The organism is Pontibacter amylolyticus, assembly GCF_014638845.1.
GTDB classification, from domain to species: Bacteria; Bacteroidota; Bacteroidia; order Cytophagales; family Hymenobacteraceae; genus Pontibacter; species Pontibacter amylolyticus.
The window spans coordinates 886,252-930,590 of sequence record NZ_BMFP01000001.1 but is presented as its reverse complement, the minus strand read 5'-3'; the positions used below and the strand labels follow the sequence as shown (position 1 = coordinate 930,590).

35 protein-coding genes, 2 tRNA genes and 1 riboswitch are annotated in these 44,339 nt (G+C 50.1%); of the genes, 18 read left to right on the top strand and 19 right to left on the bottom strand.

Annotation, left to right across the window (positions count from 1 at the left end; genetic code table 11):
* Nucleotides 1-526: 526 nt before the first annotated feature.
* The gene (locus IEV97_RS04070; RefSeq protein ID WP_229733785.1) at nt 527-1,813 is read right to left on the bottom strand and encodes a site-2 protease family protein; all 1,287 of its coding nucleotides are present in this window, start codon (nt 1,811-1,813) and stop codon (nt 527-529) included.
* Nucleotides 1,800-2,432, bottom strand: coding sequence for an HAD family hydrolase (locus IEV97_RS04065; RefSeq protein WP_188500201.1), 633 nt, complete (start codon nt 2,430-2,432; stop codon nt 1,800-1,802). The genes IEV97_RS04070 and IEV97_RS04065 overlap by 14 nt, the downstream gene beginning before the upstream one ends.
* Before the next feature lie 90 nt (nt 2,433-2,522).
* Here IEV97_RS04065 and IEV97_RS04060 point away from each other — a divergent pair.
* The 4 genes from IEV97_RS04060 to IEV97_RS04045 all read left to right on the top strand — a co-directional run bounded on the left by IEV97_RS04060 (nt 2,523) and on the right by IEV97_RS04045 (nt 4,169).
* A tRNA-Ile gene (locus IEV97_RS04060) sits at nt 2,523-2,596 on the top strand.
* A gap of 279 nt (nt 2,597-2,875) precedes the next feature.
* Nucleotides 2,876-3,397 (top strand): MarR family transcriptional regulator, encoded by a 522-nt coding sequence (locus tag IEV97_RS04055; RefSeq protein ID WP_188500200.1) that lies wholly within the window; start codon nt 2,876-2,878, stop codon nt 3,395-3,397.
* Nucleotides 3,387-4,067 (top strand): nucleotidyl transferase AbiEii/AbiGii toxin family protein, encoded by a 681-nt coding sequence (locus IEV97_RS04050; RefSeq protein WP_188500199.1) that lies wholly within the window; start codon nt 3,387-3,389, stop codon nt 4,065-4,067. The genes IEV97_RS04055 and IEV97_RS04050 overlap by 11 nt, the downstream gene beginning before the upstream one ends.
* 28 nt (nt 4,068-4,095) lie before the next feature.
* Nucleotides 4,096-4,169: transfer RNA gene (locus tag IEV97_RS04045), tRNA-Ile, on the top strand.
* Between the two features lie 96 nt (nt 4,170-4,265).
* Here IEV97_RS04045 and IEV97_RS04040 read toward each other — a convergent pair.
* From IEV97_RS04040 to IEV97_RS04030, 3 genes are read right to left on the bottom strand one after another with little or no spacing between them, the layout of a single operon-like run.
* The gene (locus IEV97_RS04040; protein WP_188500198.1) at nt 4,266-5,165 is read right to left on the bottom strand and encodes a hypothetical protein; all 900 of its coding nucleotides are present in this window, start codon (nt 5,163-5,165) and stop codon (nt 4,266-4,268) included.
* Complete coding sequence (locus tag IEV97_RS04035; RefSeq protein WP_188500197.1) at nt 5,155-6,408, bottom strand: hypothetical protein; 1,254 nt, start codon at nt 6,406-6,408, stop codon at nt 5,155-5,157. Before IEV97_RS04035 ends, IEV97_RS04040 begins: the two co-directional genes overlap by 11 nt.
* Before the next feature lie 2 nt (nt 6,409-6,410).
* Nucleotides 6,411-6,824, bottom strand: coding sequence for a hypothetical protein (locus tag IEV97_RS04030; protein WP_076422581.1), 414 nt, complete (start codon nt 6,822-6,824; stop codon nt 6,411-6,413).
* A gap of 523 nt (nt 6,825-7,347) precedes the next feature.
* On the opposite strand from IEV97_RS04030, the gene IEV97_RS20165 reads away from it, so the two are divergent.
* Together IEV97_RS20165 and IEV97_RS04020 are read left to right on the top strand one after the other, a co-directional pair.
* Nucleotides 7,348-9,432 (top strand): McrB family protein, encoded by a 2,085-nt coding sequence (locus IEV97_RS20165; protein WP_188500196.1) that lies wholly within the window; start codon nt 7,348-7,350, stop codon nt 9,430-9,432.
* On the top strand, nt 9,425-10,783 hold the full coding sequence (locus IEV97_RS04020) for an McrC family protein (protein WP_188500195.1): 1,359 nt from the start codon (nt 9,425-9,427) through the stop codon (nt 10,781-10,783). Before IEV97_RS20165 ends, IEV97_RS04020 begins: the two co-directional genes overlap by 8 nt.
* A 228-nt stretch (nt 10,784-11,011) precedes the next feature.
* Here the strand turns inward: IEV97_RS04020 and IEV97_RS04015 are convergent, their stop codons facing one another.
* The 8 genes from IEV97_RS04015 to IEV97_RS03980 form a co-directional block, all read right to left on the bottom strand.
* Nucleotides 11,012-11,233 (bottom strand): hypothetical protein, encoded by a 222-nt coding sequence (locus IEV97_RS04015; protein WP_188500194.1) that lies wholly within the window; start codon nt 11,231-11,233, stop codon nt 11,012-11,014.
* Between the two features lie 427 nt (nt 11,234-11,660).
* Nucleotides 11,661-12,236: a DUF4468 domain-containing protein gene (locus IEV97_RS04010; RefSeq protein WP_188500193.1), complete on the bottom strand. Its 576-nt coding sequence runs from the start codon at nt 12,234-12,236 to the stop codon at nt 11,661-11,663.
* Nucleotides 12,237-12,492: 256 nt separating this feature from the next.
* A complete protein-coding gene (locus IEV97_RS04005) occupies nt 12,493-17,343 on the bottom strand; it encodes a RecQ family ATP-dependent DNA helicase (protein ID WP_229733801.1) in 4,851 nt (1,616 codons plus the stop codon).
* A 228-nt stretch (nt 17,344-17,571) separates the two neighbouring features.
* The gene (locus tag IEV97_RS04000; RefSeq protein WP_188500191.1) at nt 17,572-17,910 is read right to left on the bottom strand and encodes a transposase; all 339 of its coding nucleotides are present in this window, start codon (nt 17,908-17,910) and stop codon (nt 17,572-17,574) included.
* A 375-nt stretch (nt 17,911-18,285) separates the two neighbouring features.
* Nucleotides 18,286-19,683 carry a SusD/RagB family nutrient-binding outer membrane lipoprotein gene (locus IEV97_RS03995; RefSeq protein ID WP_188500190.1) on the bottom strand — a complete coding sequence of 466 codons (1,398 nt, stop codon included), beginning with the start codon at nt 19,681-19,683 and terminating at the stop codon, nt 18,286-18,288.
* Between the two features lie 11 nt (nt 19,684-19,694).
* Nucleotides 19,695-22,919, bottom strand: coding sequence for a SusC/RagA family TonB-linked outer membrane protein (locus tag IEV97_RS03990; RefSeq protein WP_188500189.1), 3,225 nt, complete (start codon nt 22,917-22,919; stop codon nt 19,695-19,697).
* A 179-nt stretch (nt 22,920-23,098) separates the two neighbouring features.
* Nucleotides 23,099-23,290: a CsbD family protein gene (locus IEV97_RS03985; protein WP_188500188.1), complete on the bottom strand. Its 192-nt coding sequence runs from the start codon at nt 23,288-23,290 to the stop codon at nt 23,099-23,101.
* 286 nt (nt 23,291-23,576) lie between these two features.
* A complete protein-coding gene (locus tag IEV97_RS03980) occupies nt 23,577-26,072 on the bottom strand; it encodes a TonB-dependent receptor (protein ID WP_188500187.1) in 2,496 nt (831 codons plus the stop codon).
* A gap of 325 nt (nt 26,073-26,397) precedes the next feature.
* A riboswitch (SAM riboswitch) is annotated at nt 26,398-26,497 on the top strand.
* Nucleotides 26,498-26,507: 10 nt separating this feature from the next.
* On the opposite strand from IEV97_RS03980, the gene IEV97_RS03975 reads away from it, so the two are divergent.
* Nucleotides 26,508-27,677 (top strand): trans-sulfuration enzyme family protein, encoded by a 1,170-nt coding sequence (locus IEV97_RS03975; RefSeq protein WP_188500186.1) that lies wholly within the window; start codon nt 26,508-26,510, stop codon nt 27,675-27,677.
* Between the two features lie 84 nt (nt 27,678-27,761).
* Here the strand turns inward: IEV97_RS03975 and IEV97_RS03970 are convergent, their stop codons facing one another.
* Nucleotides 27,762-28,175, bottom strand: coding sequence for an OsmC family protein (locus tag IEV97_RS03970; RefSeq protein ID WP_188500185.1), 414 nt, complete (start codon nt 28,173-28,175; stop codon nt 27,762-27,764).
* 57 nt (nt 28,176-28,232) lie between these two features.
* Nucleotides 28,233-28,952 (bottom strand): hypothetical protein, encoded by a 720-nt coding sequence (locus IEV97_RS03965; protein WP_188500184.1) that lies wholly within the window; start codon nt 28,950-28,952, stop codon nt 28,233-28,235.
* A gap of 170 nt (nt 28,953-29,122) precedes the next feature.
* On the opposite strand from IEV97_RS03965, the gene hpf reads away from it, so the two are divergent.
* The 4 genes from hpf (at nt 29,123) to IEV97_RS03945 (ending at nt 31,551) form a co-directional block, all read left to right on the top strand.
* Nucleotides 29,123-29,428 carry a ribosome hibernation-promoting factor, HPF/YfiA family gene (gene hpf, locus IEV97_RS03960; RefSeq protein WP_188500183.1) on the top strand — a complete coding sequence of 102 codons (306 nt, stop codon included), beginning with the start codon at nt 29,123-29,125 and terminating at the stop codon, nt 29,426-29,428.
* A 104-nt stretch (nt 29,429-29,532) separates the two neighbouring features.
* Nucleotides 29,533-30,315 carry an SDR family NAD(P)-dependent oxidoreductase gene (locus tag IEV97_RS03955; protein WP_188500182.1) on the top strand — a complete coding sequence of 261 codons (783 nt, stop codon included), beginning with the start codon at nt 29,533-29,535 and terminating at the stop codon, nt 30,313-30,315.
* 52 nt (nt 30,316-30,367) lie between these two features.
* On the top strand, nt 30,368-31,006 hold the full coding sequence (locus tag IEV97_RS03950) for a DsbA family protein (RefSeq protein WP_188500181.1): 639 nt from the start codon (nt 30,368-30,370) through the stop codon (nt 31,004-31,006).
* Nucleotides 31,007-31,191: 185 nt separating this feature from the next.
* Nucleotides 31,192-31,551 (top strand): DUF1801 domain-containing protein, encoded by a 360-nt coding sequence (locus tag IEV97_RS03945; RefSeq protein WP_188500180.1) that lies wholly within the window; start codon nt 31,192-31,194, stop codon nt 31,549-31,551.
* Here the strand turns inward: IEV97_RS03945 and IEV97_RS03940 are convergent.
* Nucleotides 31,538-32,467: a cation diffusion facilitator family transporter gene (locus tag IEV97_RS03940; RefSeq protein ID WP_188500179.1), complete on the bottom strand. Its 930-nt coding sequence runs from the start codon at nt 32,465-32,467 to the stop codon at nt 31,538-31,540. The two genes, IEV97_RS03945 and IEV97_RS03940, sit on opposite strands and share 14 nt — an antisense overlap.
* Nucleotides 32,468-32,574: 107 nt before the next feature.
* Here IEV97_RS03940 and IEV97_RS03935 point away from each other — a divergent pair, with 107 nt between their 5' ends.
* The 4 genes from IEV97_RS03935 to IEV97_RS03920 all read left to right on the top strand — a co-directional run bounded on the left by IEV97_RS03935 (nt 32,575) and on the right by IEV97_RS03920 (nt 37,011).
* On the top strand, nt 32,575-33,255 hold the full coding sequence (locus IEV97_RS03935) for a response regulator transcription factor (RefSeq protein ID WP_188500178.1): 681 nt from the start codon (nt 32,575-32,577) through the stop codon (nt 33,253-33,255).
* Nucleotides 33,252-34,649, top strand: a complete 1,398-nt coding sequence (locus IEV97_RS03930) for a HAMP domain-containing sensor histidine kinase (protein ID WP_188500177.1) — start codon at nt 33,252-33,254, stop codon at nt 34,647-34,649. The genes IEV97_RS03935 and IEV97_RS03930 overlap by 4 nt, the downstream gene beginning before the upstream one ends.
* Before the next feature lie 149 nt (nt 34,650-34,798).
* A complete protein-coding gene (locus tag IEV97_RS03925; RefSeq protein WP_188500176.1) occupies nt 34,799-36,370 on the top strand; it encodes a SulP family inorganic anion transporter in 1,572 nt (523 codons plus the stop codon).
* A gap of 14 nt (nt 36,371-36,384) precedes the next feature.
* Nucleotides 36,385-37,011, top strand: a complete 627-nt coding sequence (locus tag IEV97_RS03920) for a carbonic anhydrase (RefSeq protein WP_188500175.1) — start codon at nt 36,385-36,387, stop codon at nt 37,009-37,011.
* A 607-nt stretch (nt 37,012-37,618) separates the two neighbouring features.
* Here the strand turns inward: IEV97_RS03920 and IEV97_RS03915 are convergent.
* Nucleotides 37,619-38,242: a porin family protein gene (locus IEV97_RS03915; RefSeq protein ID WP_188500174.1), complete on the bottom strand. Its 624-nt coding sequence runs from the start codon at nt 38,240-38,242 to the stop codon at nt 37,619-37,621.
* Nucleotides 38,243-38,434: 192 nt separating this feature from the next.
* Nucleotides 38,435-39,280 (bottom strand): SWFGD domain-containing protein, encoded by an 846-nt coding sequence (locus IEV97_RS03910; RefSeq protein ID WP_229733784.1) that lies wholly within the window; start codon nt 39,278-39,280, stop codon nt 38,435-38,437.
* A gap of 544 nt (nt 39,281-39,824) precedes the next feature.
* On the opposite strand from IEV97_RS03910, the gene IEV97_RS03905 reads away from it, so the two are divergent.
* Nucleotides 39,825-40,226 (top strand): hypothetical protein, encoded by a 402-nt coding sequence (locus tag IEV97_RS03905; protein ID WP_188500172.1) that lies wholly within the window; start codon nt 39,825-39,827, stop codon nt 40,224-40,226.
* 41 nt (nt 40,227-40,267) lie between these two features.
* On the opposite strand, the gene IEV97_RS03900 is transcribed toward IEV97_RS03905, so the two are convergent.
* Nucleotides 40,268-42,724, bottom strand: coding sequence for a type IA DNA topoisomerase (locus IEV97_RS03900; protein ID WP_188500171.1), 2,457 nt, complete (start codon nt 42,722-42,724; stop codon nt 40,268-40,270).
* 114 nt (nt 42,725-42,838) lie between these two features.
* On the opposite strand from IEV97_RS03900, the gene IEV97_RS03895 reads away from it, so the two are divergent.
* Both IEV97_RS03895 and IEV97_RS03890 read left to right on the top strand, forming a co-directional pair.
* Entirely contained in the window at nt 42,839-43,060 is a 222-nt protein-coding gene (locus IEV97_RS03895; RefSeq protein WP_188500170.1) for a DUF2905 domain-containing protein, read from the top strand.
* A gap of 338 nt (nt 43,061-43,398) precedes the next feature.
* Nucleotides 43,399-44,163: a YdcF family protein gene (locus IEV97_RS03890; RefSeq protein WP_188500169.1), complete on the top strand. Its 765-nt coding sequence runs from the start codon at nt 43,399-43,401 to the stop codon at nt 44,161-44,163.
* Nucleotides 44,164-44,339: the final 176 nt, after the last annotated feature.

Below are 44,339 nucleotides of genomic sequence, written 5' to 3'. Positions count from 1 at the left end.
AGTAAGCAAAAAAATCAAGACGATTTTAAACTCGCTGACCGCTCAAACAAAAAATCGTCAGTTGTACATCTGGCTAAGGTGGTCTGTTTCATGGCTTTCGGGGCAAGTTAGTCTTGCTATACCTGCCAGTGGTCTGTGACGATAATGACAGCGCTTATACCTATCTATTGGTAGAAACATACTCCCCTCCTTGGGCAAGGAGGGGTAGGGGTGGTTGGACCCGGTACAGCAAAAGAACTGCTGCAGCTGCGAAGCCTATACCCTGACATGGTTAAAGGCTGAAATTTCCTTCTAGGTGTAGGGGTCCTCTATGAAAGAGGGGGCAGGTTATAGCAACTGCCTTAACCCTCTGCAACCAAGATCCTTCCAGGATGACAGACCGGAAAGCAGTTTCAGAAAGTCCCCCTCCGAAGTCGAAGATCCCGGACTTGTTTCGGGAGGGGCAGGGGGATGTTAATCGTGCACAAGCTCCCCCTCCTGTTTTGGGGGTAGGGGCCCTCTTTAAAAGGAGGGGGCAGAGGGGAGGTTACTCAATCACAAACGGCGTTGGGCTAAAGCACAGCAGGAAAATCACAAATGCCAGTATCCCCAGCACTTTCCGCCCTGGCGTAAGTGGTGCTTCGTTCGGACAAGAAGGGTGGAAGATGCCCATTAGCCGCGAGAGTAGCAGACCGAACACCAGCCAGCCGCTGTAGCCGTCGGCGTCAGGGTATAGCCAGGCAATCGCTACTTGCGCCGTCAACACGATCAGCACCAGGTATAGGGTATAGCGCAGCTTAGGCGTCGCGGGCTCCAGCACAAAGAACAGGTAGAGCACATACACCGGCCATGCCCAGATGTAAGCCGCGAGCACTGGAAAGGTCTCGGCCAGGCTGTATTGCGCCAGCAGCATCCCCAGTGCGGCCATCAGCCCACGGCGGTTATCATGCAGAATGCCCCGGAAGGCAAAGAACACAAAGGGAGCCAGTACCACCAGCAGACTGTCGTCCCAGAGAGGCTCGCGGTGCGGCGAGATCATGCCCATACCGGCATACAGGATAAAGAGCGCGAAGAAGATCGGCGAGAGCTGGTTGAAGCGCTTATACCCGGTCAGGCCGTAGAGCACGTGGCCGCCGTCCAACTGCCCGATGGGCAGCAGGTTGAGCGCCGTAAAGAACAAAGCCAGGTAGCCCGCAAAGAGCAGCGGGTAGTGGATCACTTCATAGGCATTGGGCACCAGCGCCGGGTCTGCGACATATCGCTCGAAAAACAGGAAGAGCAGGTTCTTGCCGAGCGAAAAATTGCCTTCGCCCTGGTAGACGTACCGGGCGTAGTCTTGTCCGAACTGCTGGTACTCCGGGTGAATGGTGAAGATATAATCCGGGTCGGGCAGGTGTGTGAACCCGTACCACAGCAGTGGTATAGCCACCACAAAACCGGCCAGCGGACCGGCAATGCCGATGTCGAAGAACTGCTGCCTCGAGAAGATGCGGCTCCGGATCCGGATGAAAGCGCCCATGGTGCCGATGGTGGACGTGATGCCGAACCACAGCGGGATATAATAAGGTAATGATACGTCGGCCCGGTAGCGCTTCGCGGTAAAGTAGTGCCCGAACTCATGCACCGTGAGCACACCCAGAAAAGGGATAGAGAAGTAGAGCCCGGCTGCCAGTTCGGCCCAGGTAAAGGAACCTGTCCACGAAAAGCCCTCCGGTCCCCAGAAGAACAGCTTGCCGAAGCGCCACTCGGTTCCGGCAATGGTGGTCGTGATCAGGGTGAGGACAAAGAGCAACAGGTGCAGGCTATACCTGTCTTGCTGCTTAGGAAACCGCATCCCTGAATACCTGGTTGATGGTGAGCGGCGGCTCCAGGAAGAGCGTCTGCAGGCCCACTTTTCGGGCGCTCTCGATGTGCTGAATGCTGTCGTCGATAAAGAGCGTTTCTTCGCGCTGCAGGTCGTTCTGCTCCAGTATCTGCTCAAACACGATGGCGTCGGGCTTGCGCTGCCCGATCAGATGCGAGTAGTAGGCCTGCTCAAACAGCGAGTCGAGGCTCGGCATAGTAAAGCTGTGTTCTACCATCTCGTTGAAGCGCTTCATGTGGATGGCGTTGGTATTGCTGAGCAGGAAAATGCGGTATTTATTGCCCAATTCGCGCAGCAACTCAATTCTTTCGGCCGGAATATCGAGTAGCATGGCGTTCCAGGCCTCGTCGATCTGCTCGTCGGTGGCGTCGAGGTGGTAGGCTTCGCGCAGGTGCTGGCGAAACTCTTCGGGGCTGCTGTTGCCGGTCTCGAAGAGGTCAAACAGGTGAGACTGTGCGCGTTGGCTGTATTCGATGGTATGGCCCGCGGTGCAGTACTTCTCCAGCTCGCGTATGCTTTTAAAGTAATCTATGTTGATGATGACCCCGCCGAGGTCGAAGATGATGTTTTTAACGCTAGTCAGGTCCACGAAATTTTTTGGTCTGGTATTTGAAATTGTCCCTACAAATATGTAGAATTGCACTCCCAAATCAAAGGAAGCACCTTCTTTTAAGGGAACGGGCCTATAGCTCATTCGGTTAGAGCAACTGACTCATAATCAGTAGGTGGCTGGTTCGATTCCAGCTGGGCCCACAGAAAATCAAGCACTTATCTCGGAGAGAGGTAGGTGCTTTTTTTTGGCCATTCTTCGTCCTTTATAGGAATAGGTACTGGTTGATATCTGAACAACTGCAATGCTTGATTAACCCTATCTCATCGCAGCGGTCCTTTGTTCTAATTCTCTGATAAATCGGAGACTGTCTCCTAGTCCCCTCAAGGAGAAAATCCGCTAGAATGAGACGTTAATAAGTGAGTTTTTTTCTTCTGGATTAATTCGTAATTTGTGATTCGCGAATCACAAATTATAACGGAATGAAGAAACATGGCGGCATGCGACCGCAAGATATTGCCATACTGCTGGCTATAATAGCAAAAGGAGAAGAGCCCTGGATGATGAAAGACATTGCAGTTGAGCTAGGTATTAGCGCATCAGAGGTTTCTGAATCACTTAACAGGTCTTATGTAGCTGGTCTAATCGACAAGCCGAAGCGAAAAGTGATGCGGCAGGCACTACTCGAGTTTTTAATCCACGGGCTGCGCTATGTGTTTCCACAAGAGCCGGGTGCCATCGTTAGAGGAGTGCCTACCGCCATCAGTACAGCACCTTTAGATAAACTCATCATGAGCAATGAAAAACTCGTCTGGCCATATGCAAAGGGAACTGTAAGAGGACAATCAATAGAGCCGCTTTATCCTTCTGTAGTAGAGGCATGTGTTAAAAATTCCGAACTGCATGAGCTTTTGGCATTGGTTGATGCCCTTCGTGTTGGAAAAGTGCGGGAACGTGAACTGGCTAAGGTTGAACTGGAAAAGCGAATTCTTAATGGACGGTAAGGAGATAAATATAGAAGTTATCAGTAAAGTGGCTGTTGGTCTGCAAGACCTTCGGCAAAGAATGGTGTTTGTAGGAGGGGCTACTCTTAGCCTATATGCCGATGACCCAGCAGCCGATACTGTGAGACCGACTAGCGACATAGACCTTAGTGTGTCCTTAGCGGGTTACGGGGAATGGAGCGTACTGCAGGAACGACTGCAGGAATTAAAATTCTATCCTGATCCTGCAAGCAATGTAATCTGTCGTTTCACTTATGAGGGCATTACAGTTGATGTGATGCCGGATAATCCTAAAATACTTGGATTTTCTAATCCCTGGTACCAGCCGGGGCTGGAAGAGTCTGTAGAAGTGCAGTTAACAGATGGTGTGACAATACATATACTGCCAGTTTATTATTTTTTGGCAACAAAATTCTCTGCCTTTCATAGTCGGGGTGGTGACCATCGGAGTAGTCATGATTTTGAGGATATTGTATATGTCACGGACAATAGATTGAATCTGCTGGAAGAAATTGCTGGATCACCGGATGCGGTTAAGGTATATCTGCAGCAAGAATACAGAAAGATTTGGGAAAGCCGCTACCGAGAAGAGATTTTAGGATGCCATTTATCTGAAGTTAACAGACTACCGCTGCTCGAAGAAAAGATTGAGCAAATAATTAGGCTGTGAATAGACGACAGGTGCCATTTAAGGGAACGGGCCTATAGCTCATTCGATTAGAGCAACTGACTCATAACCAGTAGGTGCCTGGTTCGATTCCAGCTGGGGCCACAGAAAAAAAGCCCTTATCATGCAAAGAGATAAGGGCTTTTTTTGTTCTAAAGCAGGTTTTGTCCTGATTTACTCTATTAGAAACTGCTGTTTTTTTTAGCTTCTAAAGAAATTTTCAATCCTTCTTTCCGTATTCGAAGGTAAGTCTGTGGTATGGAGCACCGGGTCTTCAATATTCATGTCCCGGAACCACTGGTTGAGATATGCTTTGATAATATCCTCTTCATTCTTGTGAGAATCAGATGCGTTAATTTCCAACACCATGACTTCCAGGTTTTCGATTGTTTGGTTGGTGCTCAGTAAGCCATAGCTTTCCTTTTTCATTTTCTCTCGCCAATCACCGCCTTTTCTAAAACCTTCATCCTGCAGAAACTTCGGTGTGATGTAAGAGGTTTTGTTTTGCTGACGGTCTTTTGACTGCTCATGATATAGGTAGCCGTCCGTCACAATAACCAAAATATTGCGGTATTCAGGATTAGACTCTATGCAAAGATCTTTTACATCATTTTTAAAGAAGCGCCAGACATCAGAGCCTACCCAGTTTTTACTGTTGATGGTCTGGGTATAGATTTCTCTCAGGCCCTCCTCAAAATTAGTGGTGATGTTATCGTAAACCTCTTTCTTCTGTTTGCTGTCCATCTTAGACAGGTCAACCGACAGCTTTTTAGCGAGGTTATTGATATTCGGGTCGTCCGGGGCGGGCTTGAAAAGCACTCTTATTTTGTCCTTCGACTGGAAAGAGCCCTTTGCTTTCATGTTATTTCTGAATACCTCCGTCAGTTTACCTACAATCTGGATATCACGCTCAGCCTGCGTGGGCTGCATGGGTTGAATAACTCTGTCTGACAAGTCCAGTACAATGCTGATGTTTAGCATCTGGGGTTTAACTTCTGTAGCCTGTGGCTTTACAGATGCCTTCTCAATATTGGCTTCTTCAGAACCACCGCAGCTGAATAGGGCGAAGGCAAGAAACAGGGATAGGAACTTATTTTTCATTGTCTTGGGCGAGGGCCTCCATGGGTTTAACATTCATTTGTATAAATTCTACTACCAGATTGTGCGCGTTCTGGCGTGCTGCTTCGTCGCGGCTGTTGAAATTGAGAAACTCCAGCCAGCCATCCAGGAAGCGCATGAGGGAGTGCTCCAACTCTTTTGGTTTAATGATATCCGAATGGTCAAGGATGGTCTTGAGCTTCTCTATCTCGGTGTTGTTGCTGCCGATAATGTTGTTCAGTTTATCTGTTTCTTCATCAAGCTTATGCAGTTGCTCTTCTTTCTTTGCGATTTCCTCCTTTTTTGCCTTTACAATTACACTTAGCTGATCTAATTTGCCGTACGCCTCCATCACAAAGTCAAACACTAAACCCCAAACCAAATACACCACAAATCCTGCAAAGATGATGAGCCAAAAGTTGACCGACTGAAATGCCATGGCTACAGTGTATGGCGGGATGTCGTCAAAGCTGTTTTCTGCTTTTATGCCATAGATCTTTTCTGTGATCTCATAGGCCAGGATAGCGTCAAAAATGAAAGTAACAGCTATTAGCATGACAATTTTAGGATATTTGCCCCAGCCCTTTACTTCCTGAAATTTGTGAATCAGGTAGCCGAGGCCCAGGAACACAAAAGGAATAGTAAGTATGAGCACCAATTCTGTAAATCCGTCTTTGTAAGCCTTTGAGAGGGCTTGTGCATCAAAGATGGAGTTAGCAACTCCCAACTCACCTACTGTAAATTCTTTGAAGAAAGCGGAGAACGAAGCTGAACTATAGAAGATAAACAGGTATACTGTCAGAAAAGTGAGGATGATGGTACCTATCACAAAACCAGCCTTGCCAACTTTGTCGCCGATGAAATCCTGCGGGTTCCTTTTCATTTCCCGGATTTCTTCCTGCAAGGCCTCAATTTTCTCCTCAATCTTCGGGACCTCTACATGCTTGATTTTCTCGAGGCGGTTGTGGTATACCTCATTCTTCATCATGTATTCCCTAAGCTTCACCCGAAAAGGCTGCTTCGCCTTTTCCTGCTCTATCTCGTCCTGGCGCAGAATCTCCTTATGGTTATGGTAAATTTTGCCAATGCAGGTTTTTAGCCCTGTCTCGGAAGCGCCGTGATTCTGTGCTTTTGCTTTGCCTTCGTCGTACCAGTCGATCATTACAAAATCCTGGTAAGATGGGGTGCGCTCCAGTACTTCGGCTGGTGCTGCACTATCGAATATGCCTTTGAATAGTTTGACCATGACTATAGCGTTTGTTTTACCTGCTCAATTATTTCCCTCTTGTCTGTTCCGTTCATGGCTTCCTCGATCAGGAACTGCATGATGGCGGGAACGTTGCGCTCGTCGAATCCGAACTTCAGGCAGAATTTCTTTAATGTAAGATGTTCATGTTCGTCTACTTTACCGTCGGCTAATATCATGGTCACATAGTCGTAGAGATATTCAATTTTAGTAACGGTATCCTGTGGAATGGTGAATTTCGTGCTGTCGGGTTGCAGAATGATCTGCTCGATTTCTTCTTTTTGGATACCCCTTTCCTGCCCAAGCTTAAAAAGCATTTCAAGCTCCTGTGTGTCGATTTGGGTATCGGAGAGGGCAAGGAAATAGAGATTAAGGAAATGTGTTTTAAGCTCGTGATCCAGTACAGTTGTTTGCATAAAATGTGAATTTAAGGGTTATAAAGTGAGATTATAGATGCACCAGTTGTGCGGGTCTTACAAAAAGGATATTCATCGGACATAGCTATCCGCTGTCTATAGACTTAAAGGAAATTCAATAGTCTTATTTTGTACTAGGTAATTTGTGGGGCGCTTTCTTTATCAACTCTGAAGCAGAGTAGCTAAAGAAGGAATGGCAAATTTGCCTTTATGTTCGAATGTAGATTTGATGTCTAGTACTAATTTAATTAAAATATATTAATTAAAAATTATATTGTTAAATTTTATATATCAACCAGACATATTATACTGAATATTTAATATTCAAGTTTTTCTTTTTTAATTTCAAATGATGCATTCTGTTAAATCGAACAGAAATTGAAACAAGCACCGAAGCTTTCATATACCTTTAGCATAACGACCTTTATGTTATACCTCTACCAGTGAATGTGACTACTTATTTGCATTGCTCTTGTATTTTATATGGAATATTATATATTTATGAAGAAATAGAATATATCACATGGATAAATGGCAGGACCTGAAAAAGGCAATAACCAAAATAAACGATCCGGAAGCAGTCAACAAATTTTTTGATACGGCAAAGCATGTATTGACCGAGTTAGACTTGACCAATGAAGATGAGTTGGTCTATGCATCTGCGATCAATAATATTCAATTAACTGTGGGAGGGAAGTATGTCACGAACATCAAAAGAAAGAATGGCTCTGTTGTGTTAGGGTTTTATATCCCTACTAAGTTTCTTAATGGACTTGCTCAGAAGTATCCAAATTTGAAGCATGAAGCATATAGTATTAGTAATTCACAGGATTTCATCTGGGTGGATGTTAAGGCAGACCAAGCCGAGATCGGTGACTTTTTAGAGCCTGTTTTAGAGTTGGCCAGGTTGAACAAGAAGGGGCAGAAGTCACCACATCGCTCGCAGTTTTCAAAACAGCACAATGAGTGTATTATTGAGGCGGCCTTGAATCCTGCTGTAAGAAGTAATCTTTTTAGTGCATCGAAATATTATTTGGTAGGAGCCTATTGGGAAGGAGTTTCACCCGATAATCAGACGGACAGGTTTGTTAGAAATGGGATCTGGGAGAATGGCTATGATGACAAATTCCTAAAAGAAGTGAGCGAGGTGCCTGTTGGCAGTCAAATTGCCATAAAAGCGGTCTTCACCAAAGAGAAAACGAGATCTGTCATGGCTATTAGGGCAAGAGGGATAGTGACAGGCAATCCGAAGGATGGGAGAAGACTAGATGTCCAGTGGGAGTCCGGTTTCAAGCCATTCGAAGTGGACTTCCCAGGTGGCTATTGGGCCACCATTAAGGAAGTAACCAACCAAGAACACATCAATACCATTTGGAGTAATACACCTCAAGAACCTATCGCTATGAACCTTCCGCTTAATACCATCTTCTACGGCCCTCCCGGCACAGGGAAGACCTATACCACATTACTGCGAGCTGCACAGATAATTGAGAACAGAGAGGTGGAAGACTACCAGGAAGCGCAAAGGATTTTTAATGAGAACCTGGGTGACAGAATTGAGTTTATCACCTTCCACCAAAATTACAGCTACGAGGATTTTATCCAAGGCCTGAGGCCGGATACAGATAACGGTGCGGAGTTGTCTTTCAAAAAAGTGGACGGCGTGTTCAAACGCATCGCGGACAGGGCATTGAATAATTTGAGGCTATCTGAGAAAGCACCTGAGGAAGTTTCAAGAGAACTGCAATTTGAGGAAGCCCTTGATAAATTTATTGAGGAGTTACAGGAAAGTGAGGGGAAATATAAAATTACAGAAGCTGCATACATTTTTGAAGTAGAAGAGGATGCCTTCCGATACAAAGGGGATAGGTGGAACCATGTCAATGGTTTGCGGATGAAGTTTAGTGATCTGCGTGAGCTATACATACATGGTATATCGAGTAGACAAGAAGCTAAAAACTTAAAGACTATATCACGTTCAGGTTATCATGATATAACGTATTATTTTCTGGTCTATCAACAAATATTAAAATTCATTCCTCAATATGTTGAAGCACCAGCCAAAGTAAAGCGACAAAACTACGTCATCATCATTGATGAGATTAACCGCGCCAATATCTCCAGGGTGTTTGGTGAGTTGATTACCCTGATAGAGCCTGACAAACGATCCCATGGAGCTATACCGCTCCGGTGTACCCTTCCCTCTGGAGAAGAGTTTGTTGTTCCTTCCAATCTCTACATCATCGGTACCATGAACACGGCAGACAAGTCCATCGCGCTGCTGGATATTGCCTTGCGCAGGCGATTTGAGTTTGAAGCCATGTATCCGAAGTATCAGCTGGATGGGCAACAGGTATACGACACGGAGGTGCTGGAGAAGATCAATAAGAAGATAGTAGAGTTGAAGGGGCACGACTTTCAGATTGGCCATGCTTACTTCATGGGAGAGAACCACAACCTGGTGGAGCGGATGAACAAGAAAGTGATCCCGCTGCTACTGGAGTACTTCCTGAATGATGAAAAGGAGGTAAGCGGCATATTGTCGCATGCCGGCCTTGAAGCAGAGGATAACGCCTGGCCACTCAAAATAAAGGGAAAGCGTGATTGATCTGTTCGAATACCAGAATAAGGTAACCCTACCCAGTTCATTAGATGGGCTGGAGGAGTTCCTGGATGGGGTATGGAAGAACAGGGAGAAGACAGACTTCTATCTGAATGGGCAGGCGGATAAAATAGAAGTGCAGCAGTTTGTGCAGTTTCTGCACAAGACCAAAGAAGTAAAGTCGAACAAATATGTAGGCGTCATATACTTTGAAGGGCAGCGCATCAACCTGCTTCCAAAGATCTTTTACAAGCCAGGTGCTGAGAGCTCCCCTGAGGAAATCCAGGCGATGCAGTGTCATATCCTGTGGTGGCTGAGCTACTGCCGGAAGATCAAATTCCCTAATTACCAGACAGCACTTGGTAACTTGAAAAGTGACTTCTTTGAAGTGCTGATTTACCTGTTCTCTAAGTATACCCGTGAACTGCTGACCAGCTCCATTTACCAGCAATATGAAGAAATTAGCCATGAATTACCTTTTATCAAAGGGCGGCTGAATACCAGTACTTACATCCATGAGAATATCTCCAGGGGAAGGTGGCATAAGCTGAACTGCACCTATGACGCCTTCGTGCTGGACAACAAGTTTAACCGGATCATCAAGTATGTGGCGAGCTTGCTGTTCCGGAATACGACCAGCTCCGAGAATAAAAAGTATCTGCGGGAGATCCTGTTTATATTGGACGAGGTGACGGATGTGCAGGCAACAGCCGAGGAGTGTGCCAGCATACAGTTTAACCCCATGTTTGGGGAGTTCGAGGCAGTGCGGGATTACTGTTACTTATTCTTAAGCAACTGCATATCCTTTAACTATAAGCAGGACCTGAAGCTTTTTGCTTTCCTGCTTCCGATGGAGTATGTTTTTGAAGACTTCGTCTTCGGTTTCATCGAGAAAGAAGTCAAGGACGTGCAGGCAAAGGCGCAGGTTAGCTCCACTTATCTGGATAAGGAGGAAGCTTTTGCGCTTCGGCCGGACTTACTCTTGAAGATAGGGGGGAAGAGCGTTATAGCGGACACGAAATATAAAATCGTTTATTCTGATGAAAAAGACCCTAAGAAGGGAATCGCCCAAGGGGATCTTTATCAGATGTTTGCCTATGCCGTGCGCTTCAATACAGATGAGATTGTGCTGTTCTATCCTAACACCATACAAGGTTACCAGGAACGGGTGAGTGAGGTGCTTATTGAAGATAAGCTGGCAGGAGGAAAGCAGGTAAAGATAAGGGCTTTTCAACTTCCGATTATAAATGAGAGCCTGATAAATGAAGGCTACAATGACAACATAAATTTAACTAGTTTATTTACTTTAACTAGGCTTAAGCTAGTCAACAGAATCATAAAAGCATTAGGTCTATAAGTTTTCTTCCAATTAAGTAAGAGATGATATTATGTGAAATAGTCAGGATGTAAGTTGATATTTAAGGCGTATGAGCAAAATTTTCACTGACGTCCCTAACTTAACTATTCTCATTGGCAACCCCTCCACACTTTAGTGTGGAGGGGTTGCCAATGAGAATAGCTTCATAAGCTTACTGCAAGCGAAGTTTGCAACAGTGTCAGCTCATGTAGTGGCTATTACAATTTTTTAGACTTCACTAAGCTCTGGTGCTGGATTTAAAGTTGGTAGGGTCAGTAATAACCAAGTTTTGATTTTTGTAGGCATTAAATCAATGTTCCTATAAAGGAAGCTAGTTATATCTTTTGGATTGACTGAAAACACATTTTCTCTATTTTTCCCGTAGACTTGGCCTTTCGTTGTAAATAAGTACACGTTTCCGTCAATATTAGCATAGTTGTCTCTATTCAAGCTATCGTAACCGTTTTTCACCTGTACCACTTTGAGAACATTGAAGCAGCTCTGGATAGCTTTAGGCTGGTGGCGTTGAAGTTAGAGGAGGAGTAGTTGAACTGTAGCTAATAAAAGAGCAGTCTTCTTATATTAGAGGCTGCTTTTTTATTTGTTTTAGTTCTTGAGGATATGTATTGGAAAGCTATCTCAAAATATTATGAATACTTAATTTATTTTATTTGGTAAACGATCAACATTAAATATCAATAATGAATACAAAGTACATGGCAATAGAATTAGTAAATTCTTGAAGGAAGAATATGAAGAAGTTATCTTACCGTATGGGATAATGCTGATGTGTTAATTGTAACGCAGCCGCTGTTGTAGGTGATTATAGTATTGCACAGCAAGCTTAAAATAATTGAGCTGAGATATTAGCCTACTTCTACCAATTAGATGCATTTGACTCTTGAGCCATTTTCTTCTTAAGACTTGCTATCATTAGATTTGCTTCTTTATCCACCTCCTTTTTTAATTTAAGGTAAGCATCATTCGCTTTCTCTTTGCTTAATCCAATCATTTGGGCCTTTAAATCATTTGAAGTAGTTATTGGACCTCTATATACTTGTTGAGTGCCTCCAGCCTCAAAATTGCTTATCTCATACTTATACTTTCCATCTTTTACCCATACATTCATAGTAAAGCTTACATCCGCATGATAAGGCCTATCTCCCAAAGATCTGTATGAAGTTTTAATAGACATTATTCCTTTCCCGGCTAGCTCTCCAGTTTCCTTGTCCTCAATCTGCAAAACATTTCTAGATGATTTAAAATTTTCATTAAACCATTCACGACCACGGATAAAAAGCTTATCCTTATCAACTATAGGTATCTCGATCACTTCGGAATAAGTTAAAGCTTCAGATTTAATTTCAACTTTATCTAATATGGGTTGAGACTGCATTGATAATAAGGAAGTAGAAATTGACATTGATACCAGAAAAGCATAAAATAGATTCATAATTTCAACTTTTGATTCTTTACAATTTTACTTTCTTGTTAATTAATTATAGTATTATACGAATATATCAATACTATAAAAACCGTAAGATTGTTTCACCAAGTAATAGATTTTCTCAAAACATCAATTGATTGGTTATTAGCATTATTTAAATTGTATATTTTGGCGAACTAAATGGTCATTACACTTAATCGGGCCTTAAAGAGAGCATGTATCAAATTGCCTATTTAACAAAGTATCTTCACTCTATACCACATTAAGTATAACTAGAGTAAGCTACTCCAATATTGGGTAATGAATTTTCTGGCTCCGCAAGTGTCCTCTGCAAATACAATCTCGGCAGAACCACCCGATATTCTTTCCCATCATCTTCACAATACCATACTACAACATGCGCTATTTCGGCGCTTTGCAGGGTATAGCCTTGCGCGAATAATTTCGCGAGCTCTTGCTTAAACTTCTGAGAGAAGGCTACGACAGGAGCAGTTGAGAACAGCAAACCAGCAGCAGGTTCTTTTGATAACTCCAGAGAGGTACCGGCCTCAAGTTGTTTAACCACTTCTTTAGTGAGAGGCTGCTTATAGAAACCTAGTTTCACATCTTTCATACTCGTTTCCAGTTGCAGCTCTTTCGGAGCTGGGTATAAGGTATGGTCTTCTTCTCTCGTCAGTTGATCAACTTTGATCTGGTCAAAATAAGACTGGTCGGTATGGATATACAGGGATTGCTTGGCCCGGGTGATGGCCACATACACAACACGCTTATTCGACTCTTTCTCCAGCTTGTAATTTTTTAGTAGCAAGAAGACATGGTCAAATTCCTTTCCTTTGGCCTTGTGCATGGTAGATACCAATACCTTATTCGCCTCCGGGTAAATAAAGTCCTCAGCACGTGCCTCCTGTACATAAGCCAGCCAGTCTGACCAAAACTTTCGCTCGCCACTTGTTCGTTCAAATTCAGCTATTACATCTATGCTCAGATTTAAATTAGTTGAACCGGCAAACTCCTGCTCGATCCGGTTACGGCTTTGCTCCCAGTCCTCTTTCGGGATAAAGCCAAGCTCGCTGCTGACTTTATCCCGAATGTACCAACTGAAGCACTTCAGTTCCAGCAGCTGCCGCAATGAGAAGCCATCCTGCGCCATGATCAGGCGGGTATGTATATTCTGTTGAAGCAACAGGTTTTGTACCAGCAAGGCCTCCTCATTGGTGTGTGTCAACACGGCTACGGTACCTGTAAGCTTTCGCTTTACTACATCCTGCACCAAAGGAGTCACCAGGTCAGAAGCAGGCTTGTAACGTGTCAGGCAAATATCACCAAAAGTCTGCTTATAGGCCATCAGGGGCAGCCCGGCTTTTAACCTGTCGGACTTGAATAGCTCAAGGAACTGGTTAGAGAAATTCACCAGGTTAAAGCATGCCCGGTAGTTGGTGCTGAACAGGTATTTGGTTGCCTGCTTATCCCGTACAAAATCACGCATAAAGGACACGGAGGAACCTCTGAACTCATAGATGTTCTGGTCATCGTCTCCTACCACAATCACCCGTACATCATCGGCCAGCTCGATGATCTTGTTCAGGAAATCGTATTCCTGCTGGCTGATGTCCTGGTACTCATCTACCACAATCACGCTCTTGCACTTGAGCCGGTCGCTTGAAACATCGTCATTCGTCAAACCTTCTGTCGCCTGCTTGATTACATTGTCAGACTTCTTCAGATCACCAACCCGGCCCAGCAGCTGAAAGGCAAAACCGTGGTAGGTATAGATGTCAATGTGATAGGCAGATTTTCCGATCAGCTTGTGCAGCCTTTCCTTGAACTCGGTAGCGGCAGGGCGGGAGAAGGTCAGCATCAGGAACTGCTCCGGCTTAATGTCCTCCATCATCAGCAAAGCGGCCACCTTGTGTACCAGCACCCGCGTTTTACCGCTGCCAGGTCCGGCACCAACTAATATGTGGGGGCTCTTGTTGTCTTTGATGACCTGTGTTTGATCGGGAGAGAGCGCCGCAAAAATTTCCCGGTACTTCTTGTCCGTAATAGGCTGCTTCAGCTTTCCCTTTTCATTTCGGAAATGCCGTTGCACAAAAGCTTCATAGCCCAGGCGGAAATAGTCGTCTACAAAGCTAAGGGCTTCGATGTGGTTGCGGAGCTGCTTTTTGGCGTACTCCCCTATGATATGGATCTGCTCTACCTTTTTCTCATAATGCCGCTCCAGCTTGCTGTAGTCTTCAATGGTGTACTGCTTGCGGTTATCTTCTATGAGCCGCTCAATGGTCATGGGGTTATAAAGTACAAAAAGACCGCCCTCGAGTTTGATGGACCCAATGATGTGCAGGTATAGCAGGTCAGCTTCATACTCCGTGAGGGAGGCTTTCGGCAGCATAATGTTATTCCGCTCCACCTGCTTTTTCATTTCCACCATCGAGAACTCGAGGGCAGTATCATCCTGCTTCTGCTTGTTGGCTATCTCGAGCGCGTTCTGTTGGCACAGCCACTGCACGACGTCAGCAGACCGGGTAAGTCGATCCTGAATGGCCTTTTTTATTTCCTGCTTTTCTTTGCGGAAGCCAATGCGGTAAAGAAGGGTATGGGCATCTATCCTTTCTTTCTTGATGTAATGCTTATGCTCCCAGAATTGCAGCAGGTTCCGGATTGCCTCAATGGAGCTGCTATCACAGCCTTTGTCGATCAGCTTTTCATTAATGTCCCGTAGGTGCATCTGGAAGACAGCCGGTGATTCCTCAGACGGAAGTAATACTTCCAATAGCGCTTTCTCCAGTTTCGCATAGCGCTGGTAACACCGCTCCGAGTTCTTCTCGCTTCGGGCAGGGTTTATGAGTGCTGTCAGGTCTCTGGTATCACCAAGCAAACCGAGCTCCTTGAAGTGAAGCAGGATTCTAACTACTGTTTCTTTTTCAATACCCAAATGATCGGAAAGCGCGTCGACCATTGTGTCTTCGCGGGAGATGAGGTACTGAAATATCCTTACAGCCTGTTGCAGTTCATCGTCCGGAAACTTATCCGTATTGGCTTGTATGATTTTATTGGCAGCTTCTACATTGCGCACCAGGATACTTTGCGCAAATATCCGTGGCGAGTTCATTTGGCGCTTGAGGTAACCTACATCTTCCAGCGCGGCTATGGCGGCTTTTACCTGGGTTTCCAGATTCATCATGTCTGTGTCCCAGCCAGCCTGCTTGGCCAGCTCCAAGGCAGATTTCGTGAACTTCAGCCGCTTAAAATCTTTTACAGCTTTCCATATCTGACCAACTTCTTTTTTGGAGAGCTTGGTTTGGTTTAAAAGCGCAAAGTGATCGTTCAGGTCGTTCTCGTCGAAGAGCAAATGGCAGTCAGCTTGCAGATCGGGTTTTCTGCCGGCACGCCCCGCCTCCTGCAGGTAGTTCTCCAATGAGTCGGAAATATCATAGTGCACGACTAGTTTTACGTTTTCCTTATCAACCCCCATCCCGAAAGCGGAGGTCGCCACGATCACATTCGTGTCGCCGGCCATAAAGCTGTCCTGAATTCTGATCTTCAAATCAGACTCCATTCTACCATGAAAAGCCGCAGCCTTTATACCAGATTTTTTAAGCTCCTCTGCAACGAATTCTGCCGTCTTGGTTCGGCTCACATACACAATGGCCGGCTCCGTCAGGTCCTGCAACAGGTCTTTTAATTGCTGTAGCTTGGCTTCCTTTCCTTCAACTTTTGATGCGTTGTAGGTCAGGTTCTTACGGGAAGCGCTTGTCTGATACAGTTTTAGGTCCAGGTTAGCCTGCTCCTTGAAATACTTAACAATATCCTCCACTACTTCAGGCTTAGCCGTAGCGGTAAAGCACGAGACAGGTATAGGATGCTGCAGGTTTTTTGCTTCAGCCAGTTCCTTTAAGAAGCGGCCGATATACAGGTAGTCCACACGGAAGTCTTGGCCCCAGGAAGAAAAGCAGTGCGCCTCGTCGATCACAAAGCGTTCGATCTGTCTGCCTTTGAGGAGCCGGTAAATGGTGTTGGAGCGCAGTGACTCAGGTGATATGTACAGCAGCGTTGCGCCACCCTCCTGAACCGTCTGAATAGCATCGGCACGCTCCAATGGAGAAAGCAGACCATTGATGGCCACAGCCGTGGTGATGTCGAACCGGTTTCGGAGCACATCCACCTGGTCTTTCATAAGAGCCTGCAGGGGAGAGATAACCACTGTTAGCCCGCGGTTTGCCTCACCCTTCATGAGAGCAGGCAATTGGAATGTTAAGGATTTACCACCACCCGTCGGGAAAATAGCCACCAGTGATTCACATCTGAGTCCTGCTTCTACAACCTGCTGCTGCAGAGGAGTTTGCTCACTCTCGGTAAACTTCCGGAACCCATCATATCCAAAGTATTTCCTTAGACCTGCTACCGGCGAAAGATACTTTTCGCAATAGTGGCAGGTAGGCTGTTGACAAGAAGTGCCCCTGAGCTGTTGTAGAACAGTAACAATCTCCGGAAAGCGGTGCAACAGCCAGGGTGGGATAATAGACCCTTGGTCCGGAGCATTGATTAGGGCAAGGGCATAAGCTAAAGGAACCGACTGTTGGTATATAAGCGGAACAAGGCTGGTGTTAGAGCAAATCCTGTTTTCAAAATATGACAGGATCTGTGACTCGAGCTGTTCCTCTTCTGCAGCTGGTTTACCTTCTTCTATCAATTCAAAGAAAGCGGAAAAGGTATCGTGCTTACTGAGTAGTTGGTGAATGATGCTTCTTAACTGCGAAGGTATATTAAAGTAAGCACCGAGACATTCTTCTAAAAGATCAGCCGCAATTTTCGAGTCCTCTACCGGGTTATTGTAATGCTCAATCACCAGCCGGTAGTCTTTTATCAGCCGGTGGTAAGGCCGGTTCGGAAAGAAGAGCGGTGAGAGGTAGAGCGTATCAATGAACTGCTTGCGAAAGAAAGCTGCTGATGCACCTGCATTCTTGAGATAGGGGAGGTCATGCGCCAGAATATTGTGCCCGCAAAGGTATTTAGCCTCTTGCTGAAACTGTTCAAAATCATAGACAGATTGAGAATGAAGCGTACGACCTTTAAACCAAGATCCAATACTTTGAATCCTTGTTTTGGGCTGCATGCTTACTTCCAAGTCAAAAAAGGCAACGTGCTCCATCCGGTAAAGGCCTGGTACTTAATTAATATATTACTGCAATGTAAATAATATATTATAAAAAGCCTATGACTGCACTGTCATCGTAACAAAGCCTACATAATTAAGAACTGCCATCTTCTGACGTTATCGTCTCGGTCTCCGACTCTGAGCACTTTCAAAGCTAATGCAATACACATGGTTCTCGCAGCGACGTTACGGTGTAACGTCGGTACATTTGAGGTTATAGCGGACTTGTGTCCATTGCTGCGGGTTGTGGAGAATGTATTGGCTGATACGGTCGTGGGATTGAGGGGTGCGGATGATGTGATCGTGAAAGCGTGCCTGCCAGGAGAATTCAGGTGTGCCCATGCTGCGGATCATGCTTGTGCAGGCTGCTTTATACGAACTGATAATGCGGGAAACAGAGCCGGATTTAGGAGAGATAGAGGCCATGTAGTCATTCTTTTCTGAAGTAAACCCGATAGTTGGAGTAGTATAATTGCTGAAAGCCCCTGTAATCTCGATGATGCCATGCACATGGTTTGGCATCACTACAAATTAGTGCAGGCAGGTATAAGGGTAGTGTTCAGGTATTGCCAACCAATTTTGCTGTGCAATGGCACCTGCTGCTGACAATTTCATTTCCCCCTTGCATACCTCCCCAAAGAAGTGCTCTATGTCCTTCGTGCAGATAGTAATAAAATACAGCCCTTCCTGGCGGTAATCGTACCCCACCAGCCGGTGTGTCTGCCTCCTGAATTGCTTCCAATACTGCATGAAGAAAATAGCTATTAAGTAAAAATGTACCGACGTTACACTGTAACGTCGCCAATTCCTCCAGCCAATCATCCCCAAATCACAACTAAACAACAAACGCCGCCTCCTTTCGGAGAGCGGCGTTTGTTACACACTCAACTAAACAAACTCTTACTTATCCCACCATACGCGGCCGTACAGGTTGTCCTGTCCGCCGAACTGGCGCTGTACTGCCTCGTTGTAATTGGCAGTGTTGTTGAAGGCCTCGGTGGCCGGGTAGCTGTTGCGGAGAGGGACCGCTTTGCCGTCCGGCTCCACCAGGTTGGCCGGGTAGCCGGTTCGGCGCCATTCAGCCCAGGCTTCGTAGCCGTGCATGTACAGGTGCACCCAACGCTGCGTCGCGATCTGCTCGATGGCGTTGGCCGGATCGTAGGCAACGCCTTCCTGGCTAAGCAGCGCCGAAGCGCCGGCTGTGCTGCCCGTCCACTGCAGCAGCGACTGCTCAATAGCTTTGTTATAATTGATTTGGGCTTCTGCGTCGCCGCCGGCTATCCACCCACGCTTGGCAGCCTCTGCTTTGGCAAACAGGGCCTGGGCGTAAGTTACCAGCTGTATGTGCGCGTCCTGTTTCCAGATGGCAGGGCCCATCAGCGAGTAGTTGGTTACGTTTGGCAATCCTTGCATGGTGCCAAAAGGCAGGCCTCTGTACTCGCCGGTGGTACGTGCCGGCGTGCCGTATACCTGCAGTCGCGGGTCATTTACCGGCTTCAGCTTATTCACAAGCGTTTCAGTCAAAGCCCACCATTCGCGGTTCTGGTTCGATACCTGCCCATACCAGTAGTTCTGGTTGTTGGCGTCGGCCAGGTGACGGAACACCAGGTTGTCGGCATTGGAAGTCATGATGCCGGCCTCCAGGGCCTTGTTGAACTCGGCGGCTCCTTTGGCTGGGTCCACTTCCGACAGGCGCAGGGCCATCAGCATCCGGATGGTGTTGCCCAGGCGCTTCCACTTATTGATATCCCCGTTGTAGATGATGTCGTTGGAGATGTTGCCGGCCGTGATCTCGCTGTTGGCCTGCTCCAGCAGGGCGAACAGGCTAGTGTAGATCGACTCCTGAGTATCATACTTCGGCGTGAAGTTCTCGACACCTTGCAGGGCCTCGCTGTAAGGTACATCGCCCCAGCGGTCGGTCACATGCCAGAAGTAATAGGCCTTCAGGATTTTGGCTACTGCCAACTGATTGCTGATCGGACCTTCGGTCGTGCTCAGCTTTGCCGTCGTCAGCACGGTTTCCAAGTTCATGAGCGGCCCCTGGTAGATCCAGTAAAAGCTAGTACCGCCATCTGGGTAGAGGGAGGCGCCCGGATACTGTGTCTCGGACAGGTACTGGGCATGGAACTGGGCCGCAGGAGAGGCGCTCAGGCTCGACAGCGAAAGCGCCGAATTGGCGATCAGCTGCGTAGCGGTGGCTTTGCTCGGCTGGTTCGGGTTAATGTTGATGTCGTCGTCAAACTTGTCGCAGCTTGCCAGCATGAAGCAAGACAAAAGTACTGCATATATTTTCTTCATTCTCATCTTCATTATAAAGTAATGTTTAGGTTAATGCCGTAAGAGCGTACCGAGTTGGCCGTGCCAGACTCGTACCAGCTGATGGACTGGGCACCGGTCGAGATCTCAGAAGGGTCGATGCCCTCCGGAGCTTTCTGCCACAGTTGCGCCACGTTACGGGAGATCAGTGCCACGCCCACGCTCTGGAACGGCAAACGGCCCAGCATCGACTTGTCCAGGGTATAGCCCAGACGCAGTTCGCGTAGCTTGATGTAAGAAGCGTCGTAGAGCCACTCTTCGTACACACGACGACCCACTACGGTGTTGTAGTATGACTGGGCGCTCACGTAGTTAGAGGCCGGCTGTCCGCTCACATCCACACCATTCACCTTGGTGCCAGGTGCGTAAATGCCTTCCACTTTCACACCACCGCCTGCTTCCAGTGGATCGCGCACGTTAGCGCCGCGGTCGTTGGTAGCCACTGTGATCGGATCCTGCCCGGTACGCACTGCCAGCATTTTAGAGCGGCTGAAGAACTGACCGCCAAACTGGTAGTCGATCATGGCAGAGAGGTCGAACTTCCAGATCTTGAAGATGTTCTGCCAGCCACCGGTCGCATCCGGCTGCACCGTTCCGAAATTGTGGGTAGCGTCTGTATAAAGCGGCATGCCGTTAGAGCCGATCAGCTTCTGGCCGGTAGCAGGGTCGCGCTGGTAAGCCTGTCCCACAAGGCTACCATAAGGCTGGCCTTCGTAGTGGTTGAGGTAAGAGGTAACGGAAGAGTAAGTGGTCGAATACTGCGTCAGAACATCGATGTCCGGATGGAGTTCCACGATCATGTTGCGGTTACGGTTCGCGTTGAGGACCGTGTTCCAGGTGAAGAAATCTGTCTGCACCGGTGTACCGCTAAGCACTACTTCTATACCTTTGTTCTGGATGAGACCGGCATTGATGGTCGTGCTGCTATACCCGCTTGCTCCTGAAATAGGCAGTTGCAAAATCTGATTTTTGTTCTTCATCTGGTACAGCGTCAGGTCGAGTCCCAAACGGCCATTGAGGAAGCGCACATCCAGACCTGCTTCGTAAGAGTGTGCAAAAGAAGGTTGCACGAAGGGGTTGTTCAGGTTGTCCGGCACAAATAGCGTGTTTACCGTTGGAGATCCAGCGTATACCGTGCCCACTCCAAAGAAAGGCGTGGTTTGGTAAGCGCTCAGGTCAGAACCCGCCTGTGCGTAGCTTGCCCGGATCTTACCGAAAGACAGCGGGTTCCAGCCGATCAACTCACTGAATACCATGCTACCTGACACTGATGGATACCAATATGAGTTGTTGTCGGGCGGTAGGGTAGAGGAGATGTCGTTACGCAGGGAGGCGTCGATGAAGTAGGTGTCTTTATACCCCACAGAGGCCATGCCGTAAAAGCTGCGAACCTGTTTGCGACGAAGTGTCTGGCTGGTAGTAGGACGGTCGATGGAACCGCTGATGTTGTAGAAGCCCGGGTTTGCAAGACCGCCTTCTGAACCCATGTAGAGGGCGGTATAACGGGTGTCATACAGGTTGCTACCAGCATTTACGTTAAGCGAGAAGTCTCCGAACTGCTTTGTGTACTGGGCCAGCAACTCGTAGTTGGTTTCGCGACCCTGGTACTTACCAGTCGTGAAAGACGGCACTCTTCTGCCTCCGAACGCCTGGCGTGTTTCGATGTTCTGGGTATAGCTGTCGTTGCGCACATGGCCACTCACTTTCAGCGAAGGCAGTATCTGGTAGGTCAGGCTCACATCACCAAATATACGCTCACGGTTGTCGTTGCTGATGTTCTCGTAGGCCTCGAAGTATGGGTTGTTCCAGTACAGCGGGTTGAAGTTGGTGATCTCGCCCGTCGTAGTGCTCGGTCTGCGCAGGTTCCAGTTCAGGAAAGTGCCGTCCGGGTACACGTAGTTTTTCATGCGCTTCATGTCCACGTTGCGCTGGAACCACTGCACCATGTAGCGGGCGCCGTACTCCGAGCCCTGCGAAGGACGCTGCGCATCGTTGCGGGCGTAGTTGAAGTTGGTGGATGCCGTCAGCTTTTTGGACAGGTCCAGGCTGCCGCTCAGGCCTACGTTGTTGCGGTTGAGGAACGTGTTAGGCTCCACACCCTCCACGCGGGTGTCGTTCGCGCTCAGGCGGAAGGTGCTGTTCTCGTTGCCACCTGTGATGGTCACGCCATTGTTCAGGTTATAGCCTGTCTCGTAGTAGTCCTGTATGTTGTTAGGATGCGGTACGAAAGGGGTCAGCTGGCCATACTCCGGGTCCTGTGGGTAGAAGCTGAAGATCTGGCGAACGGGTGTGCCGTCCATTTTCGGTCCCCAGCTCTCGTCCACCGACACGTCCACATATTTGTCGCCGTTTGGCAGGGTGCGCCAGGTCTGGCTCGAACCACCGCCGTACATGTTCTGCAATGGCATAAAGTTCACGGCTTTTTCTACTGAGAAAGCGGAGTTGATCTGAACGCCTACCTTTTTGGGTCCTTTCTGGCCTTTCTTGGTCGTGATCATGATCACGCCGAACTGGCCGCGAATACCGTAGAGGGCAGAGGCCGCAGGGCCTTTCAGCACGTTGATCGATTCGACATCTTCCGGGTTGATGTCTTGCGCCAGGTTGCCGTAGTCCGCCTGGTCAACGCCAGAGAAGTTACTGTTGGAGATAGGCGTGCCGTCCACCACAATCAGGGGCTGGTCGCCGCCACTGAGGGAGTTTACGCCTCGGATCTTGATCTTTTGGGTACCGCCCATGCTGGCGCCTGAAGATCCCGTCACCTGCACACCGGCCACTTTACCGGCGAGCGAGCCGAGTACGTTCTGCTCTTTGGTGAAAGTCAGGTTATCGCCCTGCACCTGCTGCGTGGCATAGCCCAGGGAGCGTTCGCTACGCTCGATGCCTAGTGCCGTCACCACTACTTCATCGAGCTGGCGGGTGTCGGTTTGCAGGCTAACATTGATGGTGCTTTGGCTGCCAACTGCTACCTCCTGGGTGGTATAGCCCAGAAAGCGGAAGACCAGCGTGGCGTTGGCCTCGGGCACGCGGAGTTGGTAATTGCCTTGAGCATCGGTAGCGATGCCAATTGTGGTGCCTTTAACGGCTACACTTACCCCGGGCAGGCCATTGCCCGTCGAGGCTTCTGTCACTCTACCACTCACTGCCCTGTCCTGGGCAAAGGCGCTGGCGGACCAGAGCACCATAAGCGGCAAAATGATGGAAAGTAGTTTTTTTCCCATAATTCGATAATTTGTTTTAAAAATAGTAAGGTTAGATTCGTTGAATATAGGGTATATTTAATTAATATGAAAGAGATATTCGTTATAACACAGTGCGTTTTTGTGCAAGCATAAAAAAACACCCCGCATCAGGCCGTAGCCGATGCGGGGTGTTTTTAGCTGTTAAACGCTTATTTAGCCTATAGCGAGTCGATCCACTTCTTCAGATCGCCCTTGGCCTTGCCGGTTTTTTGCTGGAGTTTGCCCAGCCATTCGTCCTGCTGTCCTTCCTGGTAAGTCAGGTCGTCTTCAGTCAGGTCCGCGTAAGATTTTTTGATCTTACCTTTCAGTTCATTCCAGTTTCCTCTGGTTCTATATTCTGCTTCGTTCATCGTAATCTCAGTTTAAAATTAAACAAATCTTATACCTGTATATACGGCTCAAACCAGGCCGTCGTTCAAAACAGACGCTAAACCTGTAGCCTGAGCAGCCCGATCAGGTATAGCAGGTCCGTTAAGTACTGCCGAAAACTATCCCCTTCTCACTTGTCCTCAAGTGGAGAATTTGCCAGAACTTAACGGATCTGCGGTCAGGTATAGGGAGAGCGTGCTGACAGAAAACAAAAAACCCTCCTTAGAGGAGGGCCTTTTGCTGGTTATGGGTTATGGGTTTAAATTCTTAGTTCATGCCATTGCCGTCGCCCTGCTTGGCGTCGTCGTTTCGGATGCTCTTCTTGCGCTTAGGCGGACGCTGCTGGTCCATCTTGCCGAAGCGGTAGTCGAAGCTCACCCGGAAGCCGCGGTTGAAGTTGTTGATGCGGATCTCCTGGGTATAGGCTCTCGGGTTGGTTGGCGACTCCTCCACCCGCACGTCGTTTCGCATGCGCATGCTCTCTCTGAACGGATTGTCGAGTCCCAGGCTGATACCTCCTTTTTTATCGAACAGTTCCTTCTTGATGGCGATGGTATGGTACGAGAAGGCCGCGAACTCACCCAGTAGTTGGATGCGGCGGGAGTTGAAGCCTCCGTTAAACTGTGCCGTGATCCCCTTCCCGAAGGTATAAGATGAGTTTGCGTTGATGTTGTACATCCAACCGCTGTTGCTGGCGTACTTGCCGTTCAGGTCCACATAGTAGAAGTTGGAGCTACCACCGATCGTCCAGTTATTGGTCGGTTTGGTGTTACCGAACAAGCTCACGCCGTAGGTTTTGTTTTTGGCGATGTTATCAAACGTAAGGGTAGTCACATCCACAGGCAAGCCGTTTGAGTCTGTCTCCCGGTCGATGGTCGCTACCGTTTCAATGGCATTGTCGGTGTGGCGCATGTAGCCGGTCACGTTGATCGAAGTGGTTTTGAAGAAAGTGCTGTAGCCCAGTTCAAACAGGTCAGTTAACTCAGCATCCAGATTCGGGTTACCCTGCACGCGGGTGTTGGAAGTCTGCTCCTGCACGTACGGGTTCAGGTAGAACAGGGACGGACGCTGGATGCGCTGCGTGAAATTGGCGCGGAAGGTATGCTTTTGCTTCAGGCTGTAAGACAAAGCCACGCTTGGAATGAAGTTGTCATAGTTGTCCGAGAAGGGAGGGTAGCCCTGCAGGTCGGCGTTGATGTCGGTAAACTCGTAGCGACCACCCATTTTCACGTTCAGTTTCTTCTTCAGCATGAAGCCGTACGTCATATAAGTGGAGTACACATCCTGCTCATAAAAGAAAGCGTCGGTGCGGCGTTTTTCATCTCCTGCGTTGAAGATGTCACGGTAAAGGGCATCGCTTTCCACGTCGCGGAAAATAGACTTGGCACCCAGTTCCAGCAAGGTTTTATTGGCGAAAGGATGGGTATAATCTGCCTGGAACGTTAACTCCTTGTTAGCGCCTTCGTTCAGGTTGCGCTTCAGCAGATAAGGATCGTCGCCTTCGTTCAGATAGTCCTGGCGAATGTCGTTGTCGGTGTTCGTTACGGAATAAAGCGACAGGAGCGCTAGTTCCTGGCCTGGCTTGCTGAACGTGCGGGTATAGTCGAGGTTATAGTCGGTGCCGATGCGCTGGTTGCGGTTGCGGATCTCGTTGCGGAAGTCCTGGATCAGGTTGTCGCCTTCGCGGCTGGTCACCTCCTGGTCGTTTTCCATTCTAAAAGTACCGCCGTTGGTACGAATGCTGCCTGATATGTTGTTCTTCGGCGTAAGGTCGTAATCAAATCCGATCAGTGCGTTCATGAACTTGCCGTTGATACGGGTTTTGCCATACTGGAAGCTGGTGGTGTTGCCGGCGAAGATGGTGTTGGTCATGTTGCCGTGGTTGTAGAACATGTTGCCGCCAAAAGTGCCGTTGATGCCCAGTTTGCCGCGACGGATGTTGAGGCTGGCGTTGGCATTGCTGGCACGCGTACCGGCCGTGGCTGCCACCGAACCCGTCACACCCTGCAGACCACCGTCTTTTTTGGTGATGATGTTGATGATACCGGCTGTGCCTTCCGCGTCGTACTTGGCAGACGGGCTGGTGATCACTTCCACCGACTTGATCTGATCAGCCGGGATTTGCTTGAGGGCATCAGCCACACTGCCTGCCATGATAGCTGATGGCTTGTTATTGATAAGCACGCGTACGTTGGAGCTACCACGCAGCTGTACGTTGCCGTCGTTGTCGAGCGCCAGGGAAGGCACTTTCTGCAACACATCGGCGGCGTTGCCACCCGAGTTGGTGATATCTTTTTCGGCGTTGTACACCGTGCGGTCGATCTTCTCTTCCACCAGCGGCTTTTCGCCTGTGATCACGACTTCGCTTAGCTTTTTAGCGTCAGAGGCAATAGCCACAGCTCCTACGTTCACGCTGGCGTTGTCAGACGTAACCGTCACGTCCTCCACCAGCTTCTGCTGATAACCCAGGAAGCTCACCTGCAGTCTGTATTTGCCAACGCCCACCTTGCTGATCGTGAAGCGGCCCTTGTCGTCGGCCATCGCGCCGTCTATCGGTTTGCCCGTCGCCAGGCTGATCAGGGCAACTGTGGCGAACTCCACCGGTTTTTTGGTGTCAGCGTCCTGCACGATACCCACGATGGTGGCATTGCCACGTGGCGCGGCCATACCTGCGGAGGCTTGTTGCGGGGCAGCCTGCGGCGCCTGTGCGAGAGCCGGCACGGTGCTCAGTCCCAACAGGGCAAGCAGCAGGCTCTTTTTCATAGTTTTTTCGAGTTGGTGTAGAGGTGTCTTATTCATATCTCCTGTCTTCTGTAATAAATCTTCAGGGTAAAGGAAAAGCTAGTTTTTGAGTCCTGAAAACAGAATATACCAAGGCGCCGCATTTCTATATGAATAGCCTAATATAGCCTATTAGCCCTTCGTCGGGAAATAGGGGAGGTTGGTGGAGCGAAAGGGGCGTTCTTATGGAAGCAACAGGAAAAAAGCCACCCAGGCAGTAGCCCCGGCAGACGTAATTATACCTGAAATTGTGCATTCTCAGATATCCGCCTTATTTTAGCGGCATAATAATTCCTGCCCAGGCAAATTTTTATAAAGAAGAGGTGAGAGAACAGGCTCTGCGATCCTCTGGCAACCATCCGCACGGAAAGGTGCCAATTCCTGCCCAAAAAAGGGAAATATAAAACGATTACATACATGTCCATTCACAACGAAACCAGCGCGATCCGGCTGCAAGCCGACCGATCGCACCACCGGGAGCACTCCGTGCCCTTGTACCTCACCTCCAGCTTTGTGTTCGAAAGCGCCGAACAGGCCCGCGCCGTGTTTGCCGAAGAAGAGGAGGGGAATGTGTACTCCCGTTATTCCAACCCCAACGTAGATGAGCTCCTGGCCAAAATGTGCCACCTCGAGAAAGCCGAAGACGGCGTTGCCTTTGCTTCCGGCATGGGGGCTGTTTTTGCCAGTCTGGCGGGTTTGCTGCAGGCAGGCGACCATGTGCTGGCCGGCCGTGCCGTGTTCGGCTCCACGCACCAGCTGCTTTCCAAAGTGCTGCCCAAATGGGGCATCTCACACTCCTATGCCGATGTGGCCGACCCGGAGGGATGGGAACAGCGGATCACGCCCGCCACCAAAGTGATCCTGATCGAGACACCATCCAACCCGGGCCTTGAGCTGATCGACCTGGAGTGGCTCGGTGAGTTTAAGCGAAAGCACAACCTGGTGCTGATCGTAGACAACTGCTTTGCCACCCCGATCCTGCAAAACCCTGTGGACTACGGCGCCGACATTGTGGTACATTCTGCCACCAAATACATCGACGGACAGGGGCGGGTGCTGGGAGGTATAGCCGTCGGGAGCAAAGACCTGATTGGCGAGATTCGGTTTTTCGCACGCCATACCGGTCCGGCCATGTCGGCCTTCAATGCCTGGGTGCTGTCCAAGAGCCTGGAGACGCTGCAGCTGCGGGTGGAAAAGCACTGCGACAATGCCCAGCAACTAGCCGAAGCACTGGAGGGGAATGCCGCACTGGAACAGGTGCGCTACCCATTCCTGAAGTCTTTCCCGCAGTATGAACTGGCCAAAAAACAGATGCGGCGGGGCGGCGGCATTGTGACCATTGCCGTGAAAGGCGACTACGAAGCAGCGAAGCGCTTCCTGGACAATCTGCGCCTGGTAAGCATCAGCGCCAACCTGGGCGACACCCGCACCATTGTCACGCATCCGGCCTCTACCACACACTCCAAACTGACCGAAGAGGAGCGTCAGGCGACCGGCATCACACCCGGGCTGGTGCGCATCTCGGTAGGGCTGGAAAATGTGGAGGATGTGATTGCCGACATACAGCAGGCACTGGCAAAGGTATAGTGGCTTAAAAAACGATCGAAACAGCACGGGCCTTTCCTACAAATCTGAGGAAAGGCCCGTGCTGTTTCACAAGGTATAATTGAGCTACACTATCTCAAAAGAGTGCGTGATCGTGGCAGTTTTGTATAGGATGGCCGCTACCGAGCAGTACTTCTCCAGCGAGAGCTCAATGGCACGGCGCACTTTGTCCTCGTCCAGCTGACCGCCCAGCTTGAAGTGGATGTGGATGGTGCTGAACAGGTTAAATTCCTGCACCTTCTGGCGCTCGGCCTTCATATTGATGTCGAAGCTATCGATCGGCTGGCGCTGCTTTTTGAGGATGCTGATGATATCAATGGCGCTGCAGCCGCCCAGGCCCATGAGCATGAGCTCCATCGGGCGGGCACCCTGGTTGTGGCCCCCGATCTCGGGGTTGGCGTCTATGTTAATGGCTACGTTGGCTGCGCCTCTGGCTTCAAAATGATAGTCCTGGTCTACGCGGGTGAGGTTGATCTCCATATTGGTATTTTCGTTTTCTAAGACCCGAAGGTATACATTTATACCTTTTACACCAAGTCAGGCGGCCAGGCGTGTCACGTACTTCACCAGCGAGCGCTTGGCGATGGGCAACAGCGCGCTGTCGAGCGGACAGGGTACTTTGGCGACCACTACAAAGGTGGCGGGGTTGGGCAGTTCCTGGTTTTCTCTGACCAGCTCTACCTTCAGGTTTTCGTAAGTCTGGGCCAGGCCGCGGCGCACCGTGCGCAGTAGTTGGGTGTTGATGCCCCGGTACTTCTCGTAGGTATTTTCAAAAACGGTGATGCGGTACACGTATACCTGCGTTTCCTTGCCCGGAAAGGCGTCGAGGAAAAGGTAGCCCTCGTTGAAGTACATCGGCGTAATACCGACCGGGTTGATCTCAAGGTGGCGTTCGATGAAGTCATACAGCTCCTTGCCCTCGCTCACGGCTTCCGTGAAAAGCGGTGCGGCATACTGGATCACTTCCTCGATCTGGGCCATGGTCTCGTCGTCCTCCACGATCTTTTCATATACCAGTTCCAGCTTCTCAAAGTCGGCGCGGGTAATTTGTTGCGGAAAGGATTCGTACACCAGTTTCTTGTGCTCCCGCACTTGCTGCAGGTGGCGGTAGTGCATGATCAGGTCAGAAAAAACAGGGTAGAGGCGCTGCTGCCCGAATTCGGAGCGAACAGCCTGCAGGTAGGCCAGTAAACGATATTTCTTGTATTCAAAGTCAAGCAATCCTTCTGTCAGCCAGTTGATAGGTAAGTTTTGCATAACGGTTAGCATTGGGTGAATATGCATAAAAACGAACCGGACGGATGCTATGTTGCTTCTGATGGCGGGTTTACGCTGGTAAACTTTAATGTCTTGCCTCCGTTTAAATTCAGCATTGGGATTCCACATAAAAGGCTTTCCACAAGCAAAAAATACATATAAGACAGAACATGAATTATACAGAGAATTTCGAAGGAATTAAGATTGATGTGCAGGCTGTAGACATTTCGATCTCGGACGACGTGCAGCAGCATATCCGCAATACCATCACCAAACTAAAGCGCCACGCCAAGAAGATCGACTCAGTGGACGTGTACTTTAAAGAAGAGGCCAACCACGCCACTGACTCCAAAAAGCTGAGCATGCGCGTAGGTATACCGGGCAACGATGCTTTCGCCGAGGACGACGGCGACAACTGGTACGAACTGCTCAAAAACGTAGAAGAAAAACTCAAGCGTCAGCTCGAGAAAAGATAAGCCGACAGGCACCGCAAAGCAGACCCGCTGCCAGGTTAGGTATAGCACCAACCGGCAGCGGGTTTGCTGTTAGGTATAGGCAGGCATCAGATCATCAAAGAAATATGGCCACAGGGGATTACAAAGACAAAGTCGTGCTGATTACCGGCGGCGCGCAAGGTATAGGCTTAGGTATAGCGCAGGCCTTTGGGCAGGCGGGCGCCCGGGTCGTGCTGACGGATGCTGACGAGGAAGCAGGCCGCGAAGCCTTGCAGCGCTTGCAGGACCAGAAGCACAAGGCTACCTTTATACCTGGTGACGTAAGCGCCGAGCACGAGGTAGCCACCCTGATGGAGAAAGTGCAGGCCAAACATGGTCGCCTGGATGTGTTGGTGAACAACGCAGGTATAGCCGACCCTTTTGCTGGCAAGCTGGATGAACTGCTGATGTCGGAGTTTGACCGGATACTGGCGGTGAACCTGCGCGGACCGATGCTCTGCGCTAAGTATGCCCTGCCGCTGTTACGCCAGGCGGCACATCCTGCCATCCTCAACATCACGAGCACGCGCGCATTCATGTCGGAGCCCGATACCTTTGCCTATTCAGCCTCCAAAGGCGGACTCGAGGCACTCACGCATTCCCTGGCCGTCAGCCTGGCACCGGATCGCATCCGGGTGAATGCCATTGCGCCGGGCTGGATTGAGACCGGTCCCTGGCAGAAAGAGCGGGAACGCTATGAGCCGCAGCATACCCGCGAGGATAAAGCGCAGCACCCGGTAGGTCGGGTAGGGGAGCCGCAGGACATTGCCGAAGCGGCGCTTTTTCTGTGCTCCGAGAAAGCCGGTTTTATTACGGGGCAGCATTTGGTGGTGGACGGCGGTATGACCGTAAAGATGATCTATACCTGAACCTAACCACCTGCATTGGGGTACAACCTCTAAGGAAATGTAAAATATGCCTATGGTCAACAGTCCTTATAACCCGGTCTTGCTGTATGTAACCGACCCGATGTGTGCCTGGTGCTACGGCTTCACGCATGTGATCCGTCGTTTGCGCGCCCTCTGGCACGGACGGCTGACGGTGGAGGTGATCGCCGCTGGGCTGAACCCGTATGCCCGGGAGCCCATTTCGCGGGAGCAGAAGGAGCGACTGGCCGTTAGTTGGCACCGGGTGCAGGAGCGCACCAGCCTCCCCTTCAACTATGGCCTTTTCCTGCAGGAAGATTTTGTGTACGACACAGAGCCCGCATGTCGCGCCCTGCACGTGGTGCGCCGGCTAAGGCCCGCCCTCACACTCGAAGTACTCCGGGCGCTGCACTCGGCCTTCTACGCCGACGGCCTTAAGCTGGCAGACCCGCAGGTGCTGGCCCATGTGGTGCGTCCCTTTGGCATCCAGGAAAACCTGTTCTATACCTTGTTTGAGGCCGATGAGATCATCGACGCGGCTGAGAAAGAGTTTGAGTTTGTGGAGATGCTGGGCGTCACGAACCTGCCAAGCGTATACCTGGAAGGGGGCATGGGACCTGAGTTGCTCGCCAGTGGCTTTTGCCAGCTCGACGAACTCGAGGGAAGGCTGCTGCAGCACCTCGAAATGGTGTAAACCTTGCCCCAGGGTATAAGTGTTTGTGAACGATAAGCTTAAGCGCCTGACAGTAGCCGGAAACAGGTATAGGTATTCGGAAACCCCTAAACCGCAACAGCATATTTTTTGCTTCAATATTAAAAGATATGTATATTTAGCTGTAAATTAACGGCTCTGGCCGCTAAGGCCAATACATACCCTGTATGAGAAGCAAGATATCTACCAACCAGGTCGATGAGTACATCGACAAATTATCACCTGAGAAACAGCTGTTAGCGCAGGCAGTACGCCAGATCATTAGTCAGACAGCGGCCCACCTGGAGGAGTGTGTGCGCTGGGAAAATCCCTGCTATTTCTTTTACGGACCTGTATGCTACTTCGCCTCTTCCCGCAGCGGACTGCACTTCGGTTTCTTCCGAGGGAAAGAGCTTTCGGACCCGCACAGGCGTCTGGTGAGCCGCAACGGCCAACTGCCACACATCAAACTGCGCACGCCCGAGGATATAGACGAAGAGTATTTCAGCGACCTGGTTCGCCAGGCGGTGCAGCTTAACCAGAACTAGTCAGATCGGGCGTGCAGTGCTCCTGACTGCATTCCTGTCCCGGCATTTCCAACTCAACCGTTACGTGGTCTATCTTCGCGTCCTGCATGGTGTCGCGTATGCGCTGTTTCACTTCATGCGCCTCTTCCAGATTCAGGTTCTCTTCCACCACGGCATGCATGGTCAGTACATGGTTGATGCCGTCCAGCGTCCAAAGGTGCAGATCGTGCACGGAGCGTATACCGGGAAGTAACTCCAGGCGGCGGCGCACTTCCTGCAGACTGATGTTAGTGGGAGTGCCCTGCAGCAGAATCTGAAGTCCTTTGCGCAGGTTGCGCACCACGTTGTAGAGAATGAAACCCGTGATGAGCACCGAAAGCAGCGGATCTATGATAGGCCAATCGAAGAAATAGAGCAGAATACCGCCCACCAGCACGGCCGCCCAGCCCAGCACATCCTCCAGCAGGTGCAGCATGGCCACCCGTTCATTCAGCGAGTCACCCTTGTTAAGGCGCAGGGCCGCGAATCCGTTTACCAGCACACCCAGAATGGCAAAGCCGATCATACCCGGCGCATGCACCGGCTCTGGATTAAACAGACGCGGGATCGACACCCAAAGCACAATACCTGAACCCAGCAATAAAACCACCGAGTTGATGACAGCGCCGAGCAGCGAAAATCGTTTATACCCGTAAGAGAACTGCTGGTCGCTGCCTTTGCGCGAAAGCCGTTCAAAGTACCAGGCCAGGCCCAGGGAAAGCGAGTCGCCGAGGTCGTGTAGCGCATCCGAGAGAATGGCCATGCTGTTGATCCAGAGTCCGCCGAACACCTCGATCACGGTGAAGCCCAGGTTCAGGAAGAAAGCAACCTTGATGTTGCTGCCTCCGTGATGATGGTGATGGCCGTGGCCTCCGTGCTGGTGATGATCGTGTGCCATAATTCCTCTAAAATAGACAGATATTAACGCAACTGCAAGCTGCCGGACGGCTCAGTTCTGCAGAAATCGTATCTTGTGCGGGCAAAAACGTAAATAGTGACAGGATTATGAAAATACTGCTGGTAGAAGACGAACCCAAAGTGGCTTCCTTTATCAAAAAGGGGCTGGAAGAACAGTCGTACGAAGTAGACCAGGCCTATGACGGCAACTTTGGCCTGAAGATGGCCCTGCAAAACGAGTACGACCTGATCATCCTGGACATTATACTGCCGCACCTGAACGGGTTGGAGGTATGCCAGCAAGTTCGGAAGAAAAAATCGCAGGTCCCCATCCTGATGCTCACCGCCCTCGGCTCTACCGATGACAAGATCACCGGACTGGACGCCGGAGCCGACGACTACCTCACCAAACCCTTCGAGTTCAAGGAGCTACTGGCCCGCCTCCGCGCGCTCTCCCGCCGGTCAGGCGACAACGGGGGAGGGGAGAAACTCTCGATCGCAGACCTCGAAATGGACCTGGGCAGCAAGACGGTGACGCGTGGGGGAAAGCCTATCAACCTCACAGCCCGGGAGTTTACCCTGTTGCATTACCTGCTGCGCAACAAGGGGCGTGTGGTGTCGCGCGTCGATATTACGGAGAGCGTCTGGGAGACCTCCTTCGACACCGGAAGCAACGTGATCGATGTATACATCAATTTTCTGCGCAAAAAAATAGACAAAGGTTTCCCTGGTAAGCTGATCCATACCCTGGTGGGGATGGGCTATGTGCTCAAGGAGGACGACGCATGACCATCCGCAACAAACTGACCCTGCAGTTCGCAGGTATATTCGCCCTCATCCTGATCCTGTTCTCGCTGGTGATCTACTACTTCACCTCCCTCTACCGACAAGATGATTTTTACAAGCGCATTGAGGGGCGGGCCTACGACACGGCCGCCCATGTGCTGGAGGCGGACGAGGTGAGTGAGAGAGCCCGTCGCAGCAACCAGATCCGCTACTACCAGGTGCTTCCGTTTGAGAAGGTGAGCATTTACCGCTCGGACGGCAGCTTGTTTTTCGCTGACGGAGACGGGCAACTGGCTGTGCCGACCGACGTGTTAGAGCGTGTGAAGCGGGAAGGTATGGTACAATACGAGCAGGAAGAGCGCCAGGTGGTGGGCATGCTGTACGAAGACAACGAAGGCGATTTTATCGTGTTTTCCTCTTCTGTGGATGCCTACAGTCTGCGCAAGCTCCAGCATCTGAAGATCGTCCTGATCGTCGGTTTTCTGGGCTCGATGGTGGTGGTATTAGTCGCTGGCTGGGTGTTTGCGCGGCAAGCGCTGCGGCCCATTACCAAAGTAGTGGGGGAGGTAGAGAAGATCAGCGCCTCGGACCTGCACCTGCGCCTGAGCAATGCAGGCGGAAAAGACGAACTATCACACCTTTCCCAGACCTTCAACAAAATGCTGGACCGCCTGGAAAAGGCGTTTGAAATGCAGAGCACCTTCGTGTCGAATGCCTCCCATGAGCTGCGCACCCCGCTTACCGCCATGATCGGCGAATTGGAAGTGGCCCTGATGAAGCCCCGCGAGAAAGAAGAGTACCAGCGGGTGCTTGCCTCCACCCTCGAAGACGCCCGTCTGCTGGCCGAGCTCTCAAACGGCCTGCTGCAGATTGCCCAGGCCAGCGTGGATACTTCCAAGATCAAGCTCGCGCATTTGCGCTTTGATGAGTTGCTGTGGATGGCCCATGAGCAGGCACTGAAACGGCACCCGGGCGCGCTGTTTGATATCGATTTTGACAACCTCCCCGACGACGAGGACCGCCTGATCGTGAAAGGGAACGATGCCCTGCTGCTGATCGCCATTGTGAATGTGCTGGAGAATGCAGCCAAGTTTTCGCCCAAGGGAGAGTACAGCACCGTGCGTCTTTCGGCAGATCGGAGGGAGGTCATCCTGCAGGTGACAGACAAAGGCGTGGGCATTGCCCCGCATGATTTGCGGCATGTGTTTGTGCCTTTTTTCAGGGCGAATAACGTGCGCAACATCAACGGCCACGGCATCGGTCTGCCGCTGACGGAGAGCATCATAAAGCTGCATAAAGGCACTATTTCCATTGACTCCAGAGTGGACGAGGGAACGATCGTAACACTGCGATTGCCGCAGGCAATCGGACTTATTTCAGCAAAAAACGCATTTTAATTTGTTTTTAATCTGGTTTTAATTTTCCCTTAATACCTCCCCCGTACATTTGTGAGCATAAGGTGAGTATCTGACTTATGTTCCTGCTGCCAGCCAAAAGCCGGCGCAGGGATGTGAGTTGGAAAGCCTTCGCTTACAACATTTACCATATGAAAGAAACCCCCTTAAAGCCGAACTACATGGCTAGCCTCGGAAAGGATTTTCCGGCTGGCCTCGTTGTTTTCCTTGTTGCCCTTCCGCTTTGCTTAGGTATTTCACTTGCTTCAGGCGCCCCACTTTTTGCCGGTATTGTTACTGGTGTGGTAGGCGGTTTGGTTGTATCCTGGCTGAGTGGTTCGCACCTGAGCGTAAGTGGCCCGGCAGCTGGCCTTACCGTGATCGTATTGAATGGCATTGAGACACTGCAGTCGTATGAAGCCTTTTTGCTGGCAGTTGTGCTGGCAGGTATATTGCAGGTGGCGCTGGGTTTTCTGAAGGCCGGTGTCATTGGCCTTTATTTCCCCTCATCCGTTATTAAAGGAATGCTAGCCGCCATTGGTCTGATCCTGATCTTGAAGCAGATCCCGCATTTTATGGGAGCGGATGATGATTTCTTCGGTGAGATGAATTTCTTCCAGCCGGACGGGCGCAATACCTTTTCAGGTATAATCCATGCCTTCAGTGCCATCCAATTGGGTGCGCTGCTGATCGGTGTCCTCTCTATGGCCGTACTGATCTTATGGGAGCAGTCGTTTATGAAGCGCATTAAGCTGTTTAAGCTGGTACCGGGCGCCCTGATCGTCGTCGTGGGTTCTGTAGGTATAAACTATCTGTTCATCAATTACTTCCCTGAACTGGCCATCGCGGGCACGCACCTGGTGAGTCTGCCGGAGATCAGCAGTATGGCTGCTTTGAGTAACGAGTTGCGCTTGCCGGATTTCACGCAGTTTGCCAATCCTTCACTCTACGTAGTGGCCTTCACCATCGCCATCATCGCCAGCCTGGAAACGCTGCTGAGCGTGGAGGCCGTGGATAAACTGGATCCGCACAAGCGCCGCACGCCAAACAACCGCGAACTAAAGGCGCAGGGAGTAGGCAACATCATTGCAGGTATGCTGGGCGGTATCCCGATGACGGCTGTGATCGTGCGAAGCTCTGCCAATATCGCGGCCGGTGGCAAAACGAAAATGTCTGCCTTTATCCACGGTGTGTTCCTGTTGCTTTCCGTGTTGTTCCTGGCCGGCTTCCTTAACCAGATTCCATTGTCGGCGCTGGCAGCCGTGCTCCTGATGGTAGGCTATAAGCTCACGAAGCCAACTCTTTTCAAAGGGCAGCTTAAACTGGGACATGAGCAGTTCATTCCGTTTGTGGTGACGATCGTGGCTATCCTGTTCACCGACCTGCTGGTAGGTATCCTGATCGGTCTGTCAGTCGGCATCTTCTTTATCCTGAAGGCGAATTACAAGTCACCTTACTTCTTCCACAAGGAAGATCACCGAGAGAAAGAAACGATCCGCATTAAGTTGAGCGAACACGTATCTTTCCTGAACAAAGCCAGCATTGTGCTGACACTCGAGAAGCTGCCGAATGACAGCCATGTGATCATCGACGGAGCTAACTCGGAGTACATTGATTACGACGTACTAGAAGCCATACAGGAATTTAAGAAAACTGCCCACGAGCGTGGTATATTTGTAGAAGTTTTGAATATAGAAGAAGTACAGGTGCTGGATATGCACTAGAAATAAATAATACGATGGAGAAGATATTCGAGAATAATAAAAAGTGGGTGGAGCGAAAGCTCATCGAAGACAAAGACTACTTCAACAAGTTGGCCAATGGTCAGAAGCCACGCTACCTGTACATCGGCTGTTCGGACAGCCGCATTCCTATAAATGAAGTAACCGGCACAGGCCCGGGCGAGATCTTTGTGCACCGTAACATTGCCAACATGGTGGTGCATACCGATATGAACCTGCTATCGGTGCTGCAGTACGCGGTGGAAGTGCTTAAAGTAAAAGACATCATCGTGTGCGGCCACTATGGCTGCGGCGGTGTAGCGGCGGCAGCCAGCAACAAACAGTTTGGCCTGATGGATAACTGGCTGCGCAACATTAAGGATGTGATACGCCTGCACGAGCAGGAACTGATGAGCATCGAAGATGAGGACCAGCGCCATCGTCGCCTGGTGGAGCTGAACATTACAGAGCAGGTGCTGAACCTGTCCAAGACCTCGATCATTCAAAACGCCATGCAAACAGATGACCCGCCGAAGCTTTATGGCCTGGTATACGATCTGAGTGAAGGCCTCCTGAGGGATCTGAATGTAATGGAGCAGCAGAATTGCATGAAGCGCTACGAGCACATTTACGGCCTGCTGTAAGATTCCTGAGAATAACAAAGAGACTACTACTACCTATACCTACCGATTCATCTAGATCGGACAAAACCCTCGCATTTGTGAGGGTTTTGTGTTTAAGGGCTGAGTAGGTAGAGTTCAGGTATAGATGGTTCTTGCTATACCTTACTAAGCTTTTAAAGCAGTAAGAAAGCCCCGCATAAAGCAGGCAGGGCTGTTAAGTTCTGTTAAAACTATCCCCTTGAGGGGACTATAAGGGTGTAGATTCGGTGCTAGACTGCTTATAGCTGGCAGTATTGGGGTATCTTCACAGCTCTAAACATCCCTCTGAGAGCTACGCTCGCAAGTTTCGAACTCCCGTTCTCACTTGTCCTCAAGGGGAGAATTCTCTAGAACTTAACGGCCCCCGCATGAAGCATGGGAGTCTGGTCCTGTTTATCTGCTGCCGATCCGCTTTCAAATTGTAAAGAAACCTGGCAGAAGGTAGGGCCTTTACCAGGTGCTAACAAGATCCTCTCAGGATGACAAAATAAATAGCATGAAAAGATGCTGCCCTCCAGCGCTTGGATCTCTCCTAAAAGAAAAAAGCCCTCCGAAAGGGAGGGCTTTAAGGTATAAGGTATACAAAGTGTTATCGTCCGCCGAGCAGGTAGCTGAGCATGAGGCTAAAGCCCGAATTGCGTCGGTCGCGGTTAACGAACGCACCTTCGTCGTCTATCTTTTTCAGGCCGCCGGTATAGCGCACTTCAAGCCCCAGGCCATTGGTGGCACGGTAGCCTACAGAGCCTACATAGGCAAAGTCGATGGTATAGGGGTTGTCTGAAATGTTATGCTTGGTGGTCACGATCTTGTCGCCATTGCTGGAGTGCGCCTCGTGTACGTGGCTGGCGCTGTAGATAAAGGACACTTGCGGTCCCAGGTCGAAAAACATGCCGCTGGCCGAAACGTGGAACAGCACCGGTATGTCGATGTAGTTGAGTTTGAATACCTCGGCGGTTTGCAGGTTGCTGCCTGAGTAGATTTCGCGGCGTGCGCCTTTGGAGGTATAAAGGGCCTCTACCTGCATGCCCATCATGTTGTTGAGATGCTTTTGCAGGAATATGCCGCCTGTATACCCCACCCGGTACTTGTAACCGTCGGTGTCGGCGCCGGTAAAGGTTGTATAGGTAGGACCGCCTTTAAAGCCCAGCTGTTGGGCAAAACCGGTGCCTGACATAAGCGCCACGCAGCAAAGAACCAGTAAGAGTCGTTTCATAGGAAATACCTGTTTTTAGGGGTTGGTTTAATCGGGGTGAAATTACTGAGAAGCAGCAGACAGGTCAATGGAGGAAATATATAAATTGTGCTATTTTTCTCATGCAAAAAGCCCGGCCAATACTGGCCGGGCTTTTCTTATCCTCAAAAGGTTTAAATCAGATGATCGGCTCAAAAGCCAACCGCCTGCTTTCTACCATTCATAGTCTCTGCGAGAGGATGAACCATAAGAGTACGGAGGTCCGCTGTAGGTGTTACCGTAGCTGGTATGTGTTCTGGAGCGGCTGCTGTAGTCGCTGTCATGCTCTCTGTCGCGCATTTCGTCCATTCTTCTTCTGCGTTCAGCTTCTTCGTCACCGAACCACGATCTTACTTCGTCGCCGGCACGGTCAAAGAAACCTCTATCGTGGTCTCTGTCTCTATCGCGATCCCAGTCGCTGGAGCTGCGGCTGCTTCCATAGTTAGAGGAACCATAGCTGCTGCCGCTTCCGTAGCCGGAACCATAGCTAGACGAGCCGGAGCCATAATGGCCTGATCCGGTGCCATAGTTGGAAGACAGGCCTGATCCGTAAGTAGACGATTCTGATCCGTAATTGCCGGAAGAGCCGTAGCCCGATCCATAATTAGACGAACCGGAGCCGTAGTTTGAGCCCGAGCCATAACCGGAGCCGCCGTAGTTGGATGAGCCGCTGTAGCCACGGTTGGAGCGATAGCTGTCGCTGCCACGGTCGCGCATGTCATCCATTCTTCTTCTGCGCTCTGCGTCATCGTCGCCGAACCATGATTTTACCTCATCGGAGCCACGATCCCAGGCATCTCGGTCGCTGCTACCGTAGCGGCGGCTAGAGCCTGAACCGTAATTAGAGGAGCCGGATCCGTAGTTGGAGCCGGAGCCATAACCGGAGCCGTAAGAGGAACCTGAACCGTAGTTCGAGCCAGTTGAGCGGCCGTAAGTGGAAGTGCCACCATAGCCAGAAGTAGAATAGCTGTCACGGCCACTGCCGAAATCGCCACCGCTTCTGCCTGAAGTACCTCTCATACGGTTGGTTGGGTCATACTCTCCTGAATAGTAATTTCTGCCTGAGCCCCTGCTCTCAGTCCTGAAGTTGTCATTGAATGGGTTTGAACCCGAATTTTCATAGCTTCTCATAGCTTTAATTAAATTTTTAGGTTTAAAAAAAAGAACAAATTAGAGACGTGCCTAAAAAAGGTGCGCCGGTAATTTTTACGGCTGTAGGGCTTATAAGTTATTTAAGAAACTGTTAGGAGTACACAGACTTCCAGGCGGCAGGTATAACACAGCATATGAACAAAATAAGCACAATTATAAATTGTAATAAAATATTAATAAAATAGGTTCAGGTATATAGGGCGAATTGAATTATATAAAGCAGGCCGTTTTAGAAGGTTAGAGATAACTTGTTTTATGTGGTTGAAAATTATCTGATTAAGTCTGTTTTGGCTCTGTTTATAATGGCGCACTTTGGTTTTAAGGATTGTATATTTTGTATTTTTTTATTTTTGTAAATTACATTGATTTGGTAAATTGCAGGCCTTTAGTTTTTTTGTCTAGTAGCTATCTTATGAAATTTACAAAATTGCTGGCCTCAGCGGTGATGGTTGTCTCATTGACAGCCTGTGAAGATGTGTTTGAGGAGGGGAGCCTGCAGCCAGATGGTTCAAAGCCTGCTCTGACGATCCGGAATCCAACGAAAAACCAGGTGCTTGCTAAGTCGTCGGGACTTCGTGTAAAGTTAACAGCCTCTGACAAAGACAAAGTGAAGGAGTTGCACGTGCGAGTTCGGGCCGTTAACGGCGATGCGGATTACATCAACTTCACTACTTTGCCTGATAAGAAGATTCTCGAATTCGATACGTTGCTTAGCGCAACCGAGCTTCCACAGGGCAACTATACCTTGACGATCAACGCCACAGACTACCGAACGAATGTTTCGTTTGGCGAAGTGCTCTTCTCGGTAAAGTAGGGCCTATACCTGCCGGCTATACCTGACAGCCGGTTGGCTGGTCAGTTGAGCAGGTATACGACCTGCCAGTTGTCGTTGATGGCCAGGGCTGCGTCGAAGCTGTTGCCGGTCTTGGCTGAGGTAAAACCTTTGATCTTGCCGGTCTTGCCTTTGGTAAGCAGCGTGCCGATCTGTTTTTCGCTGAGCTGCTTACCGCCCATCTCGAAGGGCACCACAAACTGGCATCCTTCCCGGAAACGGCTGCAGCCGTAGGCAGTCTTGCCCTTGAGCATGCTGCCCTGCCTGCATCTTGGGCAGGTTGCGAAAGGATCCACTTCCGGGGCTTTCTCCGCTTTCTCCAGTACAACCTGTTTGTTGCTATCCAGTTTCAGGCTGGCGTCGAAGGGATTGCCCTGTTCGTCTTTAAAGCCTTTGATTACGGGCGTCTTGCCTTTGCTGAGCAGGGCTGTGATCTGTTTGTCAGTAAGGATTTTGCCCTGTTGCTCGATCGGGATCAGGAAGCGGCAGCCTTCCTTGAAGCGGATACAGCCGTAGGCTTTGGAGCCCTTCAGGATATGGCCTTCGCCGCAGGAGGGACAGGCGCCCAGGCCTTTTCCAGGTATAGCTTCTGCAACTTCTTTGGGCTTTTTAGTGGCAGCCTTTTCTTTTCCAGCCTTGACAGTTCCTCCTTTGGCAGGCGCAGTCTCGGGTTGGGCCTCCATGGTCACGGTGGCTTTGTCGTACTTTACCTCCTGCACCAGACTCACCACAAACTCCTGCAGCTCCTGCAGAAAAGCCTCTGCTTTAAAAGAACCTCCTTCGATCTGGCGCAGCTTGCGCTCCCACTGCCCGGTCATCTCCGCTGACTTCAGGGTCTGGTTGCGGATCACGCCGATCAGGTCGATGCCCATCTGGGTGGGAATGATCTTCTTCTTGTCTTTGCGGATGTACTGGCGCTTGAACAGTGTTTCGATGATGGCGGCACGGGTAGAAGGGCGGCCGATGCCGTTTTCCTTCAGCGCCTCTTTGAGCTCCTCATCATCTATCTGGCGACCGGCGGTTTCCATGGCACGCAGCAGGGTCGCTTCGGTATACTCCTTCGGCGGGTTCGTCCATTTCTTGTCGAGCAGGGGCGCATGCGGGCCGTGCTCGCCTTTCTCGAAATTGGGCAGTATGCCGGCTGTTTCCTCTTCTTCTTTGTTGTCTTTGCCGGTAGGGCTGTCTGTTTTTACGTCCTCAGCGCCATAGAGCACACGCCAGCCCGGCTCCAGGATCTGCTTGCCACGCACCCGGAAGGTATAGCCTGCCGACTCCGCCGAAACCGTGGTGTTGCTCACGATACAGTCCGGGTAGAAGGCTGCCAGAAAACGACGCGTGATGATGTCGTACACGTCCGCCTCGCGCCCGTACAGACTGGCTTGGGCTCCGGTTGGTATAATGGCGTGGTGATCGGTGACTTTGTTATTGTTGAATACCTTTTTGCTCTTCCGGATCTTACTTTGCAACAGAGGCGCAACCTCCTGCTGATAGCCACTCAGGCCCTGCAGGATGCCCGGAATTTTCGGGTAAATGTCGTCTGGCAAAAACACCGTATCCACACGCGGATAGGATACCACTTTTTTCTCGTAGAGACTCTGGATGGTTTTGAGCGTTTCGTCGGCTGACATGCTCAGCTTGTTGTTGCACTCGATCTGCAGCGAGGTCAGGTCAAACAGCTTGGGCGGACTCTCGGTACCCTTCTTGGTCTCGATGTCAGTGATGGTGAGCTCATCCTTTTGGATGGCCTCCAATATCTTCTGGCCTTCCTCTTCATTATGAAATCGGCCGTTGGTGCTTGAAAAAGTCGTGTCGCGGTATACCGTCTTGAGCTCCCAGTAGGCCTGCGGCACAAAGTTGGCGATCTCGTGGTGGCGGTTCACGATCATGGCCAGGGTAGGGGTCTGCACCCGCCCGATGGAGAGCGTCTGCCGGCCCTGCGCATACTTGAGTGTGAAAAGGCGCGTGGCGTTCAGGCCCAGCAGCCAGTCGCCTATGGCGCGGCTTTTGCCGGCCTGGTAGAGCGAGTCGAACTCGGAGCCATCGCGCAGTCGGGCAAAACCCTGCCGGATGGCGTCCTCGGTGAGCGAGGAAATCCAGAGGCGTTTGAAAGGCTTGCGGTAATTGGCCTCGGTGAGCACCCAGCGCTGAATCACTTCCCCCTCCTGGCCGGCGTCACCGCAGTTAATCACCTCCTCGGCATTGTCGAGCAGCTTTTTGATGATGTTGAACTGTTGCACAACTCCTTTGTCCTGCATCAGCTTGATGCCATACCTTTCTGGCAGCATCGGCAGGTCGTAGAGGCTCCAGCGCTTCCACTCGGGGCGGTAGTCGTCGGGCTCACGCAAGGTGCAGAAGTGGCCGAAAGTCCAGGTGACCTGGTAGCCGTTGCCTTCGTAATAGCCGTCCTTTCGGGTTTTGGCTCCAATCACGTTGGCAATCTCACGCGCGACACTCGGTTTTTCAGCAATGCAGACTTTCAAGGTATAGGGGTAATTTTAGGGTGACTCTAACATTCAAATTTACGCTTTTAAGGTATAAATCCCTACACTTGCTTTGCCGTAAATACAGGCGTTGAACCCTAAGCTACTGAAACCATGCAGCCACTCGGAAAATACATTGTGATCATAGGTATAGCTATCGTAGTCATCGGCCTGATCGTCTGGCTGGCGGGAGATAAGCTGGGTTGGTTCGGCAACCTCCCCGGCGACATCCGGGTGGAGCGCGAAGATTTCAAGTTCTACATGCCGATCACGAGCATGATTCTGGTCAGCATCCTGCTCTCACTGCTGCTTTGGGTGTACCGGAGGTTCTTTTAAATTTTTGACAAAAGACTGCTTGACAAATGACAAAGGACTGTGACAAAGGATTTCTTGACGATGTAGCTTTTGGCAGAATACCTTTTGACCAGAACCTCATAAATTTCACTGTCTTTGCAAGCCTCTATACCTGATGTGCTCCGGCACGATTCTGTAACCCCGGCTTATTCAAGCCACAGCGCTTGTTTACAATCTGGTTGACCTTCATCAAACAGTCTTGTGTCCTTTGTCAGGCAGCCCTTTGTCAAGTAATCCTTTTTCAGGCAGTCTTTTGTCAAAAATTCCTTTGTCAAAAACCCTTTTATACCTTTGCGGCATCTGCTATACCTGAAACCGCTATGTTCTTCATCCTTTCCAAGCTGCTGCAGTATTTCCTGATGCCCATTATCTGGATCGCAGTGCTGCTCCTGCTGGCTATATTTCTGCGATCACCCAAATGGCGACGCATCACGCTCGTTTCAGCTACTGTATTGCTGCTGGTCTTCTCGAATCCGTTTCTGGCGAATGTCACGATGCGGGCATGGGAGATGGAGGCTGTGCCGCTGGAGCAGGTGGAAAATTATGACGTAGCCATCATCCTGACGGGTGTGACCCAGGCCATTGGTTTTGCTGATGACCGGGTGCATACCAATAAAGGGGCCGACCGCTTCCTGCACCCGCTCAAGCTTTACCGGATGGGAAAAGTAGACAAATTTCTGATCACGGGAGGTATAGGCACCGTCGCCCTGGACCGCCGACCTGAGGCAGAAATGCTGCAGGAAATTCTGCTGCTGGCAGGTGTGCCGCAAGAGCACATCATCATCGAGACCCGCAGCGATAACACCTACCAGAATGCGATCTTCACCGGCGATGTGCTGCAAAAGCACCCCGAACTAAAGCGTCGTCTGCTGGTGACGTCCGCCTTCCACATGCTCCGCGCCAAAGCGTGTTTCGACAAGGCAGCTATAGAAACGGACATTTTCCCAACTGACTTCTATACCTCCGAGGTCCGCTATACCCCAGACGAACTGCTTATACCCAATCCTGACGCTTTCCGGCTCTGGCACCGCCTGATTCACGAAGTAACCGGTTTTGTGGTTTATAAGGTGGTGGGGTATATTTAATTGTTAAATTGTTGATGGTTAAATTGTTAACCGGGGAATGATTAACCCACCCCTGCCCAAGGGGCAGGGCCATTAAGTTGTACAGAAACTATCCCCTTAAGGGGATTATAGGGGTGTAAAGCCAGTTGCAAAAGTCCAAAGCCAAAAGCTAACACCCCTCTAGCTCCCCTCGAGGG

Excerpts from the sequence above, each read along its gene's own strand:
- IEV97_RS04070 (WP_229733785.1), bottom strand. The coding sequence starts at position 1,813 with ATGCGGTTTCCTAAGCAGCAAGACAGGTATAGCCTGCACCTGTTGCTC.
- IEV97_RS04055 (WP_188500200.1), top strand. The coding sequence starts at position 2,876 with ATGAAGAAACATGGCGGCATGCGACCGCAAGATATTGCCATACTGCTG.
- IEV97_RS04050 (WP_188500199.1), top strand. The coding sequence starts at position 3,387 with ATGGACGGTAAGGAGATAAATATAGAAGTTATCAGTAAAGTGGCTGTT.
- IEV97_RS04040 (WP_188500198.1), bottom strand. The coding sequence starts at position 5,165 with ATGAAAAATAAGTTCCTATCCCTGTTTCTTGCCTTCGCCCTATTCAGC.
- IEV97_RS04035 (WP_188500197.1), bottom strand. The coding sequence starts at position 6,408 with ATGGTCAAACTATTCAAAGGCATATTCGATAGTGCAGCACCAGCCGAA.
- IEV97_RS04030 (WP_076422581.1), bottom strand. The coding sequence starts at position 6,824 with ATGCAAACAACTGTACTGGATCACGAGCTTAAAACACATTTCCTTAAT.
- IEV97_RS20165 (WP_188500196.1), top strand. The coding sequence starts at position 7,348 with ATGGATAAATGGCAGGACCTGAAAAAGGCAATAACCAAAATAAACGAT.
- IEV97_RS04010 (WP_188500193.1), bottom strand. The coding sequence starts at position 12,236 with ATGAATCTATTTTATGCTTTTCTGGTATCAATGTCAATTTCTACTTCC.
- IEV97_RS04005 (WP_229733801.1), bottom strand. The coding sequence starts at position 17,343 with ATGCAGCCCAAAACAAGGATTCAAAGTATTGGATCTTGGTTTAAAGGT.
- IEV97_RS03995 (WP_188500190.1), bottom strand. The coding sequence starts at position 19,683 with ATGAAGAAAATATATGCAGTACTTTTGTCTTGCTTCATGCTGGCAAGC.
- IEV97_RS03990 (WP_188500189.1), bottom strand. The coding sequence starts at position 22,919 with ATGGGAAAAAAACTACTTTCCATCATTTTGCCGCTTATGGTGCTCTGG.
- IEV97_RS03985 (WP_188500188.1), bottom strand. The coding sequence starts at position 23,290 with ATGAACGAAGCAGAATATAGAACCAGAGGAAACTGGAATGAACTGAAA.
- IEV97_RS03980 (WP_188500187.1), bottom strand. The coding sequence starts at position 26,072 with ATGAAAAAGAGCCTGCTGCTTGCCCTGTTGGGACTGAGCACCGTGCCG.
- IEV97_RS03975 (WP_188500186.1), top strand. The coding sequence starts at position 26,508 with ATGTCCATTCACAACGAAACCAGCGCGATCCGGCTGCAAGCCGACCGA.
- IEV97_RS03970 (WP_188500185.1), bottom strand. The coding sequence starts at position 28,175 with ATGGAGATCAACCTCACCCGCGTAGACCAGGACTATCATTTTGAAGCC.
- IEV97_RS03965 (WP_188500184.1), bottom strand. The coding sequence starts at position 28,952 with ATGCAAAACTTACCTATCAACTGGCTGACAGAAGGATTGCTTGACTTT.
- hpf (WP_188500183.1), top strand. The coding sequence starts at position 29,123 with ATGAATTATACAGAGAATTTCGAAGGAATTAAGATTGATGTGCAGGCT.
- IEV97_RS03955 (WP_188500182.1), top strand. The coding sequence starts at position 29,533 with ATGGCCACAGGGGATTACAAAGACAAAGTCGTGCTGATTACCGGCGGC.
- IEV97_RS03950 (WP_188500181.1), top strand. The coding sequence starts at position 30,368 with ATGGTCAACAGTCCTTATAACCCGGTCTTGCTGTATGTAACCGACCCG.
- IEV97_RS03945 (WP_188500180.1), top strand. The coding sequence starts at position 31,192 with ATGAGAAGCAAGATATCTACCAACCAGGTCGATGAGTACATCGACAAA.
- IEV97_RS03940 (WP_188500179.1), bottom strand. The coding sequence starts at position 32,467 with ATGGCACACGATCATCACCAGCACGGAGGCCACGGCCATCACCATCAT.
- IEV97_RS03935 (WP_188500178.1), top strand. The coding sequence starts at position 32,575 with ATGAAAATACTGCTGGTAGAAGACGAACCCAAAGTGGCTTCCTTTATC.
- IEV97_RS03930 (WP_188500177.1), top strand. The coding sequence starts at position 33,252 with ATGACCATCCGCAACAAACTGACCCTGCAGTTCGCAGGTATATTCGCC.
- IEV97_RS03925 (WP_188500176.1), top strand. The coding sequence starts at position 34,799 with ATGAAAGAAACCCCCTTAAAGCCGAACTACATGGCTAGCCTCGGAAAG.
- IEV97_RS03920 (WP_188500175.1), top strand. The coding sequence starts at position 36,385 with ATGGAGAAGATATTCGAGAATAATAAAAAGTGGGTGGAGCGAAAGCTC.
- IEV97_RS03915 (WP_188500174.1), bottom strand. The coding sequence starts at position 38,242 with ATGAAACGACTCTTACTGGTTCTTTGCTGCGTGGCGCTTATGTCAGGC.
- IEV97_RS03910 (WP_229733784.1), bottom strand. The coding sequence starts at position 39,280 with ATGAGAGGTACTTCAGGCAGAAGCGGTGGCGATTTCGGCAGTGGCCGT.
- IEV97_RS03905 (WP_188500172.1), top strand. The coding sequence starts at position 39,825 with ATGAAATTTACAAAATTGCTGGCCTCAGCGGTGATGGTTGTCTCATTG.
- IEV97_RS03895 (WP_188500170.1), top strand. The coding sequence starts at position 42,839 with ATGCAGCCACTCGGAAAATACATTGTGATCATAGGTATAGCTATCGTA.
- IEV97_RS03890 (WP_188500169.1), top strand. The coding sequence starts at position 43,399 with ATGTTCTTCATCCTTTCCAAGCTGCTGCAGTATTTCCTGATGCCCATT.